This window comes from Paenibacillus plantarum, from assembly GCF_013141695.1.
GTDB classification, from domain to species: domain Bacteria; phylum Bacillota; class Bacilli; order Paenibacillales; family NBRC-103111; genus Paenibacillus_E; species Paenibacillus_E plantarum.
Genome location: NZ_WHNY01000063.1, coordinates 1 through 57,671, shown reverse-complemented (window position 1 = coordinate 57,671; position 57,671 = coordinate 1). Strand labels below are relative to the sequence as shown.

General features: G+C 43.4%; 53 protein-coding genes, 1 riboswitch and 1 other annotated feature (1 of these 55 running past the window's edge). Of the genes, 43 read left to right on the top strand and 10 right to left on the bottom strand.

Annotated features, from left to right (window positions below; genetic code table 11):
* From GC096_RS21265 to GC096_RS21250, 4 genes are all read left to right on the top strand, one after another.
* Window positions 1-413: the 3' portion of a response regulator transcription factor gene (locus GC096_RS21265; RefSeq protein WP_171632980.1), read on the top strand. 283 nt of this gene lie to the left of the window's left edge; 413 of the gene's 696 nt are visible here — the last part of the coding sequence; its start codon lies beyond the left edge, outside the window; the stop codon is at window positions 411-413.
* Window positions 406-1,506, top strand: coding sequence for a HAMP domain-containing sensor histidine kinase (locus GC096_RS21260; protein WP_171632978.1), 1,101 nt, complete (start codon window positions 406-408; stop codon window positions 1,504-1,506). Before GC096_RS21265 ends, GC096_RS21260 begins: the two co-directional genes overlap by 8 nt.
* A gap of 84 nt (window positions 1,507-1,590) precedes the next feature.
* Complete coding sequence (locus GC096_RS21255) at window positions 1,591-2,460, top strand: M15 family metallopeptidase (RefSeq protein WP_171632977.1); 870 nt, start codon at window positions 1,591-1,593, stop codon at window positions 2,458-2,460.
* Window positions 2,461-2,497: 37 nt separating this feature from the next.
* On the top strand, window positions 2,498-3,043 hold the full coding sequence (locus GC096_RS21250) for a VanZ family protein (protein WP_246302870.1): 546 nt from the start codon (window positions 2,498-2,500) through the stop codon (window positions 3,041-3,043).
* A gap of 76 nt (window positions 3,044-3,119) precedes the next feature.
* On the opposite strand, the gene GC096_RS21245 is transcribed toward GC096_RS21250, so the two are convergent.
* A complete protein-coding gene (locus tag GC096_RS21245) occupies window positions 3,120-4,286 on the bottom strand; it encodes a stalk domain-containing protein (RefSeq protein WP_171632975.1) in 1,167 nt (388 codons plus the stop codon).
* A 154-nt stretch (window positions 4,287-4,440) separates the two neighbouring features.
* Between GC096_RS21245 and GC096_RS21240 the strand changes: the two genes are divergently transcribed.
* The 4 genes from GC096_RS21240 (at window position 4,441) to GC096_RS21225 (ending at window position 8,705) form a co-directional block, all read left to right on the top strand.
* A complete protein-coding gene (locus GC096_RS21240) occupies window positions 4,441-4,749 on the top strand; it encodes a hypothetical protein (RefSeq protein ID WP_171632974.1) in 309 nt (102 codons plus the stop codon).
* 165 nt (window positions 4,750-4,914) lie between these two features.
* Window positions 4,915-6,195: an L-cysteine desulfidase family protein gene (locus GC096_RS21235; protein WP_171632972.1), complete on the top strand. Its 1,281-nt coding sequence runs from the start codon at window positions 4,915-4,917 to the stop codon at window positions 6,193-6,195.
* A gap of 682 nt (window positions 6,196-6,877) precedes the next feature.
* Window positions 6,878-8,035: an FAD-dependent oxidoreductase gene (locus GC096_RS21230; RefSeq protein ID WP_171632971.1), complete on the top strand. Its 1,158-nt coding sequence runs from the start codon at window positions 6,878-6,880 to the stop codon at window positions 8,033-8,035.
* Window positions 8,025-8,705, top strand: coding sequence for a TetR/AcrR family transcriptional regulator (locus tag GC096_RS21225; RefSeq protein WP_171632969.1), 681 nt, complete (start codon window positions 8,025-8,027; stop codon window positions 8,703-8,705). The genes GC096_RS21230 and GC096_RS21225 overlap by 11 nt, the downstream gene beginning before the upstream one ends.
* A 60-nt stretch (window positions 8,706-8,765) precedes the next feature.
* On the opposite strand, the gene GC096_RS21220 is transcribed toward GC096_RS21225, so the two are convergent.
* Window positions 8,766-9,260 carry a MarR family winged helix-turn-helix transcriptional regulator gene (locus GC096_RS21220; RefSeq protein WP_171632967.1) on the bottom strand — a complete coding sequence of 165 codons (495 nt, stop codon included), beginning with the start codon at window positions 9,258-9,260 and terminating at the stop codon, window positions 8,766-8,768.
* A 148-nt stretch (window positions 9,261-9,408) separates the two neighbouring features.
* Here GC096_RS21220 and uvrA point away from each other — a divergent pair, with 148 nt between their 5' ends.
* From uvrA to asd, 4 genes are all read left to right on the top strand, one after another.
* Window positions 9,409-11,898: an excinuclease ABC subunit UvrA gene (gene uvrA / locus GC096_RS21215; RefSeq protein ID WP_171632966.1), complete on the top strand. Its 2,490-nt coding sequence runs from the start codon at window positions 9,409-9,411 to the stop codon at window positions 11,896-11,898.
* A gap of 20 nt (window positions 11,899-11,918) precedes the next feature.
* Window positions 11,919-13,442 carry an MDR family MFS transporter gene (locus GC096_RS21210; protein WP_171632999.1) on the top strand — a complete coding sequence of 508 codons (1,524 nt, stop codon included), beginning with the start codon at window positions 11,919-11,921 and terminating at the stop codon, window positions 13,440-13,442.
* A 116-nt stretch (window positions 13,443-13,558) separates the two neighbouring features.
* On the top strand, window positions 13,559-14,638 hold the full coding sequence (locus GC096_RS21205) for a hypothetical protein (RefSeq protein ID WP_171632964.1): 1,080 nt from the start codon (window positions 13,559-13,561) through the stop codon (window positions 14,636-14,638).
* Window positions 14,639-14,707: 69 nt separating this feature from the next.
* Window positions 14,708-14,968, top strand: a binding site (T-box leader).
* 156 nt (window positions 14,969-15,124) lie between these two features.
* On the top strand, window positions 15,125-16,210 hold the full coding sequence (gene asd, locus GC096_RS21200) for an aspartate-semialdehyde dehydrogenase (protein WP_171632962.1): 1,086 nt from the start codon (window positions 15,125-15,127) through the stop codon (window positions 16,208-16,210).
* Window positions 16,211-16,621: 411 nt separating this feature from the next.
* On the opposite strand, the gene GC096_RS21195 is transcribed toward asd, so the two are convergent.
* Window positions 16,622-17,032, bottom strand: coding sequence for a DUF1801 domain-containing protein (locus GC096_RS21195; RefSeq protein WP_171632998.1), 411 nt, complete (start codon window positions 17,030-17,032; stop codon window positions 16,622-16,624).
* Between the two features lie 172 nt (window positions 17,033-17,204).
* Here GC096_RS21195 and GC096_RS21190 point away from each other — a divergent pair, with 172 nt between their 5' ends.
* From GC096_RS21190 to GC096_RS21120, 15 genes are all read left to right on the top strand, one after another.
* On the top strand, window positions 17,205-18,113 hold the full coding sequence (locus GC096_RS21190) for a DUF3221 domain-containing protein (protein ID WP_171632961.1): 909 nt from the start codon (window positions 17,205-17,207) through the stop codon (window positions 18,111-18,113).
* Window positions 18,114-18,391: 278 nt separating this feature from the next.
* Complete coding sequence (locus GC096_RS21185) at window positions 18,392-18,544, top strand: hypothetical protein (protein WP_171632959.1); 153 nt, start codon at window positions 18,392-18,394, stop codon at window positions 18,542-18,544.
* 75 nt (window positions 18,545-18,619) lie between these two features.
* Window positions 18,620-19,519, top strand: a complete 900-nt coding sequence (locus GC096_RS21180) for an aminoglycoside phosphotransferase family protein (protein WP_171632957.1) — start codon at window positions 18,620-18,622, stop codon at window positions 19,517-19,519.
* Between the two features lie 69 nt (window positions 19,520-19,588).
* Window positions 19,589-20,197, top strand: a complete 609-nt coding sequence (locus tag GC096_RS21175; RefSeq protein WP_171632955.1) for a LysE/ArgO family amino acid transporter — start codon at window positions 19,589-19,591, stop codon at window positions 20,195-20,197.
* 71 nt (window positions 20,198-20,268) lie between these two features.
* Window positions 20,269-20,349, top strand: a riboswitch (ZMP/ZTP riboswitch).
* Between the two features lie 47 nt (window positions 20,350-20,396).
* A complete protein-coding gene (locus tag GC096_RS21170; protein ID WP_171632954.1) occupies window positions 20,397-21,503 on the top strand; it encodes a GNAT family N-acetyltransferase in 1,107 nt (368 codons plus the stop codon).
* A gap of 263 nt (window positions 21,504-21,766) precedes the next feature.
* Window positions 21,767-23,557, top strand: a complete 1,791-nt coding sequence (locus GC096_RS21165) for a cache domain-containing sensor histidine kinase (RefSeq protein WP_171632953.1) — start codon at window positions 21,767-21,769, stop codon at window positions 23,555-23,557.
* Window positions 23,535-24,995 (top strand): helix-turn-helix domain-containing protein, encoded by a 1,461-nt coding sequence (locus GC096_RS21160; protein WP_171632951.1) that lies wholly within the window; start codon window positions 23,535-23,537, stop codon window positions 24,993-24,995. Before GC096_RS21165 ends, GC096_RS21160 begins: the two co-directional genes overlap by 23 nt.
* A gap of 129 nt (window positions 24,996-25,124) precedes the next feature.
* Window positions 25,125-26,456 carry an ABC transporter substrate-binding protein gene (locus tag GC096_RS21155; protein WP_171632950.1) on the top strand — a complete coding sequence of 444 codons (1,332 nt, stop codon included), beginning with the start codon at window positions 25,125-25,127 and terminating at the stop codon, window positions 26,454-26,456.
* A gap of 66 nt (window positions 26,457-26,522) precedes the next feature.
* Complete coding sequence (locus GC096_RS21150) at window positions 26,523-27,404, top strand: carbohydrate ABC transporter permease (protein ID WP_171632948.1); 882 nt, start codon at window positions 26,523-26,525, stop codon at window positions 27,402-27,404.
* Between the two features lie 128 nt (window positions 27,405-27,532).
* On the top strand, window positions 27,533-28,318 hold the full coding sequence (locus GC096_RS21145) for a carbohydrate ABC transporter permease (protein ID WP_056621886.1): 786 nt from the start codon (window positions 27,533-27,535) through the stop codon (window positions 28,316-28,318).
* A gap of 144 nt (window positions 28,319-28,462) precedes the next feature.
* Window positions 28,463-29,122, top strand: coding sequence for a hypothetical protein (locus tag GC096_RS21140; RefSeq protein WP_171632945.1), 660 nt, complete (start codon window positions 28,463-28,465; stop codon window positions 29,120-29,122).
* 13 nt (window positions 29,123-29,135) lie between these two features.
* Window positions 29,136-30,227: a toxic anion resistance protein gene (locus GC096_RS21135; protein ID WP_246302869.1), complete on the top strand. Its 1,092-nt coding sequence runs from the start codon at window positions 29,136-29,138 to the stop codon at window positions 30,225-30,227.
* A gap of 136 nt (window positions 30,228-30,363) precedes the next feature.
* The gene (locus tag GC096_RS21130; RefSeq protein WP_376769513.1) at window positions 30,364-31,188 is read left to right on the top strand and encodes a DUF6492 family protein; all 825 of its coding nucleotides are present in this window, start codon (window positions 30,364-30,366) and stop codon (window positions 31,186-31,188) included.
* Window positions 31,185-32,300, top strand: coding sequence for a glycosyltransferase family 4 protein (locus GC096_RS21125; RefSeq protein ID WP_171632943.1), 1,116 nt, complete (start codon window positions 31,185-31,187; stop codon window positions 32,298-32,300). Before GC096_RS21130 ends, GC096_RS21125 begins: the two co-directional genes overlap by 4 nt.
* Before the next feature lie 39 nt (window positions 32,301-32,339).
* A complete protein-coding gene (locus GC096_RS21120) occupies window positions 32,340-33,683 on the top strand; it encodes a sugar phosphate nucleotidyltransferase (RefSeq protein ID WP_171632942.1) in 1,344 nt (447 codons plus the stop codon).
* A 549-nt stretch (window positions 33,684-34,232) separates the two neighbouring features.
* Here GC096_RS21120 and GC096_RS21115 read toward each other — a convergent pair.
* Window positions 34,233-35,618: an extracellular solute-binding protein gene (locus GC096_RS21115; protein WP_171632941.1), complete on the bottom strand. Its 1,386-nt coding sequence runs from the start codon at window positions 35,616-35,618 to the stop codon at window positions 34,233-34,235.
* A 187-nt stretch (window positions 35,619-35,805) separates the two neighbouring features.
* On the opposite strand from GC096_RS21115, the gene GC096_RS21110 reads away from it, so the two are divergent.
* The 8 genes from GC096_RS21110 to GC096_RS21075 all read left to right on the top strand — a co-directional run bounded on the left by GC096_RS21110 (window position 35,806) and on the right by GC096_RS21075 (window position 46,629).
* A complete protein-coding gene (locus tag GC096_RS21110; protein ID WP_171632939.1) occupies window positions 35,806-36,735 on the top strand; it encodes an ABC transporter permease in 930 nt (309 codons plus the stop codon).
* Window positions 36,736-36,750: 15 nt separating this feature from the next.
* Window positions 36,751-37,638: a carbohydrate ABC transporter permease gene (locus tag GC096_RS38785; protein ID WP_171632937.1), complete on the top strand. Its 888-nt coding sequence runs from the start codon at window positions 36,751-36,753 to the stop codon at window positions 37,636-37,638.
* A 122-nt stretch (window positions 37,639-37,760) separates the two neighbouring features.
* The gene (locus GC096_RS21100; RefSeq protein ID WP_171632936.1) at window positions 37,761-39,383 is read left to right on the top strand and encodes a type 2 periplasmic-binding domain-containing protein; all 1,623 of its coding nucleotides are present in this window, start codon (window positions 37,761-37,763) and stop codon (window positions 39,381-39,383) included.
* A 167-nt stretch (window positions 39,384-39,550) separates the two neighbouring features.
* Window positions 39,551-40,804: a DegT/DnrJ/EryC1/StrS family aminotransferase gene (locus tag GC096_RS21095; RefSeq protein ID WP_312886314.1), complete on the top strand. Its 1,254-nt coding sequence runs from the start codon at window positions 39,551-39,553 to the stop codon at window positions 40,802-40,804.
* A gap of 24 nt (window positions 40,805-40,828) precedes the next feature.
* Entirely contained in the window at window positions 40,829-42,571 is a 1,743-nt protein-coding gene (locus GC096_RS21090) for a polysaccharide deacetylase family protein (RefSeq protein ID WP_171632934.1), read from the top strand.
* A gap of 9 nt (window positions 42,572-42,580) precedes the next feature.
* Entirely contained in the window at window positions 42,581-43,798 is a 1,218-nt protein-coding gene (locus GC096_RS21085; protein ID WP_171632931.1) for a DegT/DnrJ/EryC1/StrS family aminotransferase, read from the top strand.
* A 41-nt stretch (window positions 43,799-43,839) separates the two neighbouring features.
* Complete coding sequence (locus tag GC096_RS21080) at window positions 43,840-45,126, top strand: neutral/alkaline non-lysosomal ceramidase N-terminal domain-containing protein (RefSeq protein ID WP_171632929.1); 1,287 nt, start codon at window positions 43,840-43,842, stop codon at window positions 45,124-45,126.
* A gap of 264 nt (window positions 45,127-45,390) precedes the next feature.
* A complete protein-coding gene (locus GC096_RS21075) occupies window positions 45,391-46,629 on the top strand; it encodes an ankyrin repeat domain-containing protein (RefSeq protein WP_171632928.1) in 1,239 nt (412 codons plus the stop codon).
* 13 nt (window positions 46,630-46,642) lie between these two features.
* On the opposite strand, the gene GC096_RS21070 is transcribed toward GC096_RS21075, so the two are convergent.
* Window positions 46,643-47,128: a DUF2975 domain-containing protein gene (locus GC096_RS21070; RefSeq protein WP_171632926.1), complete on the bottom strand. Its 486-nt coding sequence runs from the start codon at window positions 47,126-47,128 to the stop codon at window positions 46,643-46,645.
* Window positions 47,129-47,341: 213 nt separating this feature from the next.
* Here GC096_RS21070 and GC096_RS21065 point away from each other — a divergent pair, with 213 nt between their 5' ends.
* The 5 genes from GC096_RS21065 (at window position 47,342) to GC096_RS21045 (ending at window position 50,511) form a co-directional block, all read left to right on the top strand.
* A complete protein-coding gene (locus GC096_RS21065) occupies window positions 47,342-48,139 on the top strand; it encodes a P-loop NTPase family protein (protein ID WP_171632925.1) in 798 nt (265 codons plus the stop codon).
* 158 nt (window positions 48,140-48,297) lie between these two features.
* Window positions 48,298-48,975 (top strand): Crp/Fnr family transcriptional regulator, encoded by a 678-nt coding sequence (locus GC096_RS21060; protein WP_216626208.1) that lies wholly within the window; start codon window positions 48,298-48,300, stop codon window positions 48,973-48,975.
* Between the two features lie 154 nt (window positions 48,976-49,129).
* Complete coding sequence (locus GC096_RS21055; RefSeq protein ID WP_171632923.1) at window positions 49,130-49,321, top strand: YgaP family membrane protein; 192 nt, start codon at window positions 49,130-49,132, stop codon at window positions 49,319-49,321.
* A 112-nt stretch (window positions 49,322-49,433) separates the two neighbouring features.
* Complete coding sequence (locus tag GC096_RS21050) at window positions 49,434-49,904, top strand: hypothetical protein (protein WP_171632921.1); 471 nt, start codon at window positions 49,434-49,436, stop codon at window positions 49,902-49,904.
* Window positions 49,905-50,007: 103 nt separating this feature from the next.
* Window positions 50,008-50,511: a hypothetical protein gene (locus tag GC096_RS21045; protein ID WP_171632920.1), complete on the top strand. Its 504-nt coding sequence runs from the start codon at window positions 50,008-50,010 to the stop codon at window positions 50,509-50,511.
* A gap of 76 nt (window positions 50,512-50,587) precedes the next feature.
* Here the strand turns inward: GC096_RS21045 and GC096_RS21040 are convergent, their stop codons facing one another.
* The 3 genes from GC096_RS21040 to GC096_RS21030 form a co-directional block, all read right to left on the bottom strand.
* Window positions 50,588-50,992 carry a CBS domain-containing protein gene (locus GC096_RS21040; protein WP_171632919.1) on the bottom strand — a complete coding sequence of 135 codons (405 nt, stop codon included), beginning with the start codon at window positions 50,990-50,992 and terminating at the stop codon, window positions 50,588-50,590.
* A 259-nt stretch (window positions 50,993-51,251) separates the two neighbouring features.
* Complete coding sequence (locus tag GC096_RS39575) at window positions 51,252-51,467, bottom strand: DUF2569 family protein (protein ID WP_171632917.1); 216 nt, start codon at window positions 51,465-51,467, stop codon at window positions 51,252-51,254.
* Window positions 51,464-51,784 (bottom strand): DUF2569 family protein, encoded by a 321-nt coding sequence (locus GC096_RS21030; protein WP_171632916.1) that lies wholly within the window; start codon window positions 51,782-51,784, stop codon window positions 51,464-51,466. Before GC096_RS21030 ends, GC096_RS39575 begins: the two co-directional genes overlap by 4 nt.
* 285 nt (window positions 51,785-52,069) lie before the next feature.
* Here GC096_RS21030 and GC096_RS21025 point away from each other — a divergent pair, with 285 nt between their 5' ends.
* Window positions 52,070-52,936, top strand: a complete 867-nt coding sequence (locus GC096_RS21025; protein ID WP_171632914.1) for a hypothetical protein — start codon at window positions 52,070-52,072, stop codon at window positions 52,934-52,936.
* Window positions 52,937-52,966: 30 nt separating this feature from the next.
* On the top strand, window positions 52,967-53,935 hold the full coding sequence (locus GC096_RS21020) for an NAD(P)-dependent alcohol dehydrogenase (protein ID WP_171632912.1): 969 nt from the start codon (window positions 52,967-52,969) through the stop codon (window positions 53,933-53,935).
* A 55-nt stretch (window positions 53,936-53,990) separates the two neighbouring features.
* Here the strand turns inward: GC096_RS21020 and GC096_RS21015 are convergent, their stop codons facing one another.
* Both GC096_RS21015 and GC096_RS21010 read right to left on the bottom strand, forming a co-directional pair.
* A complete protein-coding gene (locus GC096_RS21015) occupies window positions 53,991-54,803 on the bottom strand; it encodes an ABC transporter permease (RefSeq protein ID WP_171632911.1) in 813 nt (270 codons plus the stop codon).
* Window positions 54,800-55,822, bottom strand: a complete 1,023-nt coding sequence (locus GC096_RS21010; protein WP_246302868.1) for an ATP-binding cassette domain-containing protein — start codon at window positions 55,820-55,822, stop codon at window positions 54,800-54,802. The genes GC096_RS21015 and GC096_RS21010 overlap by 4 nt, the downstream gene beginning before the upstream one ends.
* Before the next feature lie 188 nt (window positions 55,823-56,010).
* On the opposite strand from GC096_RS21010, the gene GC096_RS21005 reads away from it, so the two are divergent.
* Window positions 56,011-57,489 (top strand): Lsa family ABC-F type ribosomal protection protein, encoded by a 1,479-nt coding sequence (locus GC096_RS21005; RefSeq protein ID WP_171632909.1) that lies wholly within the window; start codon window positions 56,011-56,013, stop codon window positions 57,487-57,489.
* Window positions 57,490-57,671 lie beyond the last annotated feature (182 nt).

Below are 57,671 nucleotides of genomic sequence, written 5' to 3'. Positions count from 1 at the left end.
TGGGCGCAGTCGATTATATGACGAAACCGTTCAACCCTATGGAGTTGGTGGCTCGGGTGAATGCTCAACTGCGGCGATCTATTCAGTTGAGCCAGCCGGCGCTAGCAAGCAGCCCCGTATTGGATGTGGGAGGTGTGACCATCGATGCGGATCAAAGATCTGTTCTTCTATATGGAGAGAAAGTCGAGCTTACGCCGAAAGAATTTGAAATCCTGTACCTTTTAGCAAGTCACCCTAAGAAAGTGTTCAGTGCAGAACATATTTTCGGACATGTGTGGGGAGAAGCTTACTACGAAAGTGGTAACACGGTCATGGTTCATATTCGTACACTGCGCAAAAAACTCGGTGAAGATAGCAATAAAAACAAATTAATCAAAACCGTATGGGGTGTGGGATATACATTCAATGGCTAATTTATTACGCAGCTTTCGATCCAAAATGATCGGTTTATTAGGGCTTAGCATGCTATTGTCCGGTACATTTACCTTTATACTTTATCGCGTATTAAAGCTTTATTATGCAGGTGTTCGAAGGGAAGATCCTGTAGCTAAATTACGACAGTTTGTTAACACGATTGGTGACTTAAACTTTTTCTTGATTGTGTTTGTGCCGCTTTCTATTTTGTGTTTCTTCTTCCTTACTAAGCGATATGCCACTTATTTTAACGAGATCTCGACGGGTATTCATCGTCTTGCTGGCGGTGACTTTCATAATCGTATTCATATTGATTCGAATGATGAGTTCAAGGATATTGCCGACGATATCAATATGGCTAGTGAGAAGCTGCAACAAGCCGTTGAACGTGGAGATTTTGCGGAAAATAGTAAGGACCAACTTGTTCTGAACTTAGCACATGATTTACGTACGCCGCTTACTTCTGTGATCGGATATCTCGATTTTATTTTGCAGGATGATCAGCTAACGAAAGAGCAAATGCTACATTACACGACGATTGCTTTTAACAAATCTCAACGATTAGAGAAACTCATTGATGAATTATTTGAAATAACCCGAATGAAATTCGGCATGCTTTCCATTGATCAAAAGCAAATAGATCTGAGTGAACTGCTTGTTCAATTGAATGAGGAAATGTACCCTGTTTTCGAAAAGAGTCATTTGATTTGCAGGTTGCAGGTTGCTCCGCACTTGGAAATATCGGCTGATGGAGAGTTGCTGGCCCGCGTATTTGAAAATCTTTTATCTAATGCCAATCGGTATGGAAAAGACGGTCAATTTGTCGATATTAACGGCCAGAGGGACGGGGGAGAAGCCGTCGTTCAAGTGATCAATTATGGTAATTGCATACCTGAAGATGAACTTCCGCATCTGTTTGAAATGTTTTATACAGGTGACCAAGCTCGAACCCATCAGGGAGGGAGTACAGGACTTGGTCTTTTCATCGCCAAAAATATTGTGGAACAGCACGGAGGAACGATTACCGTTCAAAGTAATGTGATTCGTACGCTTTTTGAAGTGCGTTTGCCGATAAGTAAAACCGAAGTTTAAGAAAAATTTTATATTTGCCCCACTTCTAATTTAAAATGTTTTCTTTATTCTAAATGCAAGTAAGGTTTAGGAGGGAAACAGGAAATGAAGAAGTGGGTTTTTTGGCTTGTTATAGCAGTTCTTCTCAGTTATGAAGCCATACAGCAGCATTCAGCAAAAGCAGATCGTCAAGTTGACCATTCGGAAGTGGAAATGAGTCCACATGTGGTAACTTCCTCAGGTATGGATCTTGTAATTAAATTGACCAAAGATCAGATTTACCAAGGGAATCTAGTTTTAATTAATAAGGAGAACCCGGTTCATCAGGTAGGCATACACACTGATGTGCTTAATCTTTTTCAACATAAAGAGTTGGTCAAAGGATTTGGTTTGCTAGATAACTCGATTCGATTGTCACAAAGCATTATTCAACCATTTACAACGATGATGAAAGCAGCAGACAAAGACGGTGTACGTCATTTTATGATTAATAGTGGTTATCGAGACAATCAAGAGCAAGGTCAGCTCTATAAAGATATGGGTGCTAATTATGCTTTACCTGCGGGATATAGTGAACATAACTTAGGCTTGGCACTTGATATAGGTTCTACGCAGTCCGATATGAATCAAGCGCCCGAGGGGGATTGGTTAATCCGAAATGCCGCGGACTATGGGTTTATATTACGGTATCCCAAGGATAAAACAGCGATTACTGGCATCCAATATGAACCTTGGCATTTTCGCTATGTAGGCTTACCACACAGTGTGATTATGCAGCAGATGAACTTGTCGTTAGAAGAATATTTGGCATATTTAAAACAACAAAGTAACATTACAACGAAGGTAAAAGGGAAAATCTACGAGATCTCGTATTATCCGATCACACAGAATAGTACCATTCAAGCGCCTAACAATCGTTCCTATCACCTATCGGGCAACAATATGGATGGCATAATCGTCACCTTGCTTCCATGAGAGCACTTCATAACTTAGGGGAGAGTGAGACTGCGGTATGAAACAAATCAAAGTATGGAATGAGATGCTGCTGTCGGCTTTATTCGCTTTTTATATGTGTGTACTGTTCAAGGTCATTCTATTTAAATTTAGTAGCATAGACTTAGCTTTTCTGTGGCATCAACTTCAGCGGAATATCGAGAATCCAGCGCATATCCAAAATCGATTAGAAGTTGCGAACTTCACGCCTTTCGTTTCGATATCGAATAACATTCAAAACTTATCCTCACACGATCTCATCAATTTGTTTGGGAATATCGCGGTATTCATGCCTTACGGTATGTTTCTTGTCCTGATGTGGCGGCATAAGAAGATTACATTGTACGGTGCACTGCTGCGGTCTGTGGGGTTAAGTTTATGCTTGGAAAGTTTACAACTAGTACTTTCAATGGGGAGCTTTGATGTGGATGATCTCATTCTAAATGGGTTTGGTGGTCTACTCGGGTATATTGTTTTTAAGCTGTCCGTAAAATGCAAGACAATGATTCAACGAATGTTTGAATCTCAACACATGACGTTTTCAAAAGAAGGTAACATAACCTAAGGTGATGACATGCGAGAATAGGCCGTCCTTCAAGTAAAGTAATCTACTTGAGGACAGCCTATTTGTTTCCCTACCCTTATTTTTCAATAGGACCTGTATCCACAACCTCGAAATCGCTGCCTTTGAGCTTTCCTAATTTATGTAAGTCATCGTCGTCCCATTTCGGGTCAGGTGCTCCGCTCACATAAAGATCACTGCCGTTATCGGCAACGATCATGCCGTATTTTTTCATAGCTCGCAAGATCGCTTGGTTGGTCGTCGAGTAGCCGGAAATATCGAAATCGTTGCGCAGCCTGAGTCGAAGGCCCATAGGTGGAAGATTCGGATCTGTGCTGCTCGATGCATAATGCGTAGCTGGAGCTATGAATCCCCGTTGTGTCTTCCGAACCGTGAAACGGAGTGCGTGGTTAATTTCGCCTGTACTGGCTTCGTCATATCGTACAAGACCAGGGAAGATTGGCAAGCCGGCCGCGTCAGCGGAGGTCCAATATTTGGGTCGAAGCGTATTGGCTTTCAAATCCCACTTAGCGCCGTTCGAAGCCTGCCATCCATCAGGCGTGACACGTGCATTGAACAATTCATAGAGCATCGCATTGTCTTTATCGACCACGATGACATGACGATCACCATCGCTGTTTGTTCCGCCTTCAATTGGTGCATTCGCTGGAATTGGGTAGGGGCCAGGATCGCTTTCATCGCTATAATCCGTAAATGTTACGTTTACTTTCGGTTGATCTTCGCTTACGATTGTATAGGGAATCCCAATGGGTGCCCCTTGCCATTCCGTACCAAAATCAGCATGCACACTCGTATTAAAGCCGATTGACTCGATGTACTGCTTGGATTTCTGATGAGTAGGGAAGCCAGAGATATCCGTATTCCATGGATTATCCTTTGGAAATACTTGCAATGTTGCAGAGCCTGATGATGCGTTCTCTTTATCGTTAGTTGGAAGTGGAATCTGTTTGGGTTTATCCCCTACGAAGATCGAGCTTGTCGCATCATCCCAACTCACAGGTTTCCCTAAGGATTCCGTCAGAAATCGAAGAGGGACATAGGTCGTATTTTTGTAAATGAAGCCTTGAAGATCTGTAGGGGGTTGCTTAACCTCGCCATCGAAATAATACTGCAGTTTTCGAAAATAAACGTCAATTCCGATTGGATCGGTCGCAGCGTAGGAAAGCCCTGAGAAAAACAAGGCACCACATAGGAATCCAACTGTTCCTGATTTCCATTTACCCACTTGTTACCACACTCCATTGTCTTTAGTTGGCATTATGCTAGATTTGTCTTGACTATTCGTAGGTTATACAATGCTTTGTGTCCAGAACGACAGGATGGCATCCTTCAAGATTTACATTTATGAGATGAAACTATACATTCACGGAGGGCTTACAATGAGTCAACGCTATCGCATTACGAGATCTTTTCAACAAAATGAACAAGCTGTACCATCCATTTCATTGGAAGAGTGTAAAGAATACTTTGCTACACAACCGGATTTCACTTACACATCCGTATTTACTGTGACTGGCGCCACCAGCATGTCTATCGAGGGGGATTTCTTCCTGTGGAGCTATGGTGAAATCAAGATTCCTTTCCGGCATTATCAGGGGGATCTTTATGTTTCAGGTACGAATGAAGCAGTCATTCCAAAGATGTTAGAGGTAGCAAGTGAATTGGGAGCCGATGTGGGGGAAGGTTAAAATCGTTAATGTTTGTGTTTTGCACAAAAATTCTATCTAATATTTACAACATACTCTCCTCATACTTTTAAGCTATAGTAGTAGTTGAACTTAGCTGATAAACTATCGTATATTCTGATTATCATTTGGGAGACATAAACAACTAGATATTAAGGGGGGACGTCTTTGCATACGAATACTTTCATTCACATATTAAAAACAGAACTCGTCGTCGCGCTTGGCTGCACAGAGCCAGTTGCGATTGCCTTGGCTGCCGCGAAGGCTCGAAGCTATGTGAAAGGTCCTATTGAAAAGGTCACTGTTCATGCTAGTGCAGGTATCATCAAGAATGCATTAGCCGTAGGGATTCCAGGGACGAATGTAACCGGGATTGATTTTGTCGCGGCTTTAGGAGCTATCGCTGGGAATGCGGATAAACAATTAGAAGTACTTGCTGATATTCAGCCAAGTGATGTTGTTATGGCGCAGGACATGGTAGAACGTGGCCTTTCAGTGGTGCATCTTGCTGATACTCCCAGAAAGTTATATATTGAAGTCGTCGTGAGCACAGAAGGAAGCTATGCAAAGGTTATTATTACTGATAATCATACCAATATCACGCTGATTGAAGTGGATGGTCAAGTTGTAGAATCAGGCGGCTGCGCCAATGCAAGCTTCAAGAGTTCCAAAGAGGAACGAGGCGAGCTTACGATCGATGGGATCGTAGAATTCGTCAAAACAGTCGATCTCACTGAACTCCAACTGGTCAAGCAAAGCATTGAATTGAACCGTAAAGCAGGATTAGACGGATTAGCGAATGATTATGGTCTCCAAGTTGGGAAGACGATTAAAGAGAATGTGCAAAAAGGCATTTTGTCAGATGACCTAATCTCGCATGCGATGGCGCTAGCTTCCGCGGGGTCAGATGGTCGTATGGCTGGGTCGAGCATGCCTGTTATGGCGAATTCGGGCAGTGGCAATCAGGGTATTGCTGCGACGAACCCTGTTATTGCGGCAGCGGAGAAACTGGGCTCTTCGGAGGAACAACTTATTCGTGCTGTGGCGCTAAGTCACCTAGTTACGATTCATATTAAATCCAAATTCGGTCGATTGTCTGCTTTATGCGGTGTCACTGTATCGGGTACAGGTGCAAGCTGTGGCATTACCTATCTACTCGGTGGTGGGATCAACGAAATTAAAGCCGCCATTCAAAACATGCTCGGCAATGTAACCGGGATGATGTGTGATGGTGCCAAAGGCGGTTGTGCGATGAAAGTTGCCACTTGTACGAGTGCGGCGGTCCAATCTGCGCTTCTTGCTTCGAAGGGAATGACCATATCCTCTACGAACGGCTTTATCGAAAATGACGCTGAGAAAACGATCGACAACTTCTGTCGGATCGGGAATGAAGCCACATCCGAAATCGATAAACTCGTCCTTGAAATGATGTTAAACAAAAACATATAGTTGGTTTATGATCCGCCGCGAGGCGGATTTTTTGTTTGTATTGGCATTTATATGTTGGGAAGAAGAATATTTCATCTGGTTATGTGCCAGTTAAAAGTGAAGCAGATGAAAAAGCTCCTATCTTTGTTTAACTGTAAAATCTACAGCTAATACCACGATTTACGGGGGAAAAGAGTGAATAGATGGAAAAAAGGTAGTTATATTTCGAGTATTCGCCAGTTACTTCGAGAAAGTGTAAAAATAGCTTCATAATTTCCATTTATTCCACTTTTGAGGGAGAATAGTGCGAAATTAACTGTACAATTTCCATCAATTTACGATTGTGTAACGTAACCATGACAGCAACCCAACCCAAGATAACACAATACAACTCAATACAACTCAACTAAATACAACCAAGGTCAATTTAACAAAACCCAACCAGCTCCAACCAACCCTAACTAACCGCAATTACCGCGCTTATGAGCGGGAGTAGTATTCCAATCGTTCCTTTTTTTACCTATCCCACGCCTCTACACAGATCGTATACGACAAATCTCCTCAACTTGAGATGTTGGCGGAGTATGTTTTATTTTAACGTATAGGGAAAAAAAATTATATACGAACAGTGTACTTTACGAACGGTGTTCGTTATGGTATAACTATGTCATGACATTCCAAATCTAATTCCGAGGTGCACACCATGATGACAAATAGAAATGAACAACATCGTATCGCAATTATAGGCGCTGGCCCTGGTGGGTTAACACTTGCTAGAATTCTGCAGGAGCATGGCGTGAAGACGGTCGTTTATGAACGTGAAGCATCACCAATAAGTCGTCAGCAAGGTGGTTCGTTAGACATACATCCAGAATCGGGACAAAGAGCGCTTAGAGAAGCTGGTTTACTTGAACAATTCCAAGCATTAGCTCGCTATGAAGGGGAAGATTTCCGTCTGCTTGATAAAACCGGCAAGGTATACCTGGACGAAGTGGCAGATTCAAAAGACGGTAATCGACCCGAAATTGATCGCGGTACGCTCCGCGGGCTATTGCTGAACGCTATCGACCCAACTTGTATCCATTGGGGCTACAATCTAAACGAAGCCATACCCAAGGACAATGGCCAGCATGAACTTCATTTTGATAATGGACATGTAGATATTGTTGATCTTGTTGTGGCCGCGGACGGTGCTTTCTCTCGAATACGAACGTTATTGACCGATGTAGTACCAACGTATACAGGGCTTAGTATGGTTGAACTCTATGTAAATAATGTAGCTGTTGAGCATCCAGAGATTGCTGCTTTTAATCGACGTGGCAAGTTGTTTGCTTTGTCAGATCATAAGGGCATTTTGGGACAGTTGAATGGTGACGGACGACTTTGTGTGTATGCAGCTTTTCGAGTTGAACAAGATTGGGTTGAAACAAGTGGTATTCCGTTTGATCAGCCTGAGGAGGCGAAGTATCAGTTGTTGAAGCTTTTTGGCGACTGGGATGAATCGCTAACGACATATATTAGTTCCGCGACAGGTCCAATCGTGCCGAGACGTATTTATATGTTGCCTGTCGGGCTTACATGGACACACAAACCGGGTGTTACCCTGATCGGTGATGCCGCACATTTGATGTCTCCTTTTGCAGGCGAGGGTGTGAATCTGGCGATGCTTGACGCTGCTGAACTGGCATTGTCCATCGTTGCTCATCAGGATTTGAGCGCTGCCGTTCAAGCATATGAAGAGAAAATGTATCCATACACAGCAGAATCTGCTAAAATGTCTGATGATAATCTCGCGCTATGTTTTGGCGAAGATGCTGCACCTAAATTGATGGAGCTGATGAATCAGTATCATGACCAATAAACCAACTCGAACGGTTGTAAGCCGTCGTGCACGCCCGGCTAAAGAGCCATTAAGTAAAGAACTCATTGTCGAAACAGCATTGGGGTTAGTAAAGTCCGAAGGCTCATCTGGACTCAGCATGCGGAAAATTGCCAAGGCGTTGGACACAGGCCCGTCATCCCTATATGTGTATGTAACCAACCAACAGGAGCTAAGTGCCTATGTTTTGGATGCTGGGCTAGCGGAAGTGACTTTCTCATCATCAGATTCAGGAACCTGGCAATCGCGGCTACTCGATGTGTTAGACTCGTATTTAATGGTTCTATTCGACGCTCCAGGAATCGCAGAGCTCGCACTTACGACTATTCCGGTTGGGCACAACTCACTAGGAATTACAGAGTATATGCTGCAGCAATTGAATGAAGCAGGTGTCGGTGCCACATCTGCGGCATGGGGAATTGATTTATTAACTCTGTATGTGTCTTCCGTCGCTTTCGAACAAACATCTCGCAATCAAGTTGGAACAACGCTGCAAGCCGTTAAAGCTTCTTATCAATCTCTGGATGCCAAGCGATACCCGTTGCTTATGGGTTTGAGAGAGGAGATGACCTCCGCGGACGGTAAAGAACGTTTTCGTTGGGGGTTGGAAGTGATTCTGCAAGGCATATTGCAAAGGAAGAATGAGGTTTAATTTCAAAAAAGGACGATACCACCAAGTCAATGGACTTGAAGGTGCCGTCCTTTTTTAGCTTCAAGAAGAGGATTTGCTGCTAAGCGTTGCGCTGAGTTGATCAATCTGCTCATCAAGAACATGACTAGCTTGGTCTAGAAACTTTGTGATGAAAGCAAGCTCTTCCTCTGTATAGGAGGAAGCCAATTTCACCATTGCACTGTGAAGGGGGAGGTAAGTCTGACTGACATCTTCCTTGTTTTCATACAAAGGAACTATGATTACTTTCCGACGATCATTCGGGTCATTTTGCCTACGAACGTAACCATTTTTCTCAAGTCGGTCGATGAGTGCAGTAATACTGCCTGTAGCAAGTCCGGTTAGTTTGGACAGCTCTCCCGCGGTAATCGGACCTCTATCACGGAGAATATCGATGGAAATGAAATCGTTATTGTATAACCCTAGCGAGGTAGCGACATTTTGCTGGTAGAGCACCGTACGTGTACCGAGGCTACGCATGCGTAAAGTAAATTGCTCCTGAAGATCCGTTGGTTGCTCGTCTTGATAGCTTGACAAAAGACAGCCCTCCTTTTAAGATGGAATATATCTCGATTATCAAGATACTTTTAAATCGAGATACTAGATGGTCGTAATATTAATCTTGTTTATTATAACGAAATCGCTCCGCACATGCAAAGTGGTAGGAAAGATAGGAGGAATTAGTATGAATGAATACATCATCATCAAGGGTGCCCGTGAGAATAATCTGAAAAACATTTCTTTATCAATTCCTAAATACAAGCTAGTCGTGCTGACAGGACCATCGGGCTCTGGCAAATCGACGCTTGCGATGGATACCCTTCAACGTGAATGTCAGAGACAGTATATGGAATCCATGGGCATGGCTTCAGGGTCAGTCAGCAAACCAAAGGTTGAGTCCATTGAAGGACTTTCCCCGTCCATAAGTGTTGGACAGCATGTTACGAACCGAAATCCGCGCTCCACAGTGGGAACGGTAACGGATATTTACACGTATGTCCGGTTTATTTTTTCCCGATTTGGGGAGCGGATATGTCCTTCCTGCAGCGGACTTATACCGCCTTCATTTGAGCAACAAGGCTTGCTCCTAGAGGATGACGAAGACATGTACAATCCGACGATTACCTGCCCTCATTGCGATGCGTCCCTGGATACGCTAAGCATGTCACACTTTTCCTTTAACAAGCCGGAAGGAGCCTGTGAGACTTGCAGCGGGCTTGGGCATGTCGCGAGCATCCATGAAGCTGCTGTGTTCAATTCTGAGCTGAGTCTAAGAGAAGGTGGCGTTGCCTCACTAAGTGGTGTTCATCGTGATATCCAAATCCGTATTCTGGTGGCGGCCGCCAAGCATTATGGATTTGAGCTGGATCCCGATCAGCCATTGAAAGAATACGGCGAGATACAGCGTGATTTGCTGTACTACGGAGTTGAGAGCGAAGCATTCAAGCGCCATTATCCCCAAGTGAAGCCTGTCCAAGGCACGAAATTTGAAGGTGTTATCCCAGGATTATGGCGGCGTTATAAAGAGAAAGAAGGGGAGTCAGGTGGTCAGGAAAAGGACAATAGCTTTTTCCATGAAACGATATGTCCAGATTGCCTCGGAGCGCGTCTGAAGAAGGAAATACGCCAAGTGCGGACAGCAGGATCGACAATCACTGAAGTCGCGGACTGGTCACTTAGTGATGTCTATTCGTGGTTAAGCGACTTACAAATAGCGCTTCCGCCAGAAGGGCAGCATTTATTAGAGCCGATCATCCATGACATGCCTACGAAGCTTAAACGGATTTTGGATGTCGGACTAGGTTATCTTTCTTTGAATCGTCAAACGGTGACATTATCCGGTGGTGAGACACAACGGCTACGTCTTGCTTCGCTACTAGGATCAGGTTTGACTGGTGTGCTCTTTATCCTAGATGAACCGACCACAGGATTGCACCCGCGGGATACGGTTGGCCTCATTCGCGTACTTCAACAGTTGCGTGATCTAGGCAATACTGTCCTTGTTATTGAGCATGATGTCGAGATGATGCGTGCAGCAGATCATATTATCGATATCGGACCAGGGGCTGGAGAATACGGTGGAACTGTTGTAGGAGAGGGCAGTCTAGAGGAATTGATTGCCAATGAGTCCTCCGTAACGGGTGCCTATTTACGCGAAGATCGTCTACCATCTCCGTCACGGCTTCGCAGCGCAGGGAATGGACATCTCATCTCAATCCGGGAAGCACAGGTTCGCAATGTAAGTATTTCATCGGTTTCATTTCCGTTAGGTTGCTTGGTTGCCGTTACTGGGGTTTCTGGTTCAGGAAAATCGACACTCGTTTTTGATATTCTTGCCCAAGGTAGCAGCGGGACTCACCTAACAGGTTGCGAAGAAATAACGGGCTTGGAGCATGTCGGACAAACGGTAATCTTTGATCAAACACCAATGGGGCGAATGCAGCGTTCGAATGTAGCTACCTATACTGATGTGTTTACGCATCTGCGTCAGTTATTTGCTGGATTGCCCGAAGCCAAAATACGTAAGCTAACATCTAAACATTTTTCATTTAATACATCAGGTGGTCGTTGCGAGAAATGTCAAGGTCTAGGTACAGTATCCGTTGATATGAATTTCCTGCCCGATCTGGAAGTGAAGTGCCCGGATTGCAAGGGGAAACGCTTTACAGATGAGGTACTTCAGGTTCATTTTAAGGGACTATCCATATCTGACATACTGAATATGTCTATTCAAGAAAGTCTCGAAATCCTTAAGACGGAAGTGAAAATAGCGGCGATCATCGAGATGTTGTGCGAGGTCGGACTTGGTTACCTGAAATGGGGGCAATCGGTCAAAACTTTGTCAGGCGGTGAGGGACAGCGTATTCGACTCGCCAAAGAGTTAAGTAAGCCGGCAAAACATCACACGCTTTACTTACTGGACGAGCCGACGACAGGACTCCATCCGTCGGATATCAAACAGCTACACGCTTTACTGCGTAAGCTGGTAGATTCAAGAAATACCGTTGTGATCGTTGAACACAGCTTGGAACTGATACGGGAATCCGACTGGATCATCGATATCGGTCCAGAGGGAGGCGCAGCAGGAGGCAAGCTCGTTGCCGTTGGTACTCCTGAGCAGGTAGCTGAGGTTCAAGCTTCGCATACGGGGAGATTTTTGAAACACATATTGTGATAAGAGGGGAAATGAAGAAAATGGCAAAAGAAAATAAATTAGGGATCATAATTGGTGGCTTGCTGCTTGCGATTCTAATGGCATCCATGGATAACACGATCGTTGCAACGGCGATTGGGACAATCGTTGGTGATCTAGGCGGATTTGACAAGTTCATGTGGGTGACATCAGCTTATTTAGTAGCAGAAATGGCGGGTATGCCGATTTTCGGTAAATTATCAGATATGTATGGACGCAAGCGGTTTTTCATTTTCGGTATCATCGTATTCATGATTGGTTCCGCCTTATGTGGGACAGCAGAAACGATAGTTCAACTAAGTATTTATCGTGCAATCCAAGGGATAGGTGGCGGTGCGCTCATGCCAATCGCTTTCACCATTATGTTTGATGTCGTTCCTGCAGATAAACGTGGTAAAATGGGTGGTTTGTTCGGAGCGGTATTCGGTCTATCCAGTATTTTCGGTCCCCTTTTAGGTGCTTATATAACGGATTATATCCATTGGTCTTGGATTTTCTATATTAACTTACCACTTGGCTTCATTGCCTTTGTTATGATCACTTTCTTCTACAAGGAATCCGTTCAGCATTCCAAACAAAAAATCGATTATCTCGGTGCAGTTGCGCTTGTAGGTTCCATCGTTTGTCTGATGTTCGCACTGGAGCTTGGTGGCAAACAATATGCGTGGAATTCAAGCACGATTATTGGATTATTCGCCGCTTTTGCCGCACTTATCGTTGGCTTTATCTTTATTGAACGTAGAGCTGAAGAACCAATTATTACCTTTGGTATGTTCAAAAACCGCCTGTATGCCACGAGCAATATCATGGCTATGTTTGCAGGCGCGGCATTTATTACAGCTTCTATCTACATTCCTATCTTCATCCAAGGCGTTCTTGGTGGATCCGCAACGAATTCAGGACTTGTTCTACTACCCATGATGCTCGGTTCTGTCGTGACTGCCGCGGGTGGTGGTTCCATGCTCGCTAAGTTTAAATACCGATCCATCATGATTCCGACATTAGCTATTCTTGTAGTAGGTATCGCCTTACTCACGACATTAGGGACGGGTTCATCCCGATTCCTTGTGACGATCTTCATGATTCTGGTCGGTCTAGGTATCGGTGCTTCGTTCTCCGTGTTAAGTAATGCGGCGATTCATGGCTTCTCTGCAAGACAACGCGGTTCAGCAAGTTCAACACTCAATTTCATGCGTTCACTTGGCATGACACTGGGAATAACCGTATTTGGTATCATTCAAAGCCATCATTTTGCAAATAAATTAGCAGGTATGTTCAGTGCTGGCGGACAAATGCCAGAAGGCGTAGATCTAAGTGACCCGCGTAAAATATTGACACCTGAAACCCGTGAGCTCATCCCGGTTCAGGTTCTAGATAAAATTACAGAGGCTTTGTCCTCATCGATCGTTCATACTTTTGCATGGGCCATAATTCCATCCGTTATTGCACTTGTGGCTGCATTCGCTATGAGTAAAGAGAAGTTTGATCCTGCTTCAGAATTGGAAGCCTATTCGGCTTCTCATTAAGAATTGAAGGGCTGCCTCTGGGCAGTCTTTTTTCTTTATTTTATTGCACGAAATGGAAACTATTGGTGGGTTACTCCGTCTAATTGATTAGCAAACAATGTCTGGAGTGATGGGTAATGACAAGGTTAGGACTTTATATTCAAAAAGTAACAATCCTGATGGCACTCGTGATACTGATGGTTCCTTTAGTTTCGCACGCTGCAGAGGTTCATTGGGTTGAACCTGAACTAAAGAACTATAAACAGATGATCGTGCCTTATAAGGACGGCAGCTCGATGAAAGGGCCGATCACGAGGGAAGAGTGGAACTCGTTCTATTTCTACGTTCTCAACCCAGCGCGATATGACGAGCCGATTGATATTGGAAACTGGGCAACGATGATTAAGATGGGTGTACAGCTGCCACAAGGCAAGGAAGATGATCTGATCAAAGGCTATGTATATGATCTTGCTCCGATGTATGCACAACACTTGAACCGCGAGACGGCAGTAGGTGGATTAATTAAATTGCTGACGTTCAGCATCGTACAAGGTAGTGGGAATAACAAGCAATTGGATGCGAGTAAAGATTTCATGGATTTCAAAGACGTTAAGGAGATGCATCAAGGTCTTGTTCAAACTGCCTATCAGGACGGCTTGTTAGACAGCGCTACGACAACCCATTTTCGGCCAAAAGACAATCTGACCAATGCAGAAGCCATTTCGATTATGGCAAGAGTGATGAGTAAATACGAGGAAGAGGCATCGAAAATAACACCACCATCTCAACCCGGATTTCCGAGTGTCGTTACTTTATTTGAGAATACGCCTATGTTCAGCTCCATGGATGCATCTAAAGGGATGAACGGGATGATCTCACCGCAGGACGTTCGAATCGTTGCCGTTCAAGAGGATTGGCTCTCTTATGACCATGTGACAGATAAGAAGTGGTTTCAGGTTGCAACCTGGCTTGGACCCCAATGGATACAGTTGGAGCTGCAACAGGTGGGCAACTTTGAACAAGTAGATACGAGTTTGCTTCTACAGCAGTCAACTTCACTTCAAGATTCGCCTCACCCTGACAGTACCTTATCGTTGGTACTTTCGCCGCAAAAGGTACATGTCATTGGGCTTTTCCGCAGCAAATTCGCTGAGCGTTTTCTAATTGAAACATGGGTAGGGCCTAGATGGATCAGGAATCCCAATGGAGCTAGTTAAGAAAAATAATGTAGTTTCCAAAATTTCTTGTTTACGTACCTCTCGTAATTTGATAATATTATCGCAATAACAAATGCGTTGAAGAGATGAGTAAATAAATGAAATCTTTCACAGAGAGCTCCGTCCGCTGAAAAGGAGTAAAGAGAACTTTATTGAACAAAGCCTCAGAGCAGCACATCGGAACCAATCATGGGGGATGGTGTGACAGGAGCTCCTGTTATAGAGCTAAAGTATACGCATGGCTTCGGCCTGTCGTACTTGAAGAGGCTGATATGGCGACATATTGGTGAAACTGGGTGGTACCACGAGGATATTAATCTCGTCCCTAAGACTGGCAATAGTCTTGGGGGTGGGATTTTTTTGTTATTGCGTAAGAAACTTTGCGCACGTGCTATAATATTAGGCACACCGAAATAAACAGTTTGAATTTACTATTAAGATGCTTATCATCAGTATCATACGAATGTGAAAGGATTTGAATATAGCATGTCGAGAAAATTAAAAGTAGGTATTGTTGGAGGAACTGGCATGGTTGGCCAGAGATTCGTTGAATTACTGGATCAGCATCCATGGTTCGAAGTAACTGCGATTGCAGCAAGCAGTAGCTCCGCTGGTAAAACGTATGAAGAATCGGTTCAAAGCAGATGGAAACTGGCTACACCCATCCCTGAAAATGTGAAACAAATTATCGTGCAAGATGCATCGAAAGTGGAGGAAGTTGCCACTGGGGTTGATTTTATTTTTTGTGCCGTCGATATGAAAAAGGATGAAATTAAAGCGTTAGAGGAAGCTTACGCCAAAACAGGCACGCCTGTTATTTCGAATAACTCAGCTCACCGCTGGACACCTGATATTCCGATGGTCATCCCAGAAGTGAACCCAGGTCATATTGAAATCATTGCTGCGCAAAGAAAACGTCTTGGCACATCGACTGGTTTTATCGCAGTAAAACCAAATTGTTCCATTCAAAGCTATGTTCCAGCGCTTCATGCATTGTTGGATTTTAAACCAACGAATGTGGTTGCTTCGACGTATCAAGCGATCTCAGGCGCGGGTAAAAACTTCACGGATTGGCCGGAGATGTTGGATAACGTTATTCCTTACATCGGTGGGGAAGAAGAGAAAAGTGAGCAAGAGCCGCTGCGTATCTGGGGCAGTATTGTAAACAATGAAATCGTTAAAGCAAGTTCTCCGCTAATTACGACGCAATGTATCCGCGTTCCCGTAACGGACGGACATTTGGCAACGGTGTTTGCCTCTTTCGAGAATAAACCTTCGAAAGAAGAAATTCTTTCTCGCTGGTTGAACTACAAAGGACGTCCGCAAGAGTTGAATCTGCCGAGTGCTCCGAAACAGTTCATCACCTACTTTGAAGAAGAAAATAGACCACAAACGAAGTTGGATCGCGAAATTGAGCGCGGTATGGGCGTTTCCGTTGGACGTTTGCGCGAAGATTCCATGTTTGATTATAAATTCGTTGGATTGTCGCATAACACGTTGCGCGGTGCAGCGGGTGGTGCGGTTCTAATCGCTGAGTTGCTTAAAGCCGAAGGTTATATTCAAGCGAAATAAAGCTTGATAGGCGAGGGGCACAGAAGTTAAGGCCCTTTTTTGGTCCTTAGAGTGCCTGAAGCCTCCGAAAAGGTAGCTAGGCACAGAAGTTAAGGCCCTTTTTGGGCCTTAAAGTGCCGTAAGCCTCCGAAAAGGCGGCTAGGCACAGGTGTTAAGGCCCTTTTTGGGCCTTAAAGTGCCATAAGCCTCCGAAAAGGCGGCTGGGCACAGGTGTTAAGGCCCTTTTTGGGCCTTAAAGTGCCGTAAGCCTCCGAAAAGGCGGCTGGGCACAGGTGTTAAGGCCCTTTTTGGGCCTTAACTTGCACTAAGCCCCCGCAGGCTACACCTGAACTTGGCTATTCCCTTCACAATGCGAGTAGGGGCAATCCCCGCGTAGATGATTCTACACGGAGACGGCCCCTTTTTTTTATTTTAGGTATGACTTGGGTAACGCTCCTGCAGAAATGTAACCGATTGGCTAATTAGAGCTTTTAAGATATCAACGTTGATATCTGCTACTTTATTGATGTATACACAGGCTTTTGCAGCCTCGTGTTTGCCGAACTTCATTAATAATTCATCGCGATCGGTATCTCCTGTTGCAAAATACAAGCTGATTTTGGCTTTCCGCGGCGAGAACCCTACAAGAGGAGCATCTCCTTCGTGACCGGATGCATATTTGTAATGATAAGAGCCAAAACCAATAATGCTTGGACCCCACATTTTGGCTTCATAACCTGTCACTTCTGTAAAAATATGTAATAATTGATAAGCGTCTTCACGCTTTTTAGCACTTTCCACATTTTCGATAAACTCAAGGACACTGCTATCCGTTTCTTTCATTTTGGCTTCGTATGCCACTTAAAACACTCCTATCGATAATACCGATGTGATGGCGATTCATGATCATTTTACCAAAGTATTGTTTGAAATAGAAACATTTATCAGGAAATGATCGTCTAATACATACGACAGGAATTGCTAATATCACGTGGGAGAAGGGTGGAAGTATTTCATGTGGACAAAGCGAAATTGGGTTCCAATGGTTCAATGTACGATTCTTAGTGTGGTCCTGATTACGGGGTGCTGTGATCGAAAGGGATTGGATCAATATGAAGGAGCTGCTCAGCTCCAAGAAGCGCCTAAACAGATGAAATCTGTATCTAAAGAAGATTTACAAAAATATGCAAATCAACTAATTACGTTAGGGGCAGTTTTCGAAAAACATCAAGTCAGGCCTCAATCCGCTTATAGCAATGAGAAAGAAGCATTTCTGGAAGTGCGCCGCGTAGGCGAACATGCCATAACACTCTCGGATGCAGAGAAGGCAAAACTTAAACAATCCATTTATAAGGCAATCGGTGCCGAGTTTCCACTGAATATTTCCGTCTATACGATTAATGAGCAATCTGGAATGACTGGTAAAATTACTGCAATTAATGAGAAGGGTAGTTTTTTGGTCGTTTCATCCGATAAATTCATTGGTCCAGATAACAAAATGCCTGATGCTGCGTGGTATACCATGTCAGACGATGCACAAATTGAGTTTGAAGGTAAGAAGCTGCAATCGAATGAGGTTCAGATTGGAGATACCGTTAAAGTGTGGGCGGAAGGTATGATGTTGACGAGTTACCCTGGTCAAACAATGGGACTTCGCCTCGAGATCATCGCACATGGCAATGGCGCCGGTGATGCTAGTGGTAAGGTTACAGGATTAGTTACAACTGGCGAAGGCGTTAACGTGGAGCGTATCATTGAAATTGATGGTGTGAAATATAAACTACTTCCATTTGCACAACTACGAAAGGGAAGCGGCCCAGCACAATTCTCCGAGATAACGGTTGGTAAGCAGGTGAAAATTTGGTTTGCTGGATATGATTTCGGTAGTGAGAAATTTGTGACAAAGGTCGTCGTGGATAGTTAGTTGCAAGGGCAATTTTGTCGAGGTGGACAGAGCGATAATATTGATTAACTGGAAAAACTCCAGCTATTTCGTCTGTTTTGGGTGAAATTTAGAGACTAGATGGAAAAACTACATCTAATTCTCTCGATTCAGTTGAGTTCGGTGTTTTCGATTGAAAATAGCTGTATATTTTACATTTATTTCAAATAAAGTGAAAAATAATATGCAATTAGCTGCATATTTTCCATCTATTTACTTTAAGCAGAACGCCTTGGCTGGTTTTGGGGCTGGTGCTGGGCTTGGCAGCTGGAGCTGGCTTAGGTCGCTGGGGCTGGGTCTGGGTCTGGGACTTGGTAGTTGGAGCTAGCTTGGGTCGCTGGGTCTGGGCTTGGCAGCTGGAGCTGGCTTGGGTCGCTGGTGCTGGAGCTCGGGCTGCTGGTTCTGGGACTTAGGTTGATGGAGCTGGTGCTGCTGGTGCTATTGTGGTTAATGTGATGATCTTGAATTACTCCAAAGGACGTGTTCGAATGAGCCAATCGAAAGAGATTGCAATTGACTTAAAACTCGTGCAACAACTGATCTCTTCACAATTTCCAGAATGGGCAGAGCTCCGTCTTTGGCCTGTGGATTCTGCTGGCACAGACAATGCGATCTATCGACTTGGAGATGATATGGCTGTTCGATTACCTCGAGCAGATTGGGCCATTGGACAAGTGGAAAAAGAGCAACGTTGGCTGCCGAAGCTAGCCCCGATGATCCCGATATCCATTCCAGTACCATTAGCAAAAGGTGTTCCCTCGGAAGACTACCCATGGTACTGGTCTGTGTATCGTTGGCTCGATGGCGAGAATGCGACAGTTGGACAAGTAGACAGCTATAACCAAGCAGCAACAGTTCTTGCGCATTTCGTTAATGCTATGCAGACTGTCGATTCAACAGATGGTCCAGGTCCAGGTACTCACAATTCTGGCAGGGGTGAGCCTCTAGCGATGCGAGATGGGGCAGTTCGAGATGCTATCGCAAGCTTGAACAGAATTATCGATCCTGCTGTAGCAGAGGCTGCATGGGACTCGGCACTTCAAGCTCCCGTTTGGCAAGGACAAGGCGTCTGGATCCATGGTGATTTACATCCGGGAAATCTTCTTATAGAACAGGGACGATTAAGCGCCGTGATCGATTTCGGCACATTGGGTGTGGGGGATCCTGCCTGCGACCTCATGGTTGCATGGACATTTCTCACGGCTGAATGCCGAGAGGAATTCCGCTCTTTGCTAACGGTCGATGAAGCAACATGGTCGCGAGGACGTGGCTGGGCACTTTCCTTTGGATTGATCGCTTATGCTTACTACATAGATAAGAACCCTGGGTTAGCCGCTATATCTCGACGTGCGATTGATGAGGTGCTTATCGAGCATGTAACGCGGTAGTTGCGAATTGCACTTCTTTTTTTCATTGAATTATTGTATACATCGATTTGTAGATAGGAGAAATACATCATGCTTACTGCCATCTTCCAAGGAATTCTTTTATCAGCAGGTCTGATTTTACCGTTAGGTGTTCAAAATGTATTTGTTTTTAATCAAGGTGTGACACAACCACGTTTAGTTAGGGCTTTACCGGTCGTTCTCACAGCAGCACTTTGTGATACTGCACTAATTACTTTGGCTATTTTAGGCATATCCGTCGTTATTATCACGATACCTGCTATCAAGTTCGTGCTTTTCGTACTAGGCATACTGTTCCTCTTCTATATGGGGATTGTTACTTGGAAAAGTAAACCTGGCAACACGTCATCCGATGACAAAGCTTTATCGCCTAAGAAGCAGATCGCGTTTGCAGCATCGGTTTCACTCTTAAATCCTCATGCCATTTTAGATACGATCGGAGTCATTGGGACGAGTTCTATCCACTATGTTGGAAAAGAAAAACTGGCATTTGCGATTGCTTGTATTCTTGTGTCATGGATTTGGTTTTTGGCTCTTGCCGTCGTGGGGAGACAGGTTGGGAAATTAGATAAATCGAACACATTTATGACGTATCTCAATAAAGTTTCAGCGATAATCATGTGGGTAACTTCCGTTTATTTAATTACACAATTAATTTAAACAAAATATGTCATGGTTGAAGAAGTTCTTCTTGATTTCCACAGAGATGTCCGAATATAATTAAGGGAATATTTGGTATGTGTAACTGGCGAAACGTAGATCACTACGGGGGAGCACATATTCCATAACAGCCGTTCGCCTGGGCAAAGTATTTGATCAATTGATCAAATGCTTTTTTTATTTCGAGGAGGAGAATGGAATGGAACGAGCTAGAAATGTGGCAGTCCTCATTTATGAAAAGGTAGATCTATTGGATATTGCTGGTCCGTACGATGTGTTTGGGGTATCGAGTAATTGGGGCAAGGATTTCAAGGTCTACACGGTGGGCGAAGGGCAAAAACCTGTGACAACAGTCAGTGGTCTCATGATCCATCCCAAATACAGCTTAGACAATTGCCCACTGCCAGACATTTTGATTGTACCCGGAGGTCTAGGATCGCGAACTGAAATGAACAACGCAACGCTTACATCATGGATTAGCCAAACTGCTGCTAGTGCGGAAATCGTTTTATCCGTTTGCACAGGTGCGCTCTTGTTAGCGAAGGCAAACTTACTTGATGGATTACGAGTGACGACCAATCGAAATGCATTTGATTTATTGCGCGAAATTGTACCATCTAGTGCTACGATTGTCGAAGATGTTAGGTATGTTAATAACGGTAAAATTGTGATGTCCGCAGGTGTTACCGCAGGATTCGATGCAGCGCTTTATGTCGTTGCTAGACTATTTGGTGAAGAGAGAGCCCTCGCTGCTGCTTCAAAGATTGAGTATCATTGGCACAGAGATGAGCCAACTGCAGCGCTGCAGCAGGATTTATTTATCATAAGGAAAGCACAAATAGAAGATGTAGATGACATTCAGAAACTATTTATAGAAGCAGCCCAATGGATACAATTGTCGAAGGGTTTCACACAGTGGAGAGAGGATTCTTTTAACAATGCCTATTTAACATCTTTTATAAATGATCAAGAAGTATTTGTCGCGTGTCAGAACGGTGCGTTAATTGGTTGTTTTTCCATCCAATGGCAGTACGAAGAGATTTGGGGAGATTTGTTCCATGATGATGCTGGATATGTACACCGTTTAGTCGTCTCACGAAAATATAAAGGAGAGGGTTTCGGTAACAAGTTTCTAGCTTGGGCAGCAGATTATATAAAGACCAAAGGTAAAGGCTGGCTGCGATTAGACTGCATGGCCGATAACCCAACACTGAATGACTATTATCGCAGCCATGATTTCATTCATCGGGGTAGATATGATGGCCGGGGTTGGAGCGCTAATTTATATGAACGTGAAATCAACTAAGTAGTCTTATCCTAATAAAGCTGTCCAACAAGTAGAATTATCTACTTTGAGGGCAGCTTTTGCTTTCTGCACGTAAGAAACTCGATCTATGATCTAATAAATCAGTAAATCGTTCTATGAAATAGCGGATTTTGTTCCTTGAATCGTTGAGGAGAAGTTCTTAGAATGAGAGGGGCGTCCTTCGGTTTGTTCTCTTTCCAGATCCCTGTATGATAGACTTAGAAAATATTTGACACTGAACAGCTGAAGCGAGGGATATTCACGTGCCGTTACTAAATTGGTTTTCATCTTTAACATTAAAAAATCGCCTATTTCTGGCATTTATCGTACTTATTCTTCTGCCATTCTCCGTCTTGGATATTTATAATTTTCAAAAAGTGAAGCTCAATCTACAACAAAAAACGAGTGAACAAAGCCTCTTACAAATGAACAAAATGAATGAGTCACTTGAAAGTCTGCTCGCCACGACGTTTAAGACGATTACGATGTTCGAGCAAGATTCATCCGTCATTTCCGTGTTAAAGCAGCCGGAAGTCGTCGATCAAATCGTGAATCAACGTAAAATTGAGGAACGATTTCGTTCGGTAACGAATAGTCTTTTCATCTCAAGTCCACCCGTTTTCTATACGATTGTTGATTTACTCGGTAACGTGTATACTTCATTCCCGCCAGCGCAGCGCTTAAATTATGAAGTGATTCAGGCAAAACCTTGGTTCCAAAGTGCTTTATCTGCTTCTGCACCTTATCAATGGCAATTGGAAAGCAATGAAGTGCTATTTGATGTTAACAAAAGCCCGCAGCTCGTAGCTATTTCTACTCCTATAAGGGACGCAGATGGTACCATTCGAGCGATCATACACATCGCGGTAGACTACGAAAGCTGGTTTAAATCTGCAACGAACGGAAGTCCAACCTCCGAGCAGTATTATTTGATTGATCAAAAAGGAAATGAAATCGTACATTCTGGCGCAAATAAGTCTCTTATGCCTTTGGAGGCACCGATCATCGATCATTTGCTAACAGACGGTTCGAGTAGTGGCTTTTTCATACAAGGGAGTACGTTTATCAACTATACAGTTGTACCCTCGTTCCATGCTTATTTAATCAAAACAGTGCCATCCCATGTACTCTTTGCTGAGCTTCGATCGATTCAGAATGCCTATATGGGCACGCTTATTATTTTCACAATTGCTTTCATGATCATCACGTTTCTTATCGCATCCGCGGTTACGCGTCCACTTCGACTCATTCAAGCTAAAATGCTCGATGTCGTTCGGAAAGATTTGAAAGTACGACTCCCTGATCAAAGATACGGCGGGGACATCCAACCCATTGTACAAGCATTCAATCAAATGATTGTCGATATGAACGGACTCGTACAACGTTTAAAAGTTGAGGAACGGCAGAAGGAAGCCAGTCGATTCCAAATGCTGCTTTCGCAGATGAATCCTCATTTCTTGTTGAATACGTTGAACACAATACGCTGGTTGGCATTGGAAAAAGGGGACAATGCGATTCCGAAAATATGTGTGTCGCTTGGCAGATTAACAGAGGCTGGACTGAAGCTCGATGTAGATCTCATCCATTTGGAACAAGAGCTGGAGCTTGTCCGAGGATATATCTATATCCAACAATTCCGATATGATCAACAATTTCAAGTTGACTATGTGTATGCCGATGACTTGAAATACGCACTCGTTCCGAAACTTAGCCTTCAACCGATCGTGGAAAATGCGATATATCACGGAATTTCACAGATCCAAGAGAAAGGTCACATCTCGATCCATGTATTCACGAAAGACTCTCAACTTACCCTTGAGGTGGTCGATAATGGTGTCGGACTCGAATATAGTGAAGGGTTGTCCAAAAAGGACCATAACGGCATCGCTTTACAAAACTTGAGAGAGCGTTTAGCCCTCCTTTTCAAGAAAGAAGCGAGTCTTGCGTTCGTTCCGGTATCACACGGTTGCATGGTTCGTATTCAGCTTCCGCTCCTCATGTCCACACCTTATCAGAAAGGAAGTGATTCCCATGTGGACCGTTCTACTCGTTGAGGATGAGGTTTTCGTTCGAAGAAAAGTGAAAGAAACGATGCGTTGGAAGGAAATGGGCTTCACCATTATTGGGGAAGCAGGTAATGGCTTTGAGGCGATGGATAAAATCCGGGAATGCCAACCGGACGTTGTCATCACAGATATTGTTATGCCGCTGATGAATGGTGTGGACTTGTTGAAACAAGCGCGGAAGGAAGGCTTCACAAGTCGTTTCGTCATGCTGACGGTTATGAGTGATTTCGAGAACGTTCAGCAGGCGCTGGAGTTCGGCGCGACTAGTTATATGCTCAAGCTCTATATGGATCATGAGACATTAGCAGAGACGATGAGTAAGGTTGAAAAAGAGCTAATCGACCGTAGAAGTGCCGAAATACGAGAAGCTGAAGCGGTGTATCGTAAATTGTGGAAGTTAATGGTGGGGGGAGCCCAATCCCCGGAAGGCAAGGAAAGCGAGCTTGAGATCCCTGGTGTTCAAGGACGTGAGTTGAGCATCATCGCGGTGCAACACGGACGACCTGCATACACACGAGAAGATTTCTTCGCACTTCATTTAATAGAAAACGATGTGGCCTCCGCAGCTGTCTGGCATTTGCTGACCATAGACGGTGTTAGCTACCTATTCATGTGGTTACCAACCGCTTCACAGTTCATCATGCCATCAGAACAAGCCTTGCCATATAGCCTAATCTATACGGAATTAATCTCAGCTGCACACCTTATGGAAACGTGGAAAAGCGTTCTGATAGCATTGAATACGGAGTGGTACAATCCAACTTTTAGAGCGAAACTATGCACTTCTGTAGGCACGCCTCTGCGTGAAACTGCTGATACGTGGGGGTTGGAGCATGAAATCTGGCACAATTTGGAACAGCTAAGATGGGATGCTGTTGTTGGAGCAGTGAATGAGCTGTGGGGGAAATTCGAAGTTCAGCATGCTCCGCAGCAGCAAGTGAAGCAGGCAGCCGCGAGAATTGTCCATTTGTGCGCAAGAATATCGCAACTCAGCACGGTTGATGAAGAAGAGATGCTCGCATCCGACCATCATCGTCTTAAATCTGTATTCTTGACTCGTCTGGAAGCACATATCAAACACTTGAGCGCATCTCGCATTCCTATTTCTGATCATCCTGAGATCAATAAGATCATCTCTTATTTGCATGAACACTATGTGGAGGAAATTACGTTAGACACCTTGGCAAAGCTTGTTTGCATGGATGATAAATATGTTAGCGGTTTATTTAAGAAGAAACTGGGCGTAAGTATTATTCAATATTTGCATCAGATTCGAATCGAACATGCCCAAAGATTGCTGCGGGAAACGGATCGAACGATTAGTGAAATTGGTGAACGAGTTGGGTTCGCGAATGATAATTATTTCATTAAAATTTTCAAACGATTCACTGGCGGGACCCCTGCAAGCTTCAGAAACCGAACATAAACACTTTTCGTGATTTTTCGACAATGTGACTTTTGTTCTATGAAATCATGGATTCTGTTTCTTATTCGCATGCGTAATGGGTGATAAAGTAGGTACTGTAAGTAATCAATTGCAGGAGGTCAATCCAAAATGACAAAGAGAAAGAACACAATGATGCTTGGTGCCCTAGCTCTTACTTTAGGTCTTACAGCATGCGGGAATACATCTGGTGACTCAGCCTCCAGCAGCGCCAGTACGACTAGTCCTAGTACGACAGCAGCAGCCGCTGGCAAGGTCGTAAAGCTGAAAATGTGGGGTGGCGTTCCGCCAGAATCAGGTCCTCAAGCGGTTGTTGACAATTGGAATGCGAAAAATCCAGACATTCAAGTGGAGTATGAACGCTATGTAAATGACGACGCAGGTAATCTGAAATTAGATACGGCACTACTCACGGGTCAAAGTGTTGATTTATTCGTGAACTATTCAGGCACAGCCTTGAAGAAGCGTGTGGATGCTGGTGTAGCGTTGGATATGAGCAGTTATACCGATTATAACATTGAACAAAAGATGGGCTCGACGTCGAAGGATTGGCAAGTTAATGGTAAGTATTACGGTGTTCCAACCGTTAAGAGTACGTTCTTCGTGTGGTTTAACAAAGAGATGCTCGATCAGGCGGGACTTAAAGTGCCAACGTCCTGGACATGGAAGGATATGCAGGACTATGCTACGAAATTGAAAGCCGATAAGCGCTTTGGACTTGTCCAGCATTTAGAGTCATTCCCAGATTCGTTGGATTCCGCATTGACTCACGATGGGTACACGAAGAAAGATGGCAGCTCCAATCTGGATAACCCATTGATGGGGACTTGGTTAGATACATTGAATACCATGATGAAGGACAAGAGTACACCAATGCTTGGCGAACAGCTGACAACCAAGATGCCTGTAGAAACGATGTTTCTGAAAGGTGAGAGCGCCATGCTGAACGCAGGTTCCTGGATTTTCCGAAATTCAAATAACCTGAAAGATAATCCAAGGACGTTCAAAATTGCGTTTGCGCCTGTTCCGAGACTAGATAGCAATGAACAAAATGGTATCGGTCGTGGTGGTTTAGGCGATTTCGTTTCGATCAATGCGAAGACGGCTAATAAAGATGCCGCATGGAAGTTCTTGAAATGGTATGCAGACGGAGGGTTACTGCCACTTGCTTCCGGCGGACGAATTCCATCTTCCAAGGATGCGAATGTTGAGGATGCTTTGAAATTGCTTTTAGGTGAAAATGAGAGTACGTATGATATTCCTTCTTTGAAATATGTACTGTTCGAGAACAAGACGCCTACGTTTACGCGTAACCTGCCTCAACAAGTCATGGACCTACGCAGAGAAGAATATGAGAAGTTTTTCTTAGGCAAGCAAGATACTGCAGCAACGCTGGCGGCTATGGTCAAACGGCATAATGAATTTATGAAAACAACCAAATAAGTAGAAAAGCAGGGGGAGTGGCTTCGGCTGGTTCCCCTGTATGCATACTAAGGGAGGTTATCGGATGTGAAGAAAAACTGGATGGCCAGACAAAGTTTAACCGGCTATTTATTTATTGCACCAAACATGCTGGGTGTTCTCCTCTTTTTTATTGTACCGGCGATTTTCTCTTTCGGCCTCATATTCACTAATTATCAATTCGCCAATCCTAATTATCATTTCGTGGGTATAGATAACTTCAAGCGTCTTATCCATGATGATCTATTCTATGTCTCGCTTCGTAATACAGGATGGTATCTTCTATCGGTACCTATTTCCATTATGCTTGCGTTTCTAGTAGCACTTGTACTGAATAAGCATGTGTATGCCAAAGGATTGCTGCGTGCCATGTATTTCCTACCCTACATTACAAGTGGTGTGGCAGTTGCTTTCGTATGGATGCTGTTGTTTCAACCTTCTGAAGGCCCAATTAATCAGATGTTACGAGCCATAGGGATGTCAAATCCACCGGGATGGCTGTCTACAACGGAAACGTCTATGATGGCGATAGATATCATCTGGATCTGGTTCATGCTCGGCTATAATATGATTATTTATTTGGCAGCCTTACAAGAAATATCTCCTGAGCTGCTTGAAGCTGCTAAAGTGGATGGCGCAAGTGGATGGGTAAAAATTAAATCGATCATTTTCCCAATCGTCAGCCCGACGACGTTCTTGCTTCTCATTACTGGTTTAATTATGACCATCAAATCATTTGGATTGATCCAAGCCATTACACAAGGTGGTCCTGGGAACAGTACGACCATTTTATCTCTATTCGTCTACAAAAATGCGTTTGGCTATTATGAAATGGGCTATGCATCTACGATATCTTGGGTTTTGTTCTTAATTATCGCGGCAATTACATTCGTCCAATGGTTTGGGCAAAAGAAATGGGTTCACTATTAAGGCGAATAATGGAGTAGGAGGTAACCTCGATGGCTACTGTGCAATCGAACATTAGGGCAGGTGCAAAATCTCGAACCAAGAGGCGGTTTCCGCTCTCAACCCTAATCAAAGCAGGAACGACACTTATCATGTTCATCCTCGGTCTGGCTATGATTATGCCATTTATTTGGATGATCAGTACGTCTTTTAAATCGCCGGCTGAAGTATTTGAATACCCCATCCGCTGGATTCCTTCCCATTTTAATATGGAGCATCATATCCGAGTTTGGACAGGCAGCATGGGCTTTGCAACATACTATATGAACTCCATCAAGGTAGCGGTAGTCTGTACAATTGGCGCGACATTACTCTCGTCATTGGCTGCTTACAGCTTCGCCAGAATTACGTTCAAAGGCAGAGATACATTGTTTCTCATTTACTTATCGATGATGATGATTCCACCTCAGGTATTGTTCGTCCCCAAATTCATTATGTTTGAATGGGTGGGTATCTATAATACGCTTTGGGCACTTATTCTCCCAGGTATGATTTCTATTTTTGGCGTATTTTTAATGAGACAGTTTTTCATTCGGATTCCAGCCGAAATTTCAGAATCGGCCTTCATGGATGGAGCCGGTCATTATCGCATATTCCTTCAACTGATGCTTCCTTTAGCTAAACCGGCAATGGCTACGTTAGCGATCATCGATTTCTCTTGGCATTGGAACGATTATGAGAACGCCCTCGTGTTTCTGACAGATCGCAAGTTATATACCATTCCATTGGGTTTGCAGAATTTCATTATGGAATTTAATGTCGATTACAATGGCATGATGGCTGCTGCGAGTGCAGCCATTCTACCGATGATTCTCGTTTTCATGCTGGGTCAGAAGTTCATCATTCAAGGGATTTCCAATACCGCTGTGAAAGGTTAATCAGCTATACGTACATCAAAACCGATAAAGCCAGTGGACGCATGTTGCGTTTATCTGGCTTTTTGCCTGCTTTAAATTGACATCAATCGCTAGGGGAGATATGATTTTAGTGGGTAACACGATGGAACAGGGGTGTGAAGATTCATGCAAAAGCAATTCAAAGTCGCAGCAGGCATCTCTCTTGCAGGATATGTCGTCAGTCTCATAACAACTAGTTTCTTACCAGAAGCCATTAATTTATTAGTACCAGCAACGATAACATTTGGAACTATTCTTGTGCTCCAACGTTCTTCCAAAGCTATTAAGGGAACAACGACTAACGTACCAATAAGTGAACCTGCTGTGAATACAACGATCGCATCGATTTCCAATGCTACTAGCGATACTGAAATCCAAGCTGAAAGTGATCCTTTCTGGGGACCGATTGCCGAGTATATCCATGTGATTGAAGAGACGATGATCTCGGAGGGGCAGAAGAATACCGTAGATGATGAAATTGTCGAAAAGACCCTTAGCTTACTCTCTCGGGTAGGTCGGTTAATTCCGCAATTGAAAGAGTTAAATGATGCAAATATGAATCATAACATACAAAGATTGATTTTTAAGGATTTAAATGGTGCGATTAATCCCTTTCTGAAGTTAGGCGGGGAAGCCAAACGATTGAATCGTCGACTTCTTCTCACAGGTATCAAGGATATTAACTCTAAGCTCACTGACTATGTAGAAACGATCGAACAAAAAGACTTAATTGAATTGCAGACACGCATGGAACTAATCCAACAGCGTTATCGTTCAACAGACTAAGGAGGCATGGAACTTGACAACCCAATTGGTGCAATTAAAATCGACCGATTTGCAGAAAGTAGAGCAAGAAGCCAAACAGTTACTCGAGAAGGTTTCGGCGACCGATACGATGGAATTAGAAACGCTAATGGATTCGATTGGACGTATGGGATCCAAAACGATGGAACAGGCTGGACAATCTCTAGCGATGCTAGAGCGCCCGGTGAATGAATTGATGTCGGGTAAACGCTCAGAGGTCCAAAACAACATTCTGAAACTGCGCGGCGAAATTGATTCGTTGAGCAAGAGCAAGCAGCTTGGCTTTTTTGAGAAGATGATGAAGAAGACGCCACTTAAGAACTATATTTATAAATATCAGTCCGTGAAAACAAATGTAAATGCCATTGTACAATCCCTTCGTAATGGGAAGGAAACGCTAGAAGAGAATATGGCGTATATGAAAACGCTGAAGAAAAATTCAATTGAATCTGTCTATAATTTGCAAATGCGAATTGCGATGGGCGAGAATTTAAAGCAGCTTTTCGAAGTTGAAATAGCCAAGCCCGAGAATGAGCATCGTAAAACACATTTGGAGAGAGGACTTCGTAAGGTAGTGACGCGGATTCAGTCCTTTCAAGAAATGGTCATTCTGTATCAACAAGCGATTGCAGGAACAGATATCATTAACGACAACAACGATAAGCTGATTGATGCCGTAGATGCGACGATTGATAAAACGCAGAACTTGTTGACAGTCTCTGCCATGATCTCGATGGCCATTGAAGATCAAGTTCAAACGATTGAAGCGGTCAATTCCGCGAACTCGACATTGAATAAAATGTTTGAGGATAATTCGCGATTGTTGAAAGAAACAACACAACGAACAAATGAGCTGCTTGGGAAACCAGGCTTGCAAATGGATTCGATCGAGCGAGGCATGACAGACCTATTCGCCGCGTTGGATTTATTTGAACAGTCCAATCGGACAATCATTCAATCAGCTACGGAGCACACGCAACGGCTTGGCAACATCAGCCAGCAAATGACGCAAAGACTTGGCTTAACGCCTGGGAATAAAACGAATGCAGAAATCAAAGCGTCCGAATTAAGTGGACTTTTGGAATAAATCATAGCATGAGAATGGGCTGTCAGGGATGTAATCCTTGGCAGCTTTTTTGTGCTTGCCTCATGCCACATAACCCATGCCATTTCTTTCTTCTGACATATGATAATTCATATGTTCGAATAATGGAGATGATTAAATGTTCATGCAAATTAAAGAGGGGAATAGCAAGACTCCTCAAATTGATGTGTTAATCCCAGCGATTGAGAAAGATTTGGGGACGCTTCCCCTTGTCATTGACGCGGTAAGAAAATATGTCAAGCATCCGATTGGTGAAATTATCATTGTAGCTCCGTGGAAACAACGGATTCTCGATCTATGTGAGAGAAAAGGATGCCGATTCGTTCACGAAGATACCGTTCTCCCTATCACGAAAAAGGATATCCATTATCAATCGAAAACGTGGGATCGGACGGGATGGCTGTATCAACAGTTACTTAAATTGAACGGAGATACCTTGTGCACATCCAACTATTATATGGTCATTGATGCAGATACCGTGCTCATACGACCCCATGTTTTCAAGATTGGCAACAAGACAGTATTTTATTGCCGGAACTGGAGCCAGGGTGAATATTTTAATACGTATAGAAAATTGATGGGTAGAAATCGATCAGCGAGATTGTCTTTCGTTACCCATTACATGTTGTTTGAGAAATCTAAAGTTAAGCAGCTGAAACAAACCATCGAGAATAAACATAAGAGCTCCTGGTATACCGCCATAATGAAAAGTATGAATAGATCCAAGCAGTTTGCCTTTTCGGAGTTCGAAACATATGGTAATTTTCTGTATTCATCGTCTGCGCATAAGATGATTTTGAAGCCTGCAATGAATAAAAGCTTACATTTGAACAATGCCCAAATTACACAATCTAGGATGTCTTCCTTGGCTAAAAGATATAGATCCATTTCACTGCATAAACGCAAGGGATATGTTAAAACGGTTAGGTTAGTGACGAGATGAAGCCCTATGTTGTTGTCTGGAAGGGACCTGTACACAAAGCTAGTGGTCTTGGTCATGCAAGTAGAACCTATGCGGCTTCTTTGAAACGGAAAGGCGTTGCTGTTAGGTTTGGGCATTTAAGCGTTGGTAAAAGACCTTCCAAAGGCAAGAGAGTGCTTATCTATCACGGTGTTCCGAGCCATATTCATTGGGGTCATGAACGAAGTCTATATGATCCCATCATTCTAAATACCGTTTGGGAAACCAGCAAAACGCCAAACAAATGGCGTTCTCATATGAACAAATTTGATGCGGTCTGTGTACCCACGCAACATAATAAGCGTGCACTTCAGAACAGCGGGGTTACAGTCCCGATTTACATTGTTCCGCATGGTGTAGATACGAAGGTATTTAAACCAACCAATCCGAAGTTTGTATTGCCGCGTGCTGCAGGCAGGTTCACTTTCGTGTCGGTATTTGGCTTTCAACATCGTAAAAACCCCGAAGGCTTGCTGCGTGCGTATTGGGAAGAGTTTTCATCCGAAGATAACGTTATTCTTGTGATCAAAACGAACGGCTATATGCCTTATGAAAATGAAAAATGGATTCAGCGGCAAATAAGGCAGTACAAAAAGAGATTGGGTATAAACAAAGATACAGCGCCCGTTGTCATTATTGGAAGACGATTAAGCGGAAAGCAGCTAAAAGGACTATATACACTTGGAGATGCCTTCGTCCTTCCTACGCGAGGCGAAGGGGTAGGACTCCCGTTTCTAGAAGCGTTGGCCAGCGGCATCCCTGTCATTACGACTGCTTGGGGCGGGCAAATGGATTTCCTGACGAACAATAACTCGTTTCTCATTCCCTATCAACTGAAGAATCCGTCCATTAGCATGAATAGTTCACATGCCATATCGCGCTCATTCAGGTACCTGTTTGCTGAGAAGGGACAGCTGTGGGCTGAACCTGATCATTATAGTTTGCGAATGAATATGAGGAAAGCCTACGAGAATCCCGAATTATGTAAGCGTAAGGGAAGTCAGGGAAGATTGGATGTCCTTCATTTGACTTGGTCACGTGCAGGGATGCTGATGAAGCATGTTGTTGATAAAGTCATTCAATCCAAGAAATAAGGGTGAAGCGTGACGTCCCCCAGGAAAGGAGGATTTGGCTTGCGTATTGTACTGTTGTGCGGGGGATCAGGAAAAAGGCTATGGCCTTTATCCAATGAGATTCGCTCCAAGGTGTTTCTTAAGCTTTTGAAATCCACAAATGGGGTTAGAGAATCGATGATTGAGCGAATATGCAGACAATTAGATGAGGTAGGCTTACTGCCATACACATGCATTGTTACGCATCACAGTCAAGTAGAGATAACACGTACGTATGTTGGCGAACACATTCCTATCCTAAGTGAACCATTTAAAAGGGGAACCTATGCGGCCATAGCTTTAGCTGTTACTTATTTGCATGAGAAAATGTTGGTTGATTCGGATGAAACGATCTGTATTCTCCCAGTGGACACTTATGCAGATTCCGCATTTTTCCAGTTGCTTCATCGCTTTCCTGAGGTTATTTCACGATCTAAAGCTGATCTAGCTCTACTTGGAACCAACCCGACGATGCCTTCTGATCAATTCGGTTATATTGTGCCAGTTCTCCCTAAAGTGAACGAAGAATTTGCAAATATTGATCACTTCATCGAAAAGCCAAATGAGCATGTTGCCGCTCAATTAATGGAGCAGCATGCTCTATGGAATTGTGGTATATTCGCATTTCCATTAAAGTACATGCTGACCTATTTAAAGGACAAAGGGGAACCGGCACGAGTTGATTCATGGCTGGCTAAGTATGAGCATCTTGCCAATACAAGCTTTGATCGCGAAGTCGTTGAGCATAGTCAAAACGCTGTGGTTATAAAGTATGTAGGTTTATGGCAGGATGTGGGCACATGGAAGGCACTAACTCCTCATTGTGAGCAAAGCGTTATTGGACCAGGAAGGATCTCAGATGATTCCGTAAATACACACCTTATCAACGAACTACCTTATCCCATTGAAGTCATTGGCGTTTCGGATCTCGTTGTCGCGGCAAATCCGGACGGTATCTTGATTGCGAATAAGGAGAAAGCCCATTTAATTAAGGAAAGGCTAGCACAAGTCACCCAGATTCCGATGCACGTGGAGAAAAGATGGGGCTCATATCACATTTTGAAATATTGGAAAAATGATGAAAATGGGACTGAAGGTATGATTAAACTTGTGAAGCTCGCGCATGGGAAGATGACCAGTTATCACCAGCATCAGAATCGGCAAAAAAGCCTAACGATTCTTTCAGGCATCGCAGAAATTCTTATGGAGGACAAACTATATAAACTGATGGCAGGTGATGTTCTGCTAATTCTTGCTGGCATTAAGCATGGTATCAAGGCAGTTACTCATCTTGAATTCATGGAAGTCTTGTTGGGCAAGGAACTGTCACAAGAAGATATTACTCGATTTTCGGATATATGGTAGAAAAAGGGAGATAGTCGATTATATCGACTATCTCAGCCATAAATAAGGGGGAAACTTTGCTTACTCCAAAAACCAAAGCATACAAATTCTGGCGTATAAATAGACCAGTCACGTTTAGGTGACTGGTCTATTTATCTTCAATCTAATTATCGCTTTACAATAAAATCGGCTTAGGAGATCCAAACAATAATCGCAAAATCCCGCCCCCGAATATGAATGCGATCCTCGTACACATCAACAGTCAGCCCTTCTGAACGATTTCCTTGAATTCAGCGATCTGCGCGATCATCGTTGATAACGGAACAACGGGATATGCAGAGTTGTCGGGGAAATTTGGGGATAGCAGTTTATTGGGCTATAACAATTCATCAACGCGATATTCCTATAAAACCTGGTGTAGGTGTGAAGTGGACGCTAACTCTTGCGGCAGGTACCTATAAGGTTTCGATTTATCGAATCGTGTACTCGACGAGTGACAACAATGCACAGATTAGGGTTAATTCTCGACCGCCGCAAAGTAGGTAAATCTACTTTCTGGCGGTCCTTATTTTACCGACTGGCCACTTTCTTACGCGGAGCAAGAATCTTCTGCAGTCGTTTCGCACATTGCTCGGCCGATTCCATACCTTCCCAATACAACATCATCTCCTGGTTAACCTCTTGCATCATTTGCGTGTCAGAGATGGTTTCATGTTGATAGAAGGCATGATGTAATTGACCATCTGAAATATGGAGAGACGCCAGATCAAGCGGGTCCCACATCATCTTATTGATATCGGGAAGTACTGAGAGGAAGCGTGATTCGGCGATTTTGGCCTGAACATCTGGATGGCAGGCAGTCTGAAGGAATTGGATCGCCAGTTCACGTTCCGTACTTGCGGAATGAACCATCAAGGCATTCGCGATTAGTAACGTATTCGGTGAATCTCCGAATGGCATCGGCGCGAATTTGGGCTCGAAAGGCAGCTTGTCGCCAAATCCAGCAAGCTCAATGGTAGTCGTCAGCATCATGGCGACTTGTTCGCTTTGGAAAGCAACGCGATGCAGTTGCATATGAGAAACGAGCGCGCTTCTTTGTCGATAGATCATATCGTGCATAAAAGTTAGCGTATCTAGGAGCGCTTTCTTATTCGGCTTATGAAAGTCAAAGCCATGCTGCATCGCGATTACGTTCCAACGGTTAAGTGTCGAAGGGAGTGAGAAACCATAATTATCGATAATACCATCATCGTTGGTATCAAATGTCAACCGCCCAGCTGTCTCGATAAACGCTTCCTTATCCCATCCATGACGCGGCGCTTCGACGTTGTATTTGTCGAACATGCGCGGATTGTAGGCCAGGCAAATACCTGAAAATGTGACAGGTATCGCTTTGACGCTGCCGTCCTTGCGGAATCCGTCGATCACCTTAGGGTACATTCGATTCAGCTCATCATCCATAATTCTGTCTAAACTAACGAAATCATCCATCGATTTAAGCTCTTGGAAGATCGTATCCGTGATGATACAAATGTCTGGTTGAATGCCCATTTCGATGCACTTATGAAGGGATTCCCAGAATTGAGTGATTGGAAAGCTGAGCAACTTAATGTCCACGTCGAGATGCTGTTGTTCGAACGTTTCGCAAATGAATGGCAAGCAGTGATCGACAAAGTAAGAAGGCGTAATTGTCAAAATGCGCAATACTTTCCGCTTCGATTTCCGTACAGTGACATTAGGGGAGACGAAGGTGCCCAGTCCGGCTTTTTTCACAACGAGCCCTTCCTTCAACAGGAGGTCGAGTGATTTGCGAACGGAGCTGCGGCTGAGTTCGTAATATTTGCTTAATTCATTTTCGGACATGAGGAACTCATCCTTCTTAATAAAGCCCGAAAGAATTTGCTCCCGCAGGATATCGGTCAAAGAAGAATAGCAATATTGGTCCTTTTTTCTCATAACTAGAATCCCCACCTATTTGCGCAGTTGTATGTATTCTAAACAATATTTGGAAAATATACAACAAGAAAATAGTGAGGACTAGCAAGGCTTTTGGTCAATTTAAAGACATGTTTTAAACATGTATAGCACTTGTATTTTTTTGTGAATATAAATTATAATGGGATTGTAAACGGGGGGTGACCACATGGCGTCCATCATCAGTGCCAAGTCAAATCGTGTTATTCGAAAAGTATATCGATATCGATGGTTCTATCTGTTAATGGCCCCAGGCTTATTGTACTTCCTTATCTTTCGCTACATTCCGATGGCTGGCTTACTCGTTGCATTCAAGGATTACAGTGTCACCAGAGGCATCTGGGATAGTCCCTGGGTAGGTTGGCGCAATTTCCAAACGATCTTTGAATCACCAGATTTTCTCCGACTCATGACCAACACACTCCTCATAAGTCTTTACCGACTCGTCTTCAATCTACTTCCTGATTTAATTCTCGCCTTGCTGCTCAATGAAATCCGTGTCACATGGTTTAAAAAGATCGTTCAAACGATCACATACGGACCTTACTTTTTATCATGGGTAATCGTATACGGTTTAGTTTATTCATTTTTCTCTCCGGGCACAGGGCTCGTCACGACGTTCTATCAAAATATGGGATGGGGTGAACTGAATGTCCTTGCCAATTCGGATCTCTTCCGGCCGCTCATCATTCTAACCGATGTATGGAGAAATACGGGGTTTGGCGCTATTTTCTTCTTAGCTGCTTTAGCGACAATTAATCCTGAGCTGTATGAAGCTGCCGTTGTGGATGGAGCTGGCCGATGGAGGCAAATTTGGCATATTACACTGCCTGGTGTCCGCGAGGTATTCATCTTATTGTTAATCCTGCGGTTAGGGACAATTCTCGATGCAGGTTTCGATCAAATTTATGTGTTCCTCAATGCGCGAGTGACGATTGTCGGGGATATTCTAGATACGTGGATATTCCGCCGAATTATCGAACAAAGTGATTTCAGTATTCCGGCCGCAATGGGCGTATTTAAATCAGTCATTGGATTTGTGCTCGTCATTGCTGCTAACCGAATCGCGAAAAAATTAGGTGGTTCTGGAATCTACTAAGAGGTGGTGGAACCTGTGTCCTATGCGGTACATAAGACCAAATCAGATCGAATTATCGATGTAGTCATTTATGTTTTCCTTACACTCTGTTGTTTATCTGCGGTGTTCCCACTCTACTTTGTGTTCATCGAGTCGATTACTCCCTATAAGGAACTAATCCGTAATGGAGGATTCGTCCTATTTCCAGAGCAAGTAACCTTGCAGGCGTACAGAGCCATCTTCGGCAGCAAGCTTGTCCCAGATGCGCTTAAGATATCTGTTGTGATTACGGTCATTGGCACCTTCTTAAGTCTGTTGGTCACCATTTGTCTAGCTTATCCACTCTCGAAGAAGGATGTACCTGGAGGACGATTTTTTCTACTAGCGATCGTGTTCACAATGCTCTTTAGCGGAGGCATAGTGCCTACCTATTTAGTCGTAAAAGGCCTGGGGTTGATCAATTCCATTTGGTCACTCATTATTCCTACACTTGTCTCGCCGTTCTACATGTTTATTATGCGGACCTACTTTATCAATTTCCCTACGGAAATAGAAGAGTCGGCAAAAGTCGATGGATGTGGGGACGTTAGAACGTTATTCCAACTCGTTATCCCTTTATCCATGCCGATTATCGTTACAATTGGCTTATTCTATGGCGTGATTCAATGGAATTCCTACTTCAATGCCATCTTGTATTTGTCAGATCGTGCACTGTATCCGATTCAGGTTATTCTGCGCAATATGATAGTAACGTCTAGCGTGAGCCAAGAGTTGAATACGAATCCATCTGTGATACAAACACTTCCGCCAGACACAATCCGAATGGCAACGGTTGTTGTGACAACATTGCCGCTATTGGCGATCTATCCGTTTATTCAGAAATATTTCATAAAAGGAATGCTTGTCGGTTCCATCAAAGGGTAATGGTTCATTAGCCGAACTAACGATCTTGAAGGGAGTGATGCTGTGTTTTGCTTCGATTCAGTCACACCTGCAACCAGAGTAGACTTGAGTATGAATTCGAGTACAAATGGGAGGTCGTTTGCATGAAAGTGCGTAAACAGGTAGCATTCGGCGTAATCGCCAGCTTGGTTGTATTAAGTGCTTGTTCGAAAGACGACGCTACGTCTACACCATCCGCATCTACGACAACCTCATCTGCGCCTGAAACAGCGGCAGCTACGAAATCCCCACCCATGACGCTGAACTGGTTAACTTTTGTACCGACCAACGATGTGTCATTGCCTGCTCCCGATAAGGATTACATTCGTCAAGCGATTGAGCAGAAGTTCAACGTTAAATTAAACATGGAGTACGGAGTCCCTGGTGAAGATCATAAGACCAAAATTAATTTAAAAATTTCATCTGGTGCAACACCTGATATGTTCCAAGCTGACGGAGCGCAAACAAATCAATTTATTATCGATAAAGCGGTCGCCGATCTAACTCCCTATGTGAACCCGCAAACGATGCCCAACTACTACAAGTGGGTAACCCCTGAAATTATTTCACGCTACCAAGTGCAAGAGGTCTTCATGCGTGCACCTGTCCCTTATGAGAAGCAGCTTTACCAATCGTATTATGTGCGTAAAGACTGGCTGGATAAGCTTGGCCTGAAAGTGCCAACGAATTATGACGAAATGATTAATGTCATGAAAGCATTCACGTTTAATGATCCAGACGGCAATGGAAAAAATGACACATACGGTTTCACGACAACCGGAAACGGTATTGGGGTTTCGAAACAATTTCCAGAATGGTATAAAAATGGACTAGGGATTGACCTCTGGTATGATCAAGCGAACGGTGAATATGTAGATCCGCAATCCGATATTCGGGCGGGGAAAGTGCTCGATGATATTCGTGCAACAATCGCTTTGAAAATCGTGGATCCGGACTGGTTTTTAGCTAAACCTGGGCAAGAGCTTGAGAAAGTAGAAGCTGGGAAAGCTGGGATTTTCCAAAGCTTGCTGCGTACGGCTGCCTTTGATAACGTAGCAACGAGTGTGAAGAAGAAGACCATTGATATCAGCGGCGTCAAAACAGCAGATTTCGTTCCGTTCCACATTATGCCGGATGCTGTTAACTATGCTGCATTGCCGGGCGTTCCGTTCTTGTTCGGAGCCAAAACACCGCCAGAAAAAATCAAAAAAAGCATTGAAATCATGGATTGGTTAGCTGGACCTGAAGGTTACTTGCTTTCTCACTATGGGAAAGAGGGCACCAATTACACGAAAAGCGGTAACACGATTACTTTAATTCCGGATGCGATTACGAAAGATAATCAAGCTAACGGTAATTTCTTCGATGTGTATAGTTCGATCTTCGCTTATGGTGTGCAAGATCCGAGTCCGATTGGTCTGACAGTTATCGATCCTCGTGAAACCGACCATGACCGAGCCATCGTAGAGAAACTGAAATCGTATAAGTATCCCGTACTTGGTACTAACGTAGCTCCGCCACCAGGCTTTGATATTGGTGCCTTCCGTACACAAATGCGGGCATATATGGTGAAGATCCTCTTTGAAGAGAAGGATGCAAGCAATTGGCCGAAATATCGGAAAGAACTGATGACCACGTACCACGGGAAAGAGATATTTGATAACTATGCGAAGACGATTTCGCAAGTGTTTAAAACGCCAGTTGTCTTTAAGTCAGAGAATCCGTAAATAAGAAGCTTGGTAAGTCAGTAAACCTTTGAACACATGTACGACATTCCGCGCGACTCCCGTGTACGCATAGTGAAAGCACGGGGGCCGTGCTGTGAATGTATATCTGATTATTCCTATTGAAATATAATAAATAATTCCTATATCAACACGAGAGAGGGTTTGGCATGATGAGTGAACAGTTAGCCATTCTCGGTGGATCCAAAATCAAAACAACACCTTACGGTACTGGCAAGCGATTTGGAGAGGAAGAGGTCAAAGAGCTTGTTGAAGCGCTTGAGCAAAACACGCTATTTTATCATTCAGGCCGCAAAGTGAAGCAGTTTCTGGAACGCTTTAATGCGTTATATGGTGTAACTTACAGTGTTGCAACTTCATCGGGTACAGGAGCACTTCATGTTGCGATCGGTTCTGCTGGCATAAGTGTTGGGGACGAAGTCATTACAAGTCCGATCACGGATGCGGGCTCTATTATTGGCATTTTGTATCAAAATGCGATTCCAGTATTTGCGGACTTGGATCCACATACGTACAACATGACGGCTGAATCGATTCGAGCACGTATCACACCGAAGACCAAGGCGATTATCGTCGTCCATTTAGCCGGCAATCCAGCAGATATGGATCCCATCATGGAACTTGCCCGTGAGCGTGGATTGATCGTTATTGAAGACTGTGCGCAAAGCTATTTGACGTATTATCAAGGTCGCTTGGTTGGTACGATCGGCGATTATGGCTGCTTTAGTACCAATGATTACAAGCATATTTCCACAGGGGATGGCGGCATCGTTACGGTCAATTCCCAATCAGAGGAAGATTATCAACGTACGCATGCTTTTGCAGATAAAAATTATGGTCGATTCGGCAATCTGGTACAACGGGAGATGCGTTTACTTGCTCCTAATTACCGGATGACAGAGCTTCAGGGGGCTGTGGGTATTGCCCAGCTGTCGAAATTAATTTGGATTTGTGACAAGCGCAGCCAGTACGGTGATCGCTTAACATACGGCATTAAAGACATCCCGGGAATCATTCCTCATCAAGTGACGACTGATGGGCGGTGCACGTATTGGTTTTATATGTTTACGATAGAACCTACCGTACTCACGTGTTCGAGGGATGAATTTGCAGAGGCGCTTCAAGCCGAAGGGATCGAATGCTCCGCTGGATATATTCCGCAACCGGTGTATATGCAGCCTATGTTTCAGAAACGGGAAGCGTATACAGGCAGTCATTTCCCTTTTGACCTCTCAGATATCGCATATGGCGAAGGCCTATGCCCTACGGCTGAACATATTTTAAAACAAGCCATCCGGGTGACTATCAACGAGTTTTATAACGAACAAGATATTGAAGATATGATTGCCGGCATACGCAAGGTGGCTGCTCATTACAGTGAGTCAGGCTTGGAAGTCGTGTAGGCGACAGCGGATGGAGGAATTCAAATGAAGATGGCCAAAGTCGGTGTGCTCGTTGAACATGAGGCAGCTGCTCGCAAATGGAGATATGGACTTAACGTATTTGAGAAATATGTGGAAGAAATTTTGCAACATGTTGGCATTTCATATACATCTGTCTCTAAGTTAGATGCGATGAGCTTACAAGCGTACGATATTCTCATTGTGGCTTGTTCTCAGGAGAGCGGAGCGAAATCTGAAATCTTGTGGTCGTATGTAGAGCAAGGCGGAACGCTTATTTCGTACGCGGGTATCAATGCATTGGCACTCCGACTCGGATACATCCAGACGGGTGATATAGGCGTCGGCTATGCAGACATAGAGCCAACTCGCTCAGGGCAACCGGAATCGCTGAGATTCTTGGCCGCCAACCCGTGGATAGAAGCTGGTGATGCAAGTTCAGAAGATGTTGTCCCTGTTGCTTGTCGATCTGTTGGGATGATTAAACAAGGACGTCCAGATGCTCTAAATTGTGGCCCAGCGCTTCAATCCTTTGATGTCGGACAGGGAAGCATTCATCGCTGGACAGTCAATATCCCGTTAACGGTTGTTCACATGCAGCAAGGTACCGGACCCGTTCTGGATGACGGCGTTCCAGCTGCCGATGGTAGCGCGAACGTCAATGAAGACATTTTAAAAGCAGATGATCGAATAGCCTTGGACTGGCATTTCGACCGAGTAGAAACGGATACTGGCGTTCCTTATTTTCCGTGGCCCTACGCTGATTATTGGCGAGAAGCTTTAGTCAGACATGTGTTGCAATGCGCAATTGATAAAGGGATGACGTTGCCATTCACTGGGTATTGGCCGGATGGGATCAGTCAAATCGTGACGATGTCCCACGACAGTGATTCGAATCAGGATGAACATGCTGTGGCGACATTAGAACTGCTAGAAGAATGCCAAATTCAAACAACGTGGTGCATGATTGAGCCCGGTTATAGTGCTCCTATCTATGAACAAGTAAAGCAGGCAGGACACGAGCTCGCCTTCCACTATAACTCCTTAGAGAAGGACAATGGTTTTTGGGACGAAGCGGAGTTTGACCGTCAGGTTAACTGGTTGAAGCAGGCTACAGGCTTGGAACACGTAACGACGAACAAAAACCATTACACCCGTGTGGAAGGTTGGGGCGAGTTATTTCAATGGCTGGAGAAAAATGAAATAGCGAGTGACCAAACCAGAGGACCGAGTAAAAAGGGGAATGTCGGTTTCTTATTCGGGACTTGTCTCCCGTATTATCCAATTGCCTGGTTTGACGAACAAAACCGTCTGTATCCCATCTTAGAGATCGGATTCTTGACGCAAGATCTGGACTTGGGACATCTCGCAGATAACAAGGTCATTGAGCCATTTCTGCAGCAAGCGCGGGAAGTGAATGGTGTTGCTCATTTTCTATTCCATCAGATCCACATTTATACAAGAGAAGAAGTTCGGGATGCCATTCGGATGCTCGTAGCCAAAGCAAGAGAGATGGGCTTCACATTCTGGAAGTCCAAGGAAATTCAAGATTGGACGCGTTTAAGAAGAGCCGTTCGTATCTTGGGATGCGAAGACAACGGAAGCATTCTTTTGGAGGCAAATGAAGCCATAGAAGGGCTTGTTATATGGGTGCCGATAGCGTCAACAGAGGAGTTTAAACCTGAAGAGGGGCATGAGAAGCAGTTTGGGATTCCGTGCCGCAAAGTCGTCTTGCGTACAAAACTAGAAACAAAAGTTCGAATTGAGTGAGGTGAGAACATGGAGAAGTTGACACTAGCTGTAGAAGGTGGGGTTCCTGTTCGAAAAGAGGGATTTCCGGCTTGGCCGATTTACGGGCAATTGGAGGAACAGCTCGTTCTTGACGTCATTCGTTCTGGCAAATGGGGAGGGACGGGTATTGTTCACTCACCCGAGTTTACCCCAAAGCTTCCTGAGATGGAGCGCCGCTTTGCGGATCTGCACGATGCGACTCATGCGATTAGCGTCGTAAATGGAACTGTTGCCATTACGGTTGCGTTGCAAGCTGCAGGGGTTAAACCTGGCGATGAGGTCATCGTACCGCCATATACATTTATTGCAACGGCGGCAGCTGCGCTAGCTTTCGGAGCTATTCCAGTGTTCGTTGATATTGAAGAAGATACACTTCTTCTCGATCCAGATCAGGTTGCTAGCGCCATTACATCGCGAACGAAGGCGATTATTCCCGTCCATTTAGCTGGTGCTCCAGCGAACATGAGCCGTATCAACGAGGTAGCTGCTCTGCATAAACTTCGCGTAATCGAAGATGCGGCCCAAGCTGTTGGAGCAAGCTGGGAAGGTCGACGTGTAGGGGCAATCGGTGATCTCGGGACGTTCAGTTTGCAATCCAGCAAAAACCTGAATAGTGGTGAAGGAGGCATTATTCTCACCAATAATCCGGAGTTGGCGGAAATCGCTTGGTCACTATGCAATGTCGGTCGCTCGCGAACAGGCGCTTGGTACCAGCACGATCGCATTGGTCAAAATTATCGCATGACGGAGCTGCAAGCGGCAATCGCGCTTGCTCAAATGAGCCGTTTGGAAGAGCAGATGCTCCTTAGAGAATCCAATGCAAAGCTGCTCACGGCTTTGCTTGGCCACATTGATGGCATCACAGTCGTGAAGACCGATCCACGCGTCACACGGCATGTGAATCATCTGTACATGTTCAAGCTCGATTCTGCGGTCACAGCGCGAATCGACAAGAACGACTTCATTCGCAAAGTTAATGCCGAAGGCATACCAATAAGTTATGGGTACGTACCACTTCATCGAAACGAAGCGATTGTGAATGCCACACGAGCATTGACGGGGGAAGACAGGTCATCTAAATGTCCGGTAAGTGAACGGCTAAGTGACAAAGAAGTATTATGGCTTTCTCAAAATGTCCTGCTCGCTGATGAGCAAGCCATGCATGACATTGCTGCAGCTATTCGCAAGGTAATTGAATCGTATTAATCATTGGGTTCACTAATCATGTGATTAGGAGAATGGTGTTTATGGAGTTAGAAGGTCAGATCCCCACTATTCAACTTGGCGTAAGTAAGGTGGATATTACACCCGAGTTTCCAATATCACTCGCTGGATTTGCAGTTCGCAGTGAACTTGGGGCATTCGAAGGTGTCTCACATCGATTGTTTGCTCGAATATTTGCGTTTGTGACAGGTGATAGGGATGGCGATAAGCGAGATGCCGTGCTCATCTCTGCGGACTTGCTTTGGTGGGGGAGCGATCGCGTACCTACTCTCAAACGGCGTATTCATGAACGCTTCGGTATAGCAGAAGATACCATTTTTTTGCATGGTACCCATACGCATTCTGGTCCGCAAACGAGCAGCTTGTTCACATCTTACTTAGGTGTCATGGATGAGAAATATATAGTTTCGTTGGAAAATCTTGTTATCGAGGGCATTGAAGCGGCGTTGCTGCAAGCGGAGCCTGTTCAAATCGAGCAAGGCACCGGTCATTCTCCGCTTGGGATAAATCGACGCGGCGTTGTAAAATCGCCTCCGGAAACGGAACCAGTAGATCATGAACTGCGTGTCATCCGTTTTCGCAAAGTGGACGGGAATACGAAGGGACTGCTTGTTCATTATGCTTGCCACCCTGTCATAACGCGAGATAATTTCGTTTCATCTGAATATATTGGCGTCGCTATGGAGGCTGTGGAGCAATTCATAGGAGAATGTACAGTTGCTGCCTTCCTGCAGGGAACTTGCGGTGACATTAATCCTGGTGATGGAGAGCGGGTTATTCGAGGGAATAACGAAGTGGTTATGCAAGTCGGTAAAGATTTTGCTGCATGCATAATTGAAACGCTAAATAAATCTATGGAGCGGATAACACCTTGCTCTTTGCAATGGGAAAAGTCAATTGTTGAGTTGCCGCTAGTTTCTCTGCCAGAGCGGAGGCAGCTTGAGATAACAGCCCAGTCATCAGGTGTTCTTGGCGAGTGGAGCAACCTTATGCTAGCGCGGTTGGAGAGATTGTCGCCAAGTATTCTATTAGAGCTATCCGTGCTGAACCTGGCAGACGGTCTCACGTTACTCGGTATGAATGCCGAAGTCGTGGTCGAATATGGGCTGTATATCAAGCAGTTATCGAAAGGAACCGTTCTGCCGATCGGGTACACGAATGGTATGTTTGGTTACATTCCAACCGCGCAGCAGTTAGTAGAAGGTGGCTATGAGACCCACGAATCCACCTTGTACTTTGCGATGGCTTCGTGCTTCGATCGTACCGTTGAGTCTACGGTGAAGGAAGCATTGTTAAACCTTTTGAGTTAAATACCAGGTGTGTATAACAGGTGTCTCTTCCAATTTTTTGGGGGCACCTGTTTTATGTATAAGTAGTCAACGGAAAAAAGACGTATGTTCAAACAAACGCAAAACGATACTTATTTAATAAGTCTGTTACTTAAATTGCTGTGGGTCTTTTTTTGCTAATAAAGTACAGGAAGGATATGGGAATAATTAAGAGAACTTTATAGGAGTGGATATCGCTTGATATCCAAAACGGATGTTACTTTAAGTAAAAGGGAGACATATTCATTGAAAAAAATAGTGCTTGGAATGGTTTTAGGTGCGGGAATTACTTTTTCTACTGCTGTATATGCTTCAGATGCTATTCAAGCAATGAAGTACCAGGTGGAGTTTCTTTTTAATGGGGTTACTAAACAATTGGATAGTGAGTACATCGTGTTGAACTATAATGGACATGCTTATGTGCCTATCCGTTTCGTAGCTGAAAGTATGAGAGCTCAAGTAGAGTTTAATGAGGCGGATAAACAAATATCCATAAAGCACGGCACTCCAACTGAGCAGTTGCAATCACGCATAGAGATGACTACCCTTCAATTATTGAAAACGACAGAGAACGGGGAACTGGATGAAACTAAAAAGCAAATCGAAGCGATAGCTCCAACCGAACTTAACTCGGTCTTTATTCAGATTTTTAAAATGGCTCATATGTTTCAAGGCAATCCGCACGTTGCCTATTTAGTAGAGCTATTGATACAAAAGCAAGTTGATCTCAATATCATTGATGAGTCCAATGGCTACACACCGCTGCATTATGCTGCAGAACGATCCATTGATCTAGTGGGAAGTCTTTTGGATGCTGGGGCCAAGGTGAATGTAAGTGCCAATGGAATGACACCGCTAATGCAGTTATCAAGTAAGAAACAGCTTGGTTTGGTTAATAAGATGCTTGCATTGGGGGCTGATCCAAATTTAGGCGGAGGGGCTCATCTTGCGGCCCTTCATCCTTTTGCCAATTCGGGATTGAACGATGAGAGCGTCCAAATTGTAAAAAATCTTATAGCCTATAAAGCTGATGTGAACGCTACTAACTCAGATGGCGAAACACCGCTGTTAGCAGCTGTAAGTATGACTATGCCACAATCTCGGCAAATTGTTCAGTTGCTGCTCGAGCACGGCGCAGATCCCAATCAAATAGTAAAAAGTAATTGGTCAGGGCTGTCACCTCTAATGAGGGCAGTTAATCCCTATGGCCGTGACTCTATTCAGGGCGTGTACACGATGGTCGAAATGTTGATTAAAGCCGATGCAGATGTCAATGCAGCCGATGAGAAGGGCAATACAGTGCTCTCTTACGCCGTGGAATTTAATCAAAATACCATAGAAGGAAACTTCGATGTAATCCGATTGTTGTTGAGAAAAGGAGCGAACCCACAGGCGAAAGACAAGAATGGTGTTACACCACTTGATAAAGCAAAGAACATTGTAGATGAAAAAATGAGGGATGAAATCGTTAAGCTTTTAGAATAAGTCATACAATCTGTTAATTAATTTTAATCTTTATATCTGGGGCATTTTTTAATGGTTTTTGAATTGCGTCCACAATAGCTGCGAAGATACTCGTTGCTAAAATACCCATTAGACATAAGGAAGTAGGACCCGCTGCATCATCACTAACTGTAACTTTAGCAAGCACCCTTAAGCTTACTATTCCTATGCAAATGAGGATAATAACTGCAAATGCACATTTCTTTATAATCTGCAAAGATTTAAAGGATAGTTCTGAGAAAGCATTATTCTTCTCGATGTAGGTTAATAGTTTATACGCTTGATACAACGCAACAGAAAACGCAAAACAGAATCCGTATGTACATACTAAAAAGGGGATCACGAAGTAAGCCGTATCTGGATGCACCCTTGCATCTTTAATGGCGATCTGAGGCAACCAGATACACAAAGCAAGCACAGCAATTCCAGCCAGAAAAATAATAACCTTTAAGAAAGTAGTTGAACCTCTTTTAACATTCATATCAGACACCTCACTTATTTAATGACAACATGATCTTATCATAGGTCTTATCGTTTTACAATAAATTTGTGTTGTTTATTATTATATTATTGTTGTTATTGAAGTGTTATTTTAATTTTCGAAAAAATAAAAAGCATTTCCTATTTCTAAGCAGTAGGCTATAGTTTGTAATAGAAATTGATTGGAAATCGGGGGAATTTAGGAGCAAATCACATGCGAAAGAACTGCAAATTGATCTTAGTTGAAGGTTTGTGCGGCACAGGCAAATCGACTTTAGCAGAAAAATTAAATGGTTATCTCGTTCAGCAAGGCATTCCCTCTCGATTCTATGATGAGGGAGCAATAGGACATCCGACGAGTTTGAATTGGTACGCATTCTTTCGCGAAAAGGAATATAAGGAACTTCTGATGAGGTATCCAGATATTGCTGATAAGATCCGTTCATGGGCCATTAATAATGGTATCAATTATCTGATTCCATATCGTGAATTCAAGGGAAATATCGAGTTGGCTGAGCTTTATGCAGAGTTGGAGTCCCGTGAGCTATGTTGGACGGATTCGCCTGTGGCAACGCTAGAAGAATTTACATTTTCGATTCAGCATCATTGGGCACATTTCGCTGAGCATGCCTCTAATTCAGATGAGGTATATGTGTTAGAAGCAGTTTTTTTTCAGCATCAGATTCATGATTTATTGGGTCATTATCAAGCAGTTGATCACCTGATCGAGGAGCATATTCAGGGAATCGTTGATCAGATAATTGCTTTGAATCCCATCGTGATGTATTTAACTCATCCGAATGTGAGGGAGCAGCAGGTTTGGATTTCTTCCATCCGTTCAAGACCAAATTTTGCCACAGAACAAAATATTAAGTTTATGGAAAACCGCAAGCGAATCGAATTGGGGCTGCTGGACATGATACCATTTCCAACCTATACATTTGAAAATGAAAACCTTGACTGGGAAGCAGTCTTTAATAGAATAGTGGAGGCCATACAGACGAGTAAGTAGATAATTCCATTCCAAAAATCCTAAGAAGCACTGCCGTGGGCAGTGCTTCTATTGATGACGAAAACAATTCGGAATAAGTCTGTGACTTTATCACTGATTTCCCTCAGTTTTTATGCTAAGATGTTACGAAAAAAGCATTTTTTAGGGAGCTGAATCTGTTGATTCTCGCTGAACATCTAGCACGAATCGTTTCAATATTTCCTAGTTTGATAGACATCTCCGAACAGGATTGGAATCATGAAGGCATAAAGGTCATTGAAATGGTACCCAATTATATCATTGAAGAAGGACATTTTCTGGAGCACGTCGTGTTGATTTTGGATGGCACAGTCAGAATGTATAAAATAAGCACGAGCGGTCGGGAAATCACGATGTACAGGATTCAGGGCGGAGAATGTTGTCCATTGATGACCTCAAGTATTTTAGGTGAGACGGGATATGAAGCAACAGCATGTGTTGAAACGGCTGGCTTGGTGCTGTTGATTCCCTCGGAGATTTTTCGCGAATGGGTGGATCGCTATCGGAATTTCCGACAATTCATCTTTAAATCATTTGCTAAACGGATTGTTATTATGTCCAATTTGCTGGACAGCGTCAACTTTAAATCCATTCGGGGACGAATTTCGGAATTCTTGATTCACATGACAGCTAAAAACGGTAACACCGATACTTTATATATCACCCATGACAGCTTATCAGTTGAGCTCGGCACAGCTAGAGAGGTAATCAGCAGAACGTTGAAAGGGCTTGAGAAGGAAGAAATTATTAAACTTACGCGTGGAAAGATTACGATTACAAATCGAGGGGCTCTTCAACGATATATTGAATTCAATTGAAACTTTATTGATAAATCAAACCACCCATTGGGTGGTTTTTTCATTTGATGTTTACTATGTGACAAAGTTACGGTTCAATTTCTTTAACCCTGATATCATCGTAATTGTGAGAACGATATAACAACAAGTTAGATCAAAAAAGGAGAGATATATCATGAAAAACGTTGGGGGGACAGACCGCGCCATCCGCATTATTTTAGGAATTGCCGCCTTATCTTTATTTTTTCTGCTTCCAGGCTATTGGAAATTAGTCGGACTGTTTGCCTTGCCACTTCTAATAACAGGTTTGGCACAGAAATGTGGTATCAATAAATTATTGGGTCGTAATACATGTAGGATTAGGTAAATAAAGCTCAAATATTGTATAGAAGGGGGCTGCATGATGCTGCCCCTTTTTTGTTTTATGATTATATAGTTCAATTGATGGTTATATTACCTCCGAATGGAGGTGGATGAGTATGGTGTTACAAAGGTTGATAAGTCCACTAATTATCATCGTGCTTGTTTGTAATCTCATTATTACTCAAATGGTTTCAGCAATAGATGGTGCCGAAGTTTTTGATATTCTCAAAGGTGAAATCACTCAAACAATTCCGAACTCCAATTCGTTGCAAAATCAAGTCAAAGAATGGCTGTCAGCCATAACTGGGATTGTAGAATCGATGCATATCGAACCAAGTGAAGGGATAGCCATAAAAATTCCGCTAACACCGCCTTACAAATTAACTTCAAATTGGATGAATGGAACCGTTACGGAAATCGTGTTGTTTATCAGCACGTCCGAAACGTACTATCCAACATTACTCATTTTCACCAAAGAAAATGGGTTTATTGGGGTTCATTTTGAAAGCAGTAGTTTGAGGTCTTTTCTCCAAGAATACAAGATTGATAATCCGAACCTAAACCTTATAACTGCGCCAATAAGTTGAATGTACGGGATCAGTTTATGAATATTTAAGATTTGCTTTAGAAGGAGTTAACTTCAATTGATTATCTTAGAGGTAAGAAGATATCAAGGGAGATTCTCACGCGATGAAAAACTTTACGATGACACAGAAAAAATGGATGCTGAGCTTACATATCTTATTCGCAGCCATCATGTTAGGGACAAGTGTGACGTTTCTCATTCTGAGCATTACCGTCGCGAGCACAAGTGATTCGGTGTTAATACTTTCGTGTTACAAAGCCATGCATGTATTAGCCGGTACTTCAGTACGAGTATCCGTGATCGGGACCATCGTGACTGGGGTGCTATTATCGCTGGGGACACACTGGGGTTTGGTAAAATACTATTGGATCATCGTCAAAGAAGTGCTTACGGTTGTCGCGGTTATCTTAGGTCCCATTGGTATGTACATTTGGACGTTGAAAGGAATATCCATGTTAACTGAAGTTGGAGGAGAGAGTGCGAACCAAGGTGCCTACGTTTCCAACATGCTATGGTTATTTATTGGCATAGGACTTCAGTTGTTCTCATTACTCGCGATGTATCTACTATCCGTGTTTAAACCGTGGGGGAAGCGAAGAACTAGTTAGTCCGTCTACTAAAAGGAAAAGCAGAGGATTGGAAGGGGAGCCCCTACTCTTATCCTCTGCTTTTTGGTGTAACCGATTAATCTGTAATATTTCTCGTATAGTATTCAATAATGTCCTTACGTCGAATGATACCTAGGAAAACGCGATCCTTATCTACAACGGGAACAAAGTTCTGGTCAGCAGCTAGTGCTAACATATCTTCCATATGTGCATCGATGGCGACGCACTCGTTATAAATTCGTTTTCGAATGTTGGCTACAGATACTTCATCCATGTTAACGAAGGACAGGCCGGGCGTGCACTTCAGTTTCCATAATAAATCTCCTTCGGATAAAGTGCCCACATATTTTCCTTCCTCATCGATAATCGGAATCGCTGTATAATGACAGGCTTCCAGCCGCTCCATCGCTTCTTTCATCGAAGCCAACGTCGTCAGGTAAGATACTTTATCTTTAGGTAGTAAAAACGATTTAATTTCCACTTTGTTTCGCTCCTTTTCATCCCGAATTACTTTCACTATTTAATTAAAACATAAATCCGACCAAAAAAGTGTACAATTGACCATTGTAATAAATGGAAATGGGAGAAAATTTGATTTTTTGTAACATTAGAGTCCTTCGATTTCAGTCAAATTATGGGTAATTAAATGCAAAAATGGGAAGGGGCTACCCAGAAGCAGTTGTTTCTACTTCGATGGACAACCCCGCATTGTCTTTCATATTTTGTTGAAGATCGCTAAATCAATTTACAAATGTATACTTAACTCTTTTCGAATTAATAAAGTAGGGTATCCAAATCAAACAAGTAATCAAGGATTTTACAATATTTCTACCCTGTTCATTCATAAACTCAGGTGTAGCTAGCTCTGCGATTGAATTCGAAATAAAATAGTAAATGACATTAAATCCGAAACTAACTAAATAGAAAAGAATGGCCAACGTTCTTACTCGCCTCATTTTTTTCCATCCGAGAAGCCTAAAACTATAGGGAACACAACATATAAAGAATAGGTAACAGTTTCATAAATGATAATTAATCCGTATTTCCAATCATCTTTATACAATTCGGTGATAAGTCCATCCGTGTAAATAGGTAATAACGTATTAATTATGTAGATCAATGCGTTCCCTAAGGTAAGTAACAAACCTATGGAAACAACATATAACCAACCTCCAAATCCGCGTAAATGAGCATGCTCGACTTGTGGCGGCTCATTTCCAGAGGTTATCAGATTCTCTGTTTTCAAAGCTAATTCATTATCCGGATTGACCATTAAGACACCTAATTTCTTCTCCAATTTTAGGGGGATTTACAAAACATGGATGTTTCAGAACTATTTTAAGTATTCGGCACATGTCATATTAATCCTCCATTCTAATTCGTAATAGCATTATGAATTTACTGAAAAATTGTAAATAAACTTCCAAAAATCGCATTTCACACAGAACATTCCTAAGTAGCTTACGTCTAATTGAATAGGTATGAGCCGAGGGATGAGATGTGAAAATGGCTGTTAGGTGCAATCCCATAGAATGAATATAACCATGAGGAGTGAGAAATGAATCTAATGACCCCAAAATATGTAGCGATCCTTATAAGTGTGTTGATCGTAGGTTTAGGGTGTGGTTATTCGATCGAAAGACTCACTATAAAGCCAGATACTGAGTTAACCATGGAACCAAATCCTTCTCCTAAAGTGGAGAGCATAGCTACGCCAAGCGTTGCACAGATAAGTGCCAATTTAATGGATAGAGACACCTTATTGCGCATATTATCAAGAGTTCATGATAGTACGGAAGGTTACGAATATACGGAAACGCAGTTAAAAGAGCTTCAAGCGAATCCCGAAAATAAAGAGTATAACAAGGTCCTGCAAACGTTTATCCAGTCCAGATTAAAGCAAGAAATCACTTCTTTTCAAATGATCAGTAAATCGGTAAATCCCCGTTCTGTTCTCCTAACAACTAGTGATCAACGTGCCTACATGGTCTATATGAAAAAAGATTATTCTCATGATGGTATCTGGCTCATAAGTGGTTTTATGGATTATATGCCACAAGAGAATCAAATTAATGAGATCTATACCTCGATTCCACTAGCAAGAGCATCTGGCGATGTAAAAGAGTGGGCACAAGCAGTACTGAAACAGCCAGAGTGGAGAAAAGAATTTCGCACATTCGGAGATCACACATATGCATTGATTAAGTCATCCTCGTCTTTTTCTGATTCGGTGGAGTTGGAGGAAGTCATGAATTCGGCCGGAGAAGTGTATATTTCCTACCAGTCGTATCAATATGCCGCGAATAGTAATTTGGATCTCATCAATGATTATTTGTTGTTAGAATTAAAAGGGCCAGGTATTAGGGACGTTATCTTTCAGAATACGTACTCCAATTTCCCTCTAGTAGGGGGTGATCTGAAATGAATGGAGTGTGAATCGTGAGGAGGAGAACACTTGAAGGCGGTTGTCTACAAGAAATATGGCAGTCCGAATGAACTGATTTATACAGAAGTGGAAAAGCCGCAGCCAAAAGATCATGAAGTATTAATTAACGTACATGCGGCATCCATTAATTCATGGGATTGGGATTTGCTGCGAGGTAGTCCGTTCCTAGTGCGAATAGGCGGCGTTCGTAAGCCCAAATTCGCCATACTCGGAGCAGATATTGCAGGGCGTGTTGAAGCGGTTGGCAAAGCAGTAAAGCAGTTTGTTCCTGGAGATGACGTATTCGGAGATATATCAGGCTGTAGTTGGGGCGGATTTGCGGAGTATGTGTGTGCGTCAGAATTGGCTTTGTCAAAGAAACCAGCCCATATAACCTTTGAAGATGCCGCGGCAATATCTCAAGCCGCAGTCCTCGCCTTGCAAGGTTTACGAGTCAGAGGACCTATACAGAAAGGCAAAAAGGTTTTAATCAATGGTGCAGGTGGCGGTGTTGGAACATTCGCGATTCAACTAGCCAAATTATTTGGAGCAGAAGTGACAGCGGTCGACAGTGCATTTAAGCTTCCAAAACTCCAAGCGCTTGGTGCGGACTACGTCATGGATTATAGAAAAGAGGATTACACCACAAGAGGGGAAACGTATGACTTTATTCTTGATGTCATGGGTAATCGGTCGATATTCGACTGTAAACGTGCCTTAAACGCAAGTGGTCAGTATGTGATGGTGGGAGGCACGATGCCTCGGATTTTTCAAATGATGTTCTTTGGACCCCTGATCTCATGGATAGGAACGAAGAGAATGGGGCTCTTAATGCACAAACCAAATTCTAAGGATCAAAATGAACTGAGGGCGCTTTGGGAGGCAGGCAAAATAGTACCTGTCATCGATCGCCAATATCCGTTAGCTCATGTTGGAGAAGCATTTAGCTATTTCGGTGAAGGGCAGCGCATCGGGAAAGTTATGATTCGTGTACGATGAAAAAAGCTGGTCTCAGTAGATATCTTACTTGAGATCAGCCTTTTCTGTTGGAATGCTACGTACGACGCATGTAAGCAATAACCGTAATCGGTGCAAAGATAGCCACAATGACGATAGCTCCGAAGAGTGAAATGGTTAGATCCCAGCCTACAGTACCTTGATTTGCGAGCTGACGAACGGCAGAGACGAGGTGTGAGATCGGATTGATTTTAACAAACCATTGAAGCCAGTTAGGCATCGTATCAACCGGTACGAACGCGTTTGACAGGAAGGTTAGAGGAAACAGGACTAGCATTGAGATCCCTTGAACACTGGATGCTGTGCGTGCAATGACGCCAAAGAAAGCGAAAATCCAGCTGATTGCCCATGAGCAGAAAATGACAAGCAAAGCAGCGATCGCAACATTGGCCAAGCCGCCTTCAGGTCGGTATCCCATGATGAATCCCATGGAGAACGTTAGTACCGTTGCAATGGTATACCGGATGGTATCGGCCAACAAGGCGCCAGCAAGCGGCGCTATACGTGCGATTGGCAGTGATTTGAATCGGTCGAAGACGCCTTTATCCATGTCCTCTCGCAGCTGAACGCCGGTCACGATGGAGGTCGTTATGACGGTCTGAACAAGAATACCTGGAATAATAACGGGTAAATAACTTACGACATCACCTGAGATGGCTCCACCGAAAATATAAGTAAACATCAGTGTGAATATGATTGGTTGAAGCGTAACATCGAACAATTGCTCTGGTGTACGTCGGATCTTCAGCAAACCCCGATAGGCCATAGTCAGGGAATTACGTAAGGACTGGCGGAAGCTTGTGTGGTTTTTTAGATGCCGTTCCGAAACGGGTTTAATCGATGTACTCATACTCTTGCCTCCTGTTTGTTACTTGTTGCAGTAGGTGTCTCTGCGTCGTTCTCTTGTACGCCATGACCTGTAATGGTTAAAAACACTTCATCCAACGTCGGCTTCTGTACACTCATCTCAGCTAAGTGAATGCCTGATTCACGCAGGGAGATAAGGAGATCCGTTACACGATCAGCATTTGCCATCGGAGCGGATATCTTACCAGAAACAACAGTTGAAACTACCTTGAGAACTTGCTCAACAGTTCTGCGAGCTTGTTCAATATCGGATGGATTTTGAACACTAAGCTGCAAGGATGAAGTACCGACAGAAGCTTTAAGTTCATCTACAGTTCCTTCGGCGACGACGCGCCCACGATCGATGACGGCGATTCGGTCAGCAAGTTGGTCTGCCTCTTCTAGGTATTGCGTTGTAAGCAATATCGTTGATCCGGTATCGACTAGTCGACGGATTGTATCCCACATCTGAGAACGTGTACGTGGATCTAACCCCGTCGTCGGTTCGTCTAAGAAGATGAGTGGAGGCTGCGCAATAAGACTCGCGGCGAGATCTAGACGACGTCTCATCCCACCAGAGAAATTCTTCAACGGACGCTTAGCAGCTTCGGTTAACCCGAATTCCTCGAGTAATTCCTCTGACTTTTGGCGTGCTTCTTTACGGCTTAGCCCGAGAAGTCGGGAGAAAATAATTAAGTTCTCCGTTGCACTTAACGATTCATCGACGGATGCGTATTGTCCGGTAACCCCGATCAATTGCCGAACGATCTGTGACTCTTTCACGACATCGTAGCCGAAGATTTTGGCTGAGCCCGCATCAGGTTTAAGAAGGGTTGCCAGCATATTGATTGTTGTCGTTTTCCCAGCACCATTCGGGCCTAGAACTCCATAAATCGTCCCTGCCTTCACATTCAAATTCACACCATCTACCGCGCGATTTTCTCCAAAAGTTTTGACAAGTCCTTGCGCTTCAACGGCCCAATCGCCTTGTTGCGCCAATCCTTTTCTTTGTAAAGAATCCAAAGTAATTCCTCCTAGATAACAATTGATGAGGTGATTGTAACTTACATATTTAAACTGAATGTAAACAAATGTATGTAACTAAGTTGTAACAGGAGAATTTATCTATAGTTATCCTTTCCTTCGAATTGGTAAATCCTAATGTGCTATGATGAATTCATGCAACACGCATGGTATAGGAGGATCTCAACATGTCATTAATCAATGTTACAAACTTAACGTTTGCCTATGATGGCAGCTACGATAACATATTTGAAGATGTTAATTTTCAAATTGATACCGATTGGAAATTAGGTTTTACAGGTAGAAATGGAAGAGGGAAGACAACTTTTCTTAACTTGTTGTTAGGTAAATACGAATACAGTGGACATATTTCTGCGAATGTCAGCTTTGAATATTTCCCATTTCAAGTTAACAACAGACAAGATCAAACGCTGGATATCATCAATACGATTGTGCCAGATTATCAACATTGGGAATTAATGCGCGAGCTCACCTTATTGAAGGTTTCGGAGGACGTGCTTTATCGACCCTTCGAGTCCTTGTCAAACGGTGAGCAAACGAAAGTATTGTTAGCTGCTTTATTTCTGAAGGAAAATAGCTTCTTGTTAATTGATGAACCCACCAATCATCTCGACATGAATGCAAGAAAGCTGGTCAGTGAGTATCTGAATACGAAGAGTGGCTATATCTTAGTGTCTCATGACAGATCATTTCTGGATCATTGTGTAGACCACATCCTATCCATTAATAAGACCAATATTGAAATTCAAAAGGGTAATTTCTCCGATTGGTGGGAAAATAAGCAAAGGCAAGATCATTATGAGCTCGCAGAGAATGAGAAACTGAGGAAGGATATCAAACGATTATCCGATGCGGCTAAACGAACGAGCAATTGGTCTCATGAAGTCGAGAAAACGAAGAATGGTACGAGAAATTCGGGTTCCAAGGTAGATAAGGGGTATATTGGTCACAAGTCTGCGAAAATGATGAAACGTTCTAAATCCATTGAGCAAAGACAAGAATCTGCCATCGACGAAAGGTCAAAGCTGCTCAAAAATATTGAAAGTGCGGAAGACCTCAAGATAACGCAGCTTGCCTATCACAAAAACCAACTTGCTGCACTAGAACATGTCTCGATACATTATGGCGAGAAAGTAGTATGCCAGGATGTCAGTTTTATGATCGAACAGGGTGAGCGGATTGCGCTATCAGGTAAAAATGGCTCTGGCAAATCAAGTATAATCAAGTTGCTATGTGGCGAGCATATCGACTATACAGGAACTTTTCGGAAGGGAAGCCAACTTCAAATATCCTATGTTTCCCAGGACACCTCGCATTTGTATGGTAATTTAAAGGACTACGCGAAGATCAATGGGATTGATGAGAGCCTGTTTAAGGCGATATTAAGGAAGCTGGATTTTGCTAGAGTTCAATTTGAAAAAGATATTTCTTCCTTTAGCGGCGGCCAAAAGAAGAAGGTGCTGATCGCCAAAAGCCTGAGCGAAAAAGTACATCTGCATATTTGGGATGAGCCGTTAAACTTTATTGATGTGATTTCGCGTATGCAGATCGAAGAGCTATTACTTGAACATGCACCAACGCTTCTATTTGTAGAGCATGACAGGAAATTCTGCGACAATGTAGCGACGAAGATTATTGAACTTTAAGGCAATTGAAGAAAAGCTAAGCTACGAAACGGAGCTTAGTTTTTTTGCTTTTACCGGAATCAGTCTGACATTTCCGAACTAAAACGAGGGTTCCTTGTATAAGAAGACCAATAGACCGATAATGCATAACTATTTAACCATTTTGCTGGTATGTGAGCTGCGTTGGTGGATTTAAGTGTGTA

Bases quoted from the DNA above. Each gene is read 5' to 3' on its own strand.
- GC096_RS21005 (WP_171632909.1), top strand. From the start codon at position 56,011: ATGTCATTAATCAATGTTACAAACTTAACGTTTGCCTATGATGGCAGC.
- GC096_RS21255 (WP_171632977.1), top strand. From the start codon at position 1,591: ATGAAGAAGTGGGTTTTTTGGCTTGTTATAGCAGTTCTTCTCAGTTAT.
- GC096_RS21015 (WP_171632911.1), bottom strand. From the start codon at position 54,803: ATGAGTACATCGATTAAACCCGTTTCGGAACGGCATCTAAAAAACCAC.
- GC096_RS21110 (WP_171632939.1), top strand. From the start codon at position 35,806: ATGGCGTCCATCATCAGTGCCAAGTCAAATCGTGTTATTCGAAAAGTA.
- GC096_RS21115 (WP_171632941.1), bottom strand. From the start codon at position 35,618: ATGAGAAAAAAGGACCAATATTGCTATTCTTCTTTGACCGATATCCTG.
- GC096_RS21125 (WP_171632943.1), top strand. From the start codon at position 31,185: ATGAAGCCCTATGTTGTTGTCTGGAAGGGACCTGTACACAAAGCTAGT.
- asd (WP_171632962.1), top strand. From the start codon at position 15,125: ATGTCGAGAAAATTAAAAGTAGGTATTGTTGGAGGAACTGGCATGGTT.
- GC096_RS21100 (WP_171632936.1), top strand. From the start codon at position 37,761: ATGAAAGTGCGTAAACAGGTAGCATTCGGCGTAATCGCCAGCTTGGTT.
- GC096_RS21225 (WP_171632969.1), top strand. From the start codon at position 8,025: ATGACCAATAAACCAACTCGAACGGTTGTAAGCCGTCGTGCACGCCCG.
- GC096_RS21155 (WP_171632950.1), top strand. From the start codon at position 25,125: ATGACAAAGAGAAAGAACACAATGATGCTTGGTGCCCTAGCTCTTACT.
- GC096_RS21195 (WP_171632998.1), bottom strand. From the start codon at position 17,032: ATGAAAGAAACGGATAGCAGTGTCCTTGAGTTTATCGAAAATGTGGAA.
- GC096_RS21070 (WP_171632926.1), bottom strand. From the start codon at position 47,128: ATGAATGTTAAAAGAGGTTCAACTACTTTCTTAAAGGTTATTATTTTT.
- GC096_RS21140 (WP_171632945.1), top strand. From the start codon at position 28,463: ATGCAAAAGCAATTCAAAGTCGCAGCAGGCATCTCTCTTGCAGGATAT.
- GC096_RS21130 (WP_376769513.1), top strand. From the start codon at position 30,364: ATGTTCATGCAAATTAAAGAGGGGAATAGCAAGACTCCTCAAATTGAT.
- GC096_RS21095 (WP_312886314.1), top strand. From the start codon at position 39,551: ATGATGAGTGAACAGTTAGCCATTCTCGGTGGATCCAAAATCAAAACA.
- GC096_RS21085 (WP_171632931.1), top strand. From the start codon at position 42,581: ATGGAGAAGTTGACACTAGCTGTAGAAGGTGGGGTTCCTGTTCGAAAA.
- GC096_RS21090 (WP_171632934.1), top strand. From the start codon at position 40,829: ATGAAGATGGCCAAAGTCGGTGTGCTCGTTGAACATGAGGCAGCTGCT.
- GC096_RS21205 (WP_171632964.1), top strand. From the start codon at position 13,559: ATGACAAGGTTAGGACTTTATATTCAAAAAGTAACAATCCTGATGGCA.
- GC096_RS21260 (WP_171632978.1), top strand. From the start codon at position 406: ATGGCTAATTTATTACGCAGCTTTCGATCCAAAATGATCGGTTTATTA.
- GC096_RS21160 (WP_171632951.1), top strand. From the start codon at position 23,535: ATGTGGACCGTTCTACTCGTTGAGGATGAGGTTTTCGTTCGAAGAAAA.
- GC096_RS21190 (WP_171632961.1), top strand. From the start codon at position 17,205: ATGTGGACAAAGCGAAATTGGGTTCCAATGGTTCAATGTACGATTCTT.
- GC096_RS21170 (WP_171632954.1), top strand. From the start codon at position 20,397: ATGGAACGAGCTAGAAATGTGGCAGTCCTCATTTATGAAAAGGTAGAT.
- GC096_RS21230 (WP_171632971.1), top strand. From the start codon at position 6,878: ATGATGACAAATAGAAATGAACAACATCGTATCGCAATTATAGGCGCT.
- GC096_RS21240 (WP_171632974.1), top strand. From the start codon at position 4,441: ATGAGTCAACGCTATCGCATTACGAGATCTTTTCAACAAAATGAACAA.
- GC096_RS39575 (WP_171632917.1), bottom strand. From the start codon at position 51,467: ATGAGGCGAGTAAGAACGTTGGCCATTCTTTTCTATTTAGTTAGTTTC.
- uvrA (WP_171632966.1), top strand. From the start codon at position 9,409: ATGAATGAATACATCATCATCAAGGGTGCCCGTGAGAATAATCTGAAA.
- GC096_RS21145 (WP_056621886.1), top strand. From the start codon at position 27,533: ATGTTCATCCTCGGTCTGGCTATGATTATGCCATTTATTTGGATGATC.
- GC096_RS21065 (WP_171632925.1), top strand. From the start codon at position 47,342: ATGCGAAAGAACTGCAAATTGATCTTAGTTGAAGGTTTGTGCGGCACA.
- GC096_RS21055 (WP_171632923.1), top strand. From the start codon at position 49,130: ATGAAAAACGTTGGGGGGACAGACCGCGCCATCCGCATTATTTTAGGA.
- GC096_RS21180 (WP_171632957.1), top strand. From the start codon at position 18,620: ATGAGCCAATCGAAAGAGATTGCAATTGACTTAAAACTCGTGCAACAA.
- GC096_RS21210 (WP_171632999.1), top strand. From the start codon at position 11,919: ATGGCAAAAGAAAATAAATTAGGGATCATAATTGGTGGCTTGCTGCTT.
- GC096_RS21050 (WP_171632921.1), top strand. From the start codon at position 49,434: ATGGTGTTACAAAGGTTGATAAGTCCACTAATTATCATCGTGCTTGTT.
- GC096_RS21175 (WP_171632955.1), top strand. From the start codon at position 19,589: ATGCTTACTGCCATCTTCCAAGGAATTCTTTTATCAGCAGGTCTGATT.
- GC096_RS21045 (WP_171632920.1), top strand. From the start codon at position 50,008: ATGAAAAACTTTACGATGACACAGAAAAAATGGATGCTGAGCTTACAT.
- GC096_RS21025 (WP_171632914.1), top strand. From the start codon at position 52,070: ATGAATCTAATGACCCCAAAATATGTAGCGATCCTTATAAGTGTGTTG.
- GC096_RS21080 (WP_171632929.1), top strand. From the start codon at position 43,840: ATGGAGTTAGAAGGTCAGATCCCCACTATTCAACTTGGCGTAAGTAAG.
- GC096_RS21030 (WP_171632916.1), bottom strand. From the start codon at position 51,784: ATGGTCAATCCGGATAATGAATTAGCTTTGAAAACAGAGAATCTGATA.
- GC096_RS21250 (WP_246302870.1), top strand. From the start codon at position 2,498: ATGAAACAAATCAAAGTATGGAATGAGATGCTGCTGTCGGCTTTATTC.